The following is a 43331-nucleotide window of genomic DNA, read 5'->3' on the forward strand; positions in this document are numbered from 1 at the left end:
CGGGCTCATAACCCGAAGGTCGCAGGTTCAAATCCTGTCCCCGCAATTTGGTCCGGTAGTTCAGTTGGTTAGAATGCCTGCCTGTCACGCAGGAGGTCGCGGGTTCGAGTCCCGTCCGGACCGCCATTTATATTGTAAAATGAGTACGAAACAAGGTTTCGTCTTTTTTTATGCAGTTTAATCAACAGCAGCTTTTTGCTCATTTATAAAAAATCAGGTAAACTACATATGGAATAGGCATCCTTAGGAGAGATCCTAAGGTTTTTTTGCACATAAATAAGGTAAAATGAAGATATGTACTATGATGTTAAAATAAAAAGGTGATTGAATGAATCAATTCGAACGAAAGACAACCGATTCTGAGGAGACTTTTCAGTTTGCTAAAAAGTTGGCGGGGTTCTTACAACCTCGGGATGTCATCGCACTGGAAGGGGACCTAGGTGCCGGAAAGACAACCTTCACAAAGGGGTTGGCTAAAGGATTAGAGGTCAAGAAAACGGTGAACAGCCCGACATTTACCATTATTAAAGAATATAAGGGGAGGTTGCCCTTATTTCACATGGATGTCTACCGGGTGGCAGATGCCTTTGAAGACCTGGGTTTTGATGAGTACTTTGAAGGGGATGGCGTGACGGTAGTAGAATGGGCACATTTAATTGAGGAGCAGCTCCCGCAGGAAAGACTGACCATCTACTTGTATCGTGAAGAAGGGGACCAAAGAAGAATGGTTTTCGTCCCGCAAGGAAAAAGATATGAGCAATTATGTAAGGAGATTTTTTCATGACAATATTAGCGATTGATACTTCTAACTATGCCTTAGGAGTAGCGCTTATTGAAGAGAATCAAGTACTTGGAGAATATATAACCAATTTAAAAAAGAACCATTCTGTTCGGATTATGCCTGCTATTCAAACCCTTATGAAAGATTGTGAGCGGGTGCCTGCGGATTTAACGAAGATTGTCGTAGCCAAAGGACCGGGCTCCTATACAGGGGTTAGAATTGGAGTAACCATTGCGAAGACGTTAGCATGGACTTTAAACATTCCACTTGTAGGTATTTCAAGCCTTGAAATACTAGCAGCGGGTGTCAGCCGTTATTTAGATGGCTATGTGTCGCCTATATTTGATGCTAGAAGGGGACAAGTATATACTGGCTTGTACCAAAATCAAGGCAGTGAACTACTAGCGGTTAAAGAGGATCGCTTAGTCATGTTATCAGATTGGGCTGAATCCCTAAAAGAGGCCGGAAAATCGATCTTATTTATCGGAAACGATTTACCACTCCATCAATCAGCTATCGAAGCCCAATTGGGATCTCAGGCGGTTTTTGCGGCTATTACGGAACATAATCCGCGTCCATCCGAACTTGCCCTTCTGGGTAAAGATAAACCTGGAGAGGACATTCATTCTTTTGTTCCAAATTATATCCGTCTGGCTGAAGCAGAAGCGAAATGGTTAGAAGCGAAAGGAAAAATATTAAATGGATAGGAATAGAGAGTTATGGTAGATTCATTTGTTTTTCGTAACATGAGGGAAGAGGACATTGACCAGATCTTAGAAGTAGAGCATGCATCCTTTACTACACCATGGAGTCGTGAAGCTTTTTATAATGAATTACACAATAATCGATTTGCGGTTTATATTGTTCTAGAGGAAAATAATAAAATCCTCGGATACTGCGGGGCATGGATTGTCATAGACGAGGCCCATGTGACGAATGTTGCGATCTTGCCTGAATATAGGGGCAGGAGACTTGGGGAAGCCATATTGACAAAAATGATGTCAACAGCCCGAGAGATGGGAGCAAAAACCATGACTCTTGAAGTGCGTGTGTCCAATCATGTGGCACAATCTCTTTATCGAAAGCTAGGCTTTCAAAATGGCGGAATCCGTAAAAATTATTATTCTGATAATCAGGAAGATGGTTTAGTGATGTGGGTAAAATTATGAAAAAAGATCAATGGATAATGGGAATTGAAACGAGTTGTGATGAGACTGCTGTTGCCATTATAAAAAATGGCCGTGAAATTGCAGCGAATGTAGTGGCATCGCAAATTGAAAGTCATAAACGTTTTGGCGGGGTTGTTCCGGAAATTGCTTCCCGCCACCATGTAGAGCAAATTACCATCGTAACGGAGGAAGCATTGAAACAGGCAAATGTTACATTTGCTGAGATTGATGCCATTGCTGTTACGGAGGGGCCCGGACTAGTCGGTGCCTTGTTAATCGGTGTAAATGCTGCAAAAGCTCTGGCTTTTGCGCAAAACAAGCCACTTGTGCCCGTTCACCATATTGCAGGACATATTTATGCTAATAGGCTTGTAACGGAAATGAAATTTCCGCTCCTCGCCCTCGTCGTTTCAGGCGGGCATACTGAGCTGGTATATATGAAGGAACATGGTCATTTTGAAGTGATCGGTGAAACGAGGGATGACGCAGCAGGCGAAGCCTACGACAAGGTTGCACGAACACTGAACATGCCGTACCCGGGCGGACCTCATATTGACCGCTTGGCGCAGGAGGGAAATCCAACAATTAATTTACCACGGGCTTGGTTGGAGGAAGGATCGTATGATTTTAGCTTTAGCGGCTTAAAATCAGCCGTTATTAATACAGTGCATAATGCCGAGCAGCGCGGAGAAGTGATTGCCCCTGAAGACCTGGCTGCCAGCTTTCAAGACAGCGTCATTGAAGTGTTAGTCACAAAAACGGAAAAGGCTGTTACGGAATACGGTGTGGAACAAGTATTAGTAGCGGGCGGGGTTGCCGCCAATAAAGGGCTGCGACATGCGTTAGAAAAGTCCTTTTCAGCAAAGCCAGGGATTGAATTAGTGATTCCGCCATTATCTTTGTGTACGGATAATGCGGCCATGATTGCTGCCGCTGGTAGTGTGATGTTTGAAAAAGGAATTCGAGCAAATTTGACGTTAAACGCCAATCCTGGACTCGATATTGAACTATATAACTAAAAACTCTTCTGGATAAGAAGAGTTTTTTTGTTGATAAGATTTTCAAAATATCCATAGAAAAAGGTTTGGATGTGGATAAGTGACTTGTTTCCTGTGTATAATGTGGATAAGTAAGGTGATTAATGTGGATATTGTGGAAAAGTAAAAAAAACATTGAAACGACTCTGTTTACAATGTGAATAAGATTGTGGAAAAGTGTATAATTTTTCTCCAAACCCCTTTTATCGAATGTTGTCGATATATGTCTTTTCGAATAGAAAAAAACCGAGCATTGCTCGGTTTTTACTCTGCCAACTCCGCCCATGCTTCCATTAATTGCTCGAGCTCCGCTTTCGCTTTTTCATTTTTAATGTTGATTTCTAATACTTTTTCATGATTTTGAAAAATGTCAGGATCGCATAATTGCTGCTCGAATTCCTGAATTTGTTCTTCTAACTCTTCAATTCTTTGTTCCACTTCTTCTAACTTTCGTTTTCGCTGACGTTCTTGTTTCTTGCTTTCCTTATCCTGTTGATAAGTATTTTTATCAAAAGCCTCTGTTTGTGCTGACATTTTTGGAGAATCAGCCAAGGCAAGTGCGGCAAGTTCTTCCTGCTCAAGTTTCTTCTCGAGATAATAATCATAATCCCCTAAATACTCCGTACTTCCATGACGGCTTAGTTCCAAGACCTTTGTAGCAATCCGGTTAATAAAATACCTGTCATGGGAGACAAAAAGAATCGTCCCAGGATAATCGATTAATGCATTCTCAAGAACTTCCTTACTATCTAAATCCAAATGGTTCGTAGGCTCATCCAAAATTAAAACATTCGCTTTTTCCAACATAAGCTTAGCCAATGCTAGCCTGGCCTTCTCCCCGCCGCTTAAGGTTGAAACAATTTTTAAAACATCATCACCGGAAAATAAGAAATTACCTAGTACCGTTCGAATCTCTTTTTCACTTTTTAACGGATAATCATCCCAGAGCTCATTCAAAACACGCTTATTAGAAGTTAGTTCCGCCTGTTCCTGATCATAATAGCCGATGGACAGGTTTGTCCCATAAAGGATTGTTCCTTCAAGGGCAGGCAGTTTTTTAATAATGGTTTTTAATAGAGTAGATTTACCGATTCCATTCGGCCCTACCAAGGCAATGCTTTCTCCTTTAAAGGCTCGAAAAGAAATGGACTCTGAAACCCTTTCGCCCTGGTAACCTACAGCCAGGGAATCGACTGTTAGAACATCATTGCCGCTTTGTTTTTCGATTTCAAACGAAAAAGTAGCTGATTTTTCATCCCCTAAAGGGCGGTCCATCAGTTCCATCTTCTCTAGTTTTTTGCGACGGCTTTGAGCACGTTTTGTCGTCGATGCACGTGCTAAATTCCGGTTGATAAAGTCCTGCAAGTCAGCAACCTCTTGCTGTTGTTTTTCAAAAAGCTTTAAATCACGCTCATAATTTGCAGCCTTTTGATCAAGGTATGAACTATAGTTGCCTGTATATCGTTGGATTTGCTTCCGGGATACTTCATAAACCTGGGTAACCACTTTATCTAAAAAATACCGGTCATGAGAAACAATTAAAATGGCCCCGTGGTAACTTTGCAAGTATTGTTCCAGCCAGGAAAGTGTATCGATATCGAGGTGATTAGTCGGCTCGTCCAATATTAAGATATCGGGTTTGGTTAAAAGCAGCTTACCAAGGGCAAGACGAGTTTTTTGCCCGCCGCTTAAACTGGATATCATCAAGGATTTATCAGGGAAATTGAGTCCATGAAGGACGGATCGCAGCTCGGCCTCGTACTGGTATCCACCCTGCTCTTTAAATTTCACTTGCAGATGATCATACTCTTTTAGGATTCTTTCGTATTTCACATTGTCTTCAAAAATATGTGGATCGGCCATTTGTTCTTCAAGGGTCCGGAGTGATTTTTCCATTAAACGCAGCGGTTCAAAAACAGTCAGCATTTCTTCCCATATCGACAAAGAAGACTCAAGACCCGTATTTTGGGCTAAATAGCCTATTGTTACTTCTTTCGGCTTAATGATTTCTCCGCCATCATGCGACAGGTGACCAGCAATAATCTTCAATAAAGTCGATTTTCCTGCCCCGTTGCGTCCAACCAGAGCCACACGGTCTCTAGATTGTAATTCTAGTTTAATATTCGATAAAATAAGGTCAGCACCATAATATTTTTGTAGTTGATTAACTTGTAACAAAATCATTCTCATTCACCTCTATTACATAGATTTAGTGTACCTTATTCCCGTTATGTCGGCAATAAACTGCTGAGCAGATTAGAAGGATGAGTGTCTTTTCTCGACAAAAAACCAAATATTTAGTTCAAAGTTTCACACACATATAGGGGAAAATAGTGTATGATTTGATAGGAGGATTCTTTTATGGCAGAGTTTACGCATTTTAATGAAGAAGGCCGAGCAAAAATGGTCGATGTCAGTGATAAGCCTGAAACGGCACGGACGGCACTTGCTCATTCCAGCATTACCGTTAGTAAAGAAATTTATGATAAAATTACTAATAATGAGATGAAAAAGGGCGATGTCTTAGCAGTTGCCCAGGTAGCTGCAGTCATGGCCGCAAAGAAAACTTGGGATTTGATTCCGATGTGTCATCCGATTCCATTAACAGGGGTTAATATTTCTTTTTCATGGGAACAAGAGCTGGATGAGAACTATCGTTTAATGATTGCTGCAGCCGTTAAAACTAAGGGGAATACAGGTGTAGAAATGGAAGCGTTAACAGCCGCTTCAGCGTGTGCTTTAACGGTTTACGATATGTGTAAAGCCCTTGATAAAGGTATGGTAATCGGACCAACGTATCTTGTCGAAAAAACGGGCGGCAAAAATGGCGATTTTAAGAGAAACGAGAGAGTTAAATTATAGTAACTAAATTATCCATGGGGTGTGGGAGATTATGAGTAATGAAACAATGAAAATACCACAGGCGACAGCAAAACGGCTGCCCCTCTATTACCGATTTTTAAAAAACCTGCATAGTTCCGGTAAGCAAAGGGTCTCTTCAGCCGAACTTAGTGAAGCAGTAAAGGTAGACTCAGCCACCATTCGACGCGATTTTTCTTATTTCGGGGCGTTGGGGAAAAAGGGCTATGGGTATAATGTTAATTATTTGATATCCTTCTTCCGTAAAACCTTGGACCAGGATGAATTAACAAAGGTTGCCTTAATAGGGGTAGGGAATCTCGGTACAGCATTTTTAAATTATAATTTTTTAAAAAATAATAACACGAAAATAGAATGTGCTTTTGATGTGGATCCAGATAAGATGGGAACTAAGATTCGCGAGGTTCCGGTTTATCATATGGATGAATTGGAGAAGGTTTTATCTGAGGGAGATATTTCAGTAGCCATTTTAACGGTTCCGGCTCCAGTGGCGCAGATGATTACGGACCGACTTGTGAAAGCCAATATTAAGGGGATATTAAACTTTACTCCAGCACGATTGAACGTCCCTCCACTCATTAGGGTCCATCATATTGACTTAGCAGTAGAGCTGCAATCGCTTGTCTATTTTTTAAAGCATTATCCGACAGTGGAAGCTGAGGATGAAGTATAAGATATAAAAGGGTTTTTCGCGTTTAATCAACGTGAAGGCCCTTTTTTTGTTCATAATAACTAGGACGGTCTAAAATTTACAATTGCACTTTACAAGCGTAACAGTGTTATGTTACATTTTATGCGGAAAGGGGTTTTTAATATGAGCGAGGAGTTAATCTCAAAGAAAGACCTATTAGAGTTAGCAGGAATATCCTATGGCCAGCTTTATCGGTGGAAACGGAAGGATCTAATTCCAGAAGAATGGTTTGTGCGCAAGTCAACGTTTACAGGACAGGAAACATTTTTTCCAAAGGAGAGAATCCTAGAAAGAATCGAGAAAATCCAAACGATGAAAGAAAATTTATCCTTGGATGAACTAGCAGACATGTTTTCACCCAATGTGGCGAATTTAAATTATAGCAAAGACGAACTAATAGAACGTAACATTGTTTCGACTGCGGTTGTCGATTTTTACCTAGAGCAGGAAAAGGGCAGTCTGCAATTTAATTTTACAAGATTGCTGGAAGTGTTCGTTTTAGAAAAATTACTTCAATCGGGTGAAATTAACTTGGAGGAAGGAAAAATGGTCTTGCAGGTGTTAAAGGACCATGCGGCGTTAATTAAGCAAAAAAGCTGTGAGTTGGTCATTACTCGAAAACTGGGGATGTCCTCCTGCCTTCTATTAATGAATGTAGAAGAATATCATTTTGAACGGGGAACGAAAGTAGTCGCAACGTTATCGTTGATGACCTGCATGGAAGAAATTAAAGCAAAATTATTATAAAGGAGAATGACAATGGATACGAAAAGCAGGGGAGACTTGGTCATTAATGGTTTCGGTGCATCCAACGGGGGCCAGTTCCGCGTGGTCACGATAAATGGCAGAGGGACGATTAACAGCGATTTAGAATGCATGGATCTTGATTGTAATGGTTCCGGTATTATCAATGGAAAGGTCGTTTCTGAAAAAACAAAAGTAAATGGGCACGGGAGATTCAGAGGGAATATCGACAGTCAGTTCATTACAGTTGACGGGTCAGCAAGAATTGATAAAAACCTGTCAGCAGAAAAGGTAAAGGTTAACGGTAAAGCAACTGTTGGTGGCAGGGTCAAATGCGAGGAAATCAAAATCCATGGGACCCTTACGGTGGGGGAGGATTGTGAAGCGGAAATCTTTAAAGCGGAATCGCAGTTTTCCATTGGCGGGCTTCTAAATGCAGACCAAATTAACATAAAGATGTTTGGAGAGTGTAAAGCGAAAGAAATTGGCGGACAAACGATTATGGTAAAGGCGAAGGGATCACTAATCGGGAATTTGCTTAAATCATTTTTTAAACCGCAGCTGGAAACAGAATTAATTGAAGGGGACAAAATTGAACTTGAAAATACAATCGCTAAAATTGTCCGCGGGAACCAAGTAGCAATTGGTCCTAATTGTCAAATTGGTTTAGTTGAATACACAGAGGAATGTTCGATTGATAAAAAGGCCGTTGTTGCTGAAAACAGAAAGGTTTAAAGGGGGTTAAGAAATGAAGAAGAGTGAAAATCTGATCATCAATGGCACGGGAAGTTACCCTGGCGGCCGTTACGATAAAATTAGTATCCGCGGGGAAGGAACCATTGTGAATGATGTCGAATGCGATGCTTTTCACGTTTATGGAACAAGTGAAGCCGAAGAGAATGTAAAGACGGGTTTCGTTAAAGTATTTGGCGAAGCCGAGGTCAAAAGGGATTTGGAAGCTGACGATACCTTAGTCATGGGAACCATGATGATTGGCGGAAATGCTTCCTTAAAGAAAATAAAGATTTTTGGATTGCTGGAAGTCGGAGAAAGATTATCGGGTGATGAAGCGAGTATTAAGGGAAGTATCTCCGTGAATGGCGATGTGGAGTATGAGACATTTGACTCTAGTGGCGGATTTGAAATCAAAGGATTACTAACGGCGGATACGATTAAGGTTGGTCTGCGTTTTGGAGAGAGCCATGCTGAGGAAATTGGCGGCGGGAGAATAACGGTGAAAAAAAGGAGTAACACATTTTTGCCCTTCGGAAAAGAGGCAGGCTCCCTTAGTGCAAAAGTCATTGAAGGGGATGACATCTATCTTGAAAATACAAAGGCCGATATTGTCAGAGGCAACAAGGTTAAAATCGGCCCGGGCTGCCAAATTGGAGTAGTGGAATACAGGGAAGATTTCACATATGATCCAAAGGCAACGATAAAAACGAAGACAAAGATATAAAGGAGAAATGGGATGGTAACGAAAGAAAGTAAATTAGGATTGGTTGTTGCGGGATTATTGCTGGGGATTTTGATGGCCTCGATGGATAATACGATTGTCGTTACGGCGATGGGTACGATTGTCGGTGATCTTGGCGGTTTGGAGAGTTTTGTCTGGGTCGTATCGGCTTACATGGTCGCTGAGATGGCCGGGATGCCGATTTTCGGTAAGTTATCCGATATGTATGGTCGAAAAAGGTTCTTTATTTTTGGATTAATCTTGTTTATGGCGGGTTCCGCTTTGTGTGGAACAGCTGAAACAATCACCCAATTAAGTATTTACCGTGCGATTCAGGGGGTTGGCGGTGGGGCACTTGTCCCGATTGCCTTTACGATTATGTTTGACCTGTTTCCGCCTGAAAAGCGTGGGAAAATGGGCGGCTTGTTCGGAGCTGTTTTTGGATTGTCGAGTATTTTTGGGCCATTGCTTGGCGCGTATATCACAGACTATATCAGCTGGCATTGGATTTTCTATATTAACATGCCTTTGGGTATTCTCTCACTGATTTTTATTACTATCGCTTATAAGGAATCACCGATTCACAAAAAGCAAATCATTGACTGGTCAGGGGCGGTGACCTTGGTCGGCGCCGTCGTATGTTTAATGTTTGCTCTCGAACTGGGCGGACAAAAATATGACTGGAATTCAAGCGTGATCCTCAGCTTGTTTGCAGGCTTCACGATTCTGTTTTTGATCTTTTTATTTGTGGAGACAAAAGCGAAGGATCCAATTATTTCGTTTTCAATGTTTAGGAACCGCTTGTTTGCAGGGAGTACGATTGTGGGCTTATTTTACGGGGCAGCATTTATGGCCGCGACCGTTTATATCCCGATCTTTGTGCAGGGGGTTTATGGCGGTACGGCCACCAATTCAGGATTAATCTTATTGCCAATGATGCTTGGTTCAGTTGTTACCGCACAAGCAGGCGGTTTTTTGACGACGAAGATGAGTTACCGGAACATAATGTTTATATCCGGCGTTATTTTGATTGGCGGCTTATTGTTATTGAGCACGATTACACCTGATACCAAGAGAGCGGTGTTGACGCTTTACATGATTATCATTGGTCTAGGGGTGGGCTTCTCTTTCTCCGTGTTAAGCATGGCAGCAATTCATCCGTTTGGAATCGAGCAAAGAGGCTCAGCTACATCGACAAGTAACTTTATTCGTTCCTTAGGAATGACAATCGGGATCACGATTTTTGGAACGATCCAACGAAGTGATCTCAAAGTAGGGTTGGAAAATGCTTTTGCTGGGATGGGGCCAATTCCAAAGGGGCAGACCTTCGGGGATTCTCGCGCAATCTTATCGGAAGAAGCAAGAAAACTAATCCCGCCGCAGATTCTCGATAAGATAACAGAAGCACTCTCAAGTTCCATCGTCCACACCTTTACATGGGCACTCGTCCCCGCAGGCCTAGCCTTCCTCTTTATCTTCATCCTAGGAAAAGAGCGGATGGTCCTAAACCGAAGCGAGGGGACATCAAAATAAATTTAAAAGTAAAAGAATAAGAAAAGGTGTCAGGCACCATGTGGAAATTTCACATGGTGCCTGACACCTAATTTTTTTTCTGCTTCTTAAACTTATCTTTGTATTTGATGTGAAAGATGATCATTTTTAGGCCTGAGCCGAAGTCGAAAGTGGCTAACAGGATAAGCAGGTAGCTGAAGAATCCCCAGCCGTTACTTTGGACATTATCGATGGCAAAGTAAGTAAATAGGGCGCCGAGGAGAAAGTAAATCAAGCCGGAAAACAAGGGTGAACGTCTCATAGAAAGCCTCCGATAAAATTTTGAACTGCCTCAGCTTGTCTTTGCAGTCGTTCAATATCGTCTTTGTAAACAGATTGAACCAAGACAACCAAGGTATTCATAGCCACATGGGCAAAGATTGGAACAAAAATGGATTTTGTTATCACATAAAGAAAGGCGAAGGTAAAGCCCATCGCTGAATAAAGCAAAATGTGCTGGAACTCCATATGTGCTGCAGCAAAAATGACCGAACTGATAAGTGCCGAAATAAAGAAGTTATATCGATTATGAAGCGATCCGAAAATGATTTTTCGAAAAACGATTTCTTCTAGAATCGGTCCAATGATGCTCGTTACAATGATTGCCAATGGGAAGGTCTCGATAATGGTCAGAATGTCTTTTGTGTTTTCAGACCCCATTTCCACCCCTAATAAGTTCTCGATAATTGCGGCAACGTATTGGGCAAAGAGCGCAAGGAAGATGCCGGCAATAGCCCATATCACCGAATTACCAATGGAACCGCCTTTCTTTCTAAAGTCGCGATTGTTCATTTCCTTTCGCAACATAAAAATAATGATGAATAAAGCAATCGTAAAACTAGCGAGGAGCCATGAAGGAACAGCAAGTCTTTGATTGATCCCAAAATAGTTAAAGCCATACAAAAAGAGTGGTACTCCGATTAGACTGGAAAACTGCATAACGATGTAAACAACCATAATCATCCAATAATTTCGTTTCAACTATCTAGTCCCCTTTAGATTTCATTTTATATTTTTGGTCGAATAGGTCATTTATAATCATCCATTTTACAAGGATGCAAAAACGCTCAAACCTTTTATATATACTATTCTTCATTCTACTCTTAAAACCGGTATTGTTTCAATTTAGAAATACTTTTAAAAAAAAGGTATAGATTACCATGTTTTTCACATACTTTATAAGGTTGTCAAAACGGATAATTGTCTTGCTCCAGCGACTAACCAAGACGCTTCTGCTTTTCGATTTTTTTTTGTAAATTTTATACTTCACACTTGCAAAAGATTTTGAGATTCATTATTATAATAATTGTGTTAGCACTCATTAATAGAGAGTGCTAATAAGTCAGAATTACATATATCTTTGAGGAGGTTGTTTGATTTGTTAAGACCATTAGGTGATCGTATTATCATTGAGCTTGTTGAATCAGAAGAAAAAACTGCAAGCGGGATCGTTTTACCGGATTCAGCGAAAGAAAAGCCTCAAGAAGGAAAAGTTGTTGCCGTTGGTACTGGCCGCGTACTTGAAAGCGGAGAGCGTGTAGCACTTGAAGTTTCTGTAGGCGATCGTATTATCTTCTCAAAATACGGTGGTACAGAAGTAAAATATCAAGGTACTGAATACTTAATCTTACGCGAATCAGATATTCTAGCAGTCGTAGGCGCTTAATTAAAAAAGTGGCAGCGCCCGTTTTAGCGGCTCACACGCTGGGCGCCAGAGCCAGACAAATAGATAAGTTTTAAATAATAGATTTAAACAATATGAGGAGGTTTTTAAATAATGGCTAAAGAGATTATGTTTAGTGAAGATGCACGCCGCGCAATGCTTCGTGGTGTTGATGCTCTAGCAAATGCAGTAAAAGTTACTCTTGGACCTAAAGGACGCAACGTGGTTCTTGAGAAAAAATTCGGTTCACCACTGATCACAAATGACGGTGTAACGATTGCAAAAGAAATCGAATTAGAAGATGCATTCGAAAACATGGGTGCAAAACTAGTTGCTGAAGTAGCAAGCAAAACAAACGATGTTGCCGGTGACGGTACAACAACTGCAACTGTTCTTGCTCAAGCGATGATTCGTGAAGGCTTAAAGAACGTAACTGCTGGTGCGAACCCAATGGGTATCCGTAAAGGGATCGAAAAAGCAGTAGCAGCTGCTGTTCAAGAATTAAAAGCTATTTCTAAACCAATCGAAAACAAAGAATCAATCGCACAAGTTGCTTCCATCTCTGCTGCTGATGAAGAAGTAGGCCAATTAATTGCTGAAGCAATGGAGCGCGTTGGCAACGACGGCGTTATCACTATTGAGGAATCTAAAGGTTTCACAACTGAATTAGACGTAGTAGAAGGTATGCAATTTGACCGTGGTTACACTTCTGCCTACATGGTAACTAACACTGATAAAATGGAAGCTGTTTTAGAAAATCCATATATCTTAATCACTGATAAGAAGATTTCTAGCATTCAAGAAATCCTTCCAGTTCTTGAGCAAGTAGTTCAACAAGGCAAGCCGCTATTATTAGTTGCTGAAGATGTTGAAGGTGAAGCACTTTCTACTTTAGTAGTTAACAAGCTTCGCGGAACATTCAATGCTGTTGCTGTTAAAGCTCCAGGCTTTGGTGATCGTCGTAAAGCAATGCTTGAAGATATCGCTGCTCTAACTGGCGGGGAAGTAATTACTGAAGAATTAGGCCGTGAGCTTAAAACTACACAAATCGGCTCTTTAGGTCGTGCTGCTAAAGTTGTTGTAACAAAAGAAAATACAACAATCGTTGAGGGTGCAGGAGATACTGCTGAAATCGCAGCTCGTGTGAACCAAATCCGTGTTCAATTAGAAGAAACTACTTCTGAATTTGACCGTGAAAAATTACAAGAGCGTTTAGCTAAATTAGCTGGCGGTGTGGCAGTAATCAAAGTTGGTGCTGCAACTGAAACGGAATTAAAAGAGCGCAAACTTCGTATCGAAGACGCATTAAACTCTACTCGTGCTGCAGTTGAAGAAGGTATCGTATCCGGTGGTGGTGTAGCCCTTCTTAACGTATACAGCAAAGTAGCTGAAATCCAAGCTGAAGGCGACGTAGCAACTGGTATCAACATCGTATTACGTGCGATGGAAGAGCCTGTACGCACAATCGCTCACAACGCTGGTCTTGAAGGATCTGTTATCGTTGACCGCTTAAAGCGCGAAGAAATCGGTACTGGTTTCAACGCTGCAAACGGCGAATGGGTAAACATGATTCAAGCTGGTATCGTTGACCCAACTAAAGTAACTCGTTCAGCACTTCAAAACGCTGCATCCGTAGCTGCTATGTTCTTAACAACTGAGGCAGTTGTTGCTGACAAACCAGAGCCAGCTGGCTCAGGCATGCCTGACATGTCCGGAATGGGCGGCATGGGTGGAATGGGCGGCATGATGTAATCTGCTCAACCCTTTGATGTGAGTGGGTTTGTGTATAAGATGAGAATAAAATAGAGGATTTAAGCGGAGGCTTCTCATAAGTTGAGTAAACTTATGGGGAGCTTCTTTTTTTTGATTATTTTGAGATGTGCAGTTTTTGTAAATCATCCCAAAATCCAAGCCTATCCATTATTTTGTAAATTTATTAACATTATAAAGAAAATTGAACTTTTAGAATGGTAGATATAACATTAATTTTAAGAGATAAACTGTTATTATTATTTAATTAGTGTGTTATACCTTGGAAGATGATATTGATTTATGGAATAGAAATAATGATGGTAGACAAATATGCTCCCAAAGCAAGGCGAGAAATGGAAGTAAAGATTATTGGACCATCGGTGATCTGGGTGCAAAAGGTGTTTTTGAGAACGTAAAACAGCAATTAGGCTCAAGTAAAGAAATCGCTTATCAATTTGTTACAGCAGTTAATTGTATGATGATCAACTCATTAAGAAAGGTGAGTAGATAAATGGTGTCGAAACGACAAAAGGACATCGTGTTGTCTTTAATGAAGGAGAAAGAACCTGTTACAGCCGAATGGATGGCCAAAGAACTTGGTGTGAGTGATAGAACCATTCGTACTGAGATCAAAGAACTTCAATCACAATCCACTTCGCTAGGAATCATTATTGAATCCGTTCGAGGAAAAGGGTATCTATTAGATATAAAGGATTATGAAGTGTTTGAGCAGGAGTTTATTTCTAATGCGAATGATGCAATAAATGAAAACCAATCTGATTTTTCCGAAAAGGAAAATCGGGTTTTGTATATGTTAAAACGATTTTTATTAGAAAAGGAACCAATAAAATTAGAAAGTCTTGAAGAAGAGCTATTTGTTACCAAGCCTAAGCTTCAAAATGACTTAAAAATCGTCCGTGAATTATTGGAAAGTTATCATTTAAAGTTAGTTTCTAGACCGCATCATGGTACGCAGGCAGAAGGCGATGAATATATGAAGCGGCTATGTTTTTCAAATTATATTTTACGGCGAAATAGCAACTTAAACATTGACAGTAATTCTTTTCACCTTTTGGATCAAAATCTGTTTGAAAAGATAAAGGAAACGATCATAAAAAAAGTGAATGAATACAAAATTGAGGTATCTGACATTGCACTCGAAAATTTGGCAACCCATATCACAATTGGATGCAAGAGAATTGAAGAAGGATTTGTCATTGAAAACCTTGAACAAGATTTAATAGGAAAATATCCATTTGAAAAAATAGTGGCCAATGAAATTGTAAAAGAGGTAGAGGATTTTACGGGTTTGAAATTTCCAAAATCCGAGATTGATTATATTATTGTCCATTTGTTGGGGACAAAATTAATTCATAAGAATACATTGAATGAATTTAGTAAATTTGATGAACTAGGCACCATCATTCATTGCATGCTGGAAAGATTGAAAACCGAATTAAATTGGGATTTTCAAGACGATTCCGAATTCATTCAAGCGTTGACTTTGCACATTCGGCCTGCAATGAACAGGTTGCGCTATAACATGAACATTCGGAATCCATTATTAGACGAAATTAAACGAAAATATCCTAGTGCTTTTGAGGGGGCTGCCATTGCGAGCAGATGTATCGACGAATATTTGGAGATAGAGGTAGGAGAGCACGAAATTGCTTATATTGCCTTACATATCGGTGTGGCATTAGAAAGAATGAAGACAAGGAAGAAAAAGGCAAAACGGGTACTTGTGGTATGTGCATCTGGTGTGGGGAGTGCAAGGCTTTTGTTTTATCGCTTACGAAATGAATTTAATGATGAAATCGATATTGTGGCTACAACCAATTATTATCAATTAAAAGAATACGATCTATCGTCTATTGATTTTATTATTAGTACCATCCCAATAAAAGAGGAAATAGGCATCCCAGTACTAGTCGTTAATACCTTTTTAGGGGAAGGAGATATTGCCAATATTCGGAAGGGAGTATCGTCTGTTAAAGAGTGTGAGGGTCAGAGCTATTTAGATAAATCCAAAGTTTTTATTCATAAAGACTTTGAGGATAAAGAAAGCGTTATTCGTTTTATGTGTGATGAATTATACAAACAAAAACTCGTCTCCAAAGATTATGTGAATTTGGTGTTGGAAAGGGAGGCGGTCGCTCCAACCAGCTTTGGGAATCTTGTGGCCATCCCTCATCCACTTACGCCGGAAACAGAAGAAACATTTTGGACCGTGTGCACATTAAAGAGACCGATCGAATGGACAGACAAACATAGGGTTCAATTTATTTGCTTGTTGAACATAAGAAAAGTACCTGAGGATGATCTGGAAAGGATGTATAAAAGGCTTATTGCTCTAGTTGAAAACAGTACAACGGTCCAAAAAGTTATAAAGAGTGAATCAGCTGAAGAAATTATTAAGATATTAAATGAATCTTAACTTATGCCATAGGAAAAGAGCGAGGGTATTCCAAAAGGAATTCCCTTTTTTAGTTTGGGGCTATTACCGAAGGATAATTAATTTACATGACAAAAACTTCATTTTAATTTTTCATTATATTTCCGTTACGTAACGGAAAAATCCTTTCTGTAAAATTAAACGCTTTCAACGTAAACTTTAAACATAAAGAGATTAAAGCACTCTTAAAACAATGGCAAATTAGCTGTTTAGATTAATTAAGGTTTTGTTTTTTAACTTTTATGGATAATAGGAGGAATAAATCGATGAATATTTTATTATGTTGTGCAGCCGGAATGAGTACAAGTTTGCTGGTAACCAAGATGGAAAAAGCAGCCCAAGAACAAGGTTTGGAAGGGAAAATCTGGGCAGTTGCAGCTAATTCAGTCAATCATCATATTGACAATGCGGATGTCCTTCTTTTAGGACCTCAAGTTAGATACCTTCTTTCAAATATGAAAAAGTTAGGTGAAGAAAAGGGCATTCCAGTGGATGCCATCAATCCAATCCACTATGGTACGTGTAATGGAGCAGAAGTTTTAAAAACAGCTATAAATCTAGCTAATAATAAATAATAAAAGGAGAAAAGAAAATGAGTAAATTCAACAGCTTTCTAGAAGAGAAAGTCATGCCCGTTGCAGGGAAAATTGGTGCGCAAAGACACTTATTGGCTCTTCGTGATGGTCTTATTGCGACCATGCCATTCATTGTCATTGGTTCATTTTTCTTGATCGTGGCTAATTTGCCGATTCCAGGTTATGCTGATTGGATGACTTCTATTTTTGGCCCAACATGGGCTGCTAAATTAAGTTATCCAGTAGATGCAACTTTCAATATCATGTCACTTATTGCAGCGTTCGCTGTGGCTTACCGACTAGCAGAAAGCTATAAGCTTGACGCGATGAGTGCGGGTGCAATTTCAGTTGCTGCTTTCATGTTGACAACACCATTTAGTTTCTTATTTACTCCAGTTGGAGCTGAAGAAGGAGTTTTGGTAACTGGTGCAATTTCAAAAGCTTTCTTGAGCAGTAAAGGTTTGTTTGTTGCGTTACTTTTTGCAATTATATCAACAGAAATTTATCGTTGGGTCGTCAAAAAAGATATTGTTATTAAAATGCCAGAGGGTGTACCGCCTAGTGTTGGTAAATCATTTGCAGCATTAATTCCAGGATTTTTTGTTCTTCTTGTGGTTTGGGTAATCCGTTTACTTGTTGAAATGACTCCTTATCAGAGTATCAACGGATTAGTTACGACCCTTTTAGGTGATCCGCTAAAATTGGTAGGGCTTACTCTAGGTGGAACCATTGTTGCTGAATTATTCGTAACTTTATTATGGGCTACTGGATTACACGGTACAAACATTGTTAAAAGTGTAATGGAACCAATTTGGTTTGGTGCGATGGGTGACAATATGACGGCCTATCAAGCTGGCCAACCTCTACCGCATATTGTTACACAACAATTCTGGGATAACTTCGTCCACATAGGTGGAACAGGTGTAACATTTGGTTTGGTTCTATCAATGGTTATGTTTGCTAAATCCCAACAAATGAAAAGTCTTGGTCGTTTGGCGCTTGCTCCAAGCATCTTTAACATTAACGAGCCATTAATCTTTGGTATGCCAATCGTGTTAAACCCAATCATGATCATTCCATTCGTTCTTACTTCAATCGTTACCGTTATTGTAACATTCCTAGGAATGGATATGGGATTGGTCGCAAAGCCATCCGGTATTGCAGTGCCTTGGACCATGCCGCCAATTATCTCAGGATATCTTGCTTCTGGCGGACATATTTCAGGTGCCATCATGAATGTAGTTAACATTGTTATTTCATTTATAATTTATCTTCCTTTCTTCAGAATATATGATAAAGCGAAGAAGAGAGAAGAAGATGCAATGAACATAGGTGAAAAAAAGGAAATTATCGCCTAAGAAAAAAGACTGGGTATTTGTTTGGGGACCCAAAATTGACAGGAGAGGATATTGTTCCTCTCCTAGTAAATCATATGAAAGGCTGTTAATCATGAATAAAGAGGAACTTTACAATCATGCATTTCAATTAATCCTTCATTCAGGAAATGCAAAAAGCTTAGCAATGGAAGCGATGTATGCAGCTAAAGAAGGCAATTTCGATGAAGCGGAAGCAAAACTAACCGAAGCAGATTCTGCATTCAATGAAGCACATCATGTTCAAACTGATTTAATCCAAAAGGAAGCAGGCGGAGATGAATTCAATCTTCCTCTTATTATGATTCATGCACAAGATCATTTGATGAACTCATTGACCCTAAAAGATTTAGCGAGAGAAATCATTGAATTGCATAAACTTATCAAAAAGGCTTAAACCAAGATCATCTTTCAGCAAGACATACAAAAGTTAAACAGTGTTGGCAACTTTGCAAAATGCATGGTTGAAAGAGTAAATTCAATCGGTTTGTCAGAAAGTCATTACAAACTGAAAAAATGTCTGTCATTTTTTAATTGCCCAATACTGGGCTTTTTTTATTCAAGATTATTTCGCATACTCATTCTTAGAAAGGAAATGAAATTAAATGAAAAAAACATTCCCAGAAAATTTTTTATGGGGTGGAGCTACGGCTGCAAACCAATATGAAGGTGGGTACAATGAAGGCGGAAGAGGGCTTGCAACAAGTGACTTCATAACAAATGGTTCTGCAGACCGTCCAAGAAAAATTACAATTAAGTTAAAAGATGGCACAAAAACAATGGTAAACCGACGACCAACTGGGGACCCAAAAATTGATACCATACCAGAAGGTGCATCAGGCTATATTGATGAAAATGTTTATTATCCCAGCCATAAAGCGGTTGATCTTTACCACCATTACAAAGAAGATATTGCCCTTTTTGGAGAGATGGGTTTTAAGTGTTTCAGGTTATCTCTTAGTTGGTCCCGTATTTTCCCAAATGGTGGAATTGAAGGGGAACAACCAAATGAGGAGGGATTAAAATTTTACGAAGATGTTTTTAAAGAGTGCAAAAAATATAATATCGAACCCTTAGTCACTCTTTATCATTTTGAAACTCCTGCTTATTTAGCTGATCATTTTAATGGTTGGGGCGGCCGAGAGACGATTGATTGTTTTTTAAGAATGTGCAAAGAGGTCTTTACAAGATATAAAGATTTAGTTAAGTATTGGATCACCATTAACGAAATTAATGTATTAAATGGTTACGCCTTTATGGGAACCAGGGAGGCTGCTGCACAGGTACGATATCAAGCAAAGCATCATATGTTTGTTGCGAGTGCCCTTGCCAATAAGCTTTGTCACGAGATTATTCCGGATGCAAAGATTGGCTGTATGGTTGCATTAAGCTGTATTTACCCGAAAGATTGTAAGCCGGAAAATGTCTTTGGGGCTTTGGATTATCGAAGAGGAGCTTTGATCTATTCTGATATCATGATGAGAGGGTATTATCCATCTTACGCCGACCGCTTTTTTGAAGAGATGGGGGTATCCATAAAAAAGGAACCAGGGGATGACGAAATAATCAAGGCGAACCCTTCGGATTTTTTATCATTTAGTTATTACCGCAGTAGTGTGTACCACACTGAAATCGTTCAGAATACCGATACCGGCGGACAAATGGGGGATGTAAATCCTTTCGTAGAAAAAACGGAGTGGGGTTGGGCTATTGACCCAATTGGGCTAAGATACACTTTATCTGAACTTTATGACCGATATCAAAAACCTCTCTTTATTGTTGAAAACGGAATGGGAACCATTGATAAAGCGGATGAGAATGGGTATGTGGAGGATGATTATCGTATCCAATACTTCCGGGATCATATTGCAGAAATGAAAAAGGCAGTTACTCTAGACGGTGTTGACTTAATGGGCTATACACCATGGGGCTGCATTGATTTAGTTTCAGCAGGAACTGGAGAGATGAAAAAACGATATGGTTTTATTTATGTAGATATGGATGACGAAGGAAAAGGAACATTAAAAAGAACAAAGAAAAAATCATTTGATTGGTACCAGAAAGTGATTGCAACTAACGGAGAAGACCTTAGCTTTTAGATTAAATAAATATTAAGATTAACAAAACATGAAACAGGTGCTTAGCACCTGTTTCATGTTTTGTTTGCGAGATAAAATTAAATCTGGTTATTTCAACGATCATCAATAAAATATACTACTGTCCTCTTTATCCAAAACGATGACAAAAGAAAAATAACAATTGGAGAAGGTCTTCCAACAGTTTGTATAACTGTTGGGAGGCCTTTTTTTTTGCACATTTTTATTTTTGAATGTTTAAGAGGTTTCCGCCTTCACAATATTGAAACACTTTTACTCCTTTAACAACATTACAATAAAGGAAAGTCATTCAAGTTAAAGGGAGCCATTTCTAATGAAGTTAAAATTAAATCTCCCCCTGCGTTATAAAATCACCTTCCTAGTATGTGGGGTAAGTATTCTATGTTTATTAGTAACTAATTATTTTATACAGAGAAATTTTGAGCAAACCATCATCGCGAATATAGAAGGGAAAGCAAAGGAAGTATCTAAAACAGCCGCAATTTCTCCGGTTTTTGTCGATGGACTAAGCGGGAAAGTAAGTGACCCAACCATCCAGCAATATGCGGAGAAAATGCGGAAGACAGCAAATGTTCCCTTCCTTGTTGTCCTAGATATGAATGGAATCAGAAAGTCCCATCCCCTGCCAAGTAAAATCGGCAAGAAATATGCAGGCGGTGATGCAGGGGAAGTCTTTAAAGGTCATGAACATATGTCAATTGCCAAGGGGACATTAGGAAAATCGTTACGATATTTTACTCCAGTCTACAACCAAGATGGCAAACAAATAGGAGCCATTTTGGTAGGTATTTTAGTAGACGATGTGGAGCGGCAAGTCTCGAAAAGTACAAGAGTGATCCTTTTCAGTATGCTATTAGGAATTATCGTTGGTTTAATTAGTGCGATCGTTTTAGCAAATAAAGTGAAGAAAATATTATTTGGAATGGAGCCAGTAGAAATAGCCCATCAACTAGAGCAAAGGAGTGCAATCTTGGAGTATGCCCGTGAAGGGATTATCGCAGTTGATCAATCCTTAAGAATCACGATCCTCAACAAGGAGGCTTCCAGATTAATAAAGTTAATGGGAATTTATAACGATCCAATTGGAATGGAAATAGGACAAGTGATGCCTCAGTTCCAGTTGTCCTCATTGATAAGCGGCGGAGAAAAATTACTTGATAAAGAATACTCGTTTCGGGGTCTTGTCATTGTTGCCAACATTGTGCCCATATACGTAAATCAGCAAATCACTGGAGCTGTAGCCACTTTTCGTGACAAAACAGAAATTAAACAATTGGCTGAACAGCTTACAGGAGCAAGAGAATATGCGGAGGCACTAAGGGCACAAACGCATGAATTCATGAATAAGCTCCATGTCATCCAAGGATTGGTCACAATGAAAATTTATGATAAGTTGACTGATTACGTAAAACAAATCTCGCACTCTTTTCAAACCGAGGTTGGCTATTTATCGAAACGGATCAAAGACCCTGTTATTGCAGGATTTATCATTGGTAAAGCCAGTTATGCCAGGGAAAACGGAGCACAGCTTAAGGTCACAGAAAATAGCTATATTCCAAAACCAAATAATAATGATGTTATACAAGATTTAGTCACCATCCTAGGAAACCTAATTGATAATGCAATCGATTCCTTACAGGGCTGCAAAGAGAAAAAGGTGGAGGTAGAGGTGTGTCCGGTTGAAAACAATCAACTATCCATCATAGTTTCTGACACAGGAATGGGAATGAATAGGAAAATTCAAGAGCATGTACTTGAAAAAGGTTTTTCCACAAAGGGAGATAACCGAGGAATAGGACTTTATTTGGTCTTTGAAACAATTAAGAAGTTAAATGGAAAAATGACGATTTCATCCGAACACCAACTGGGAACGACAATTCATATAACGATTTCATTGGAGGGGAAGGAGCAGGAGTTATGATTAAAACGGTTATAGTGGAAGATGATCCGATGGTAGCCGAAATCAATCGCCGTTATTTAGAACAAATCGAGGGATTTGAGCTTGTTGGAATGGCTGGAACTATAGAAGCTGCCCTATTTATCCTGGAAAAGAAAGAAGTTGACCTGCTTCTGCTGGATATTCATATGCCTGGAGAAAATGGCTGGGATTTACTGTCGAAAATCCGCGGTTTAGGAAGCGAAATGGATGTTATCGTTATTACTGCATCTTGCGACAAGGAAAGCATCAAGAAAGGGCTTCGATATGGCGCAGTAGACTATTTAATTAAACCGTTTGAGTTTGAGAGATTCCACTCTGCGCTAATGACCTATCAAAAGGAACAAAGGGTGATGGATGACCAGGATCAGCTTAATCAAACGGATTTAGACCAATTATTACTTCATAAAGAACAATTGGTTTCGGAGGCATATGAGCTACCGAAAGGGCTGACAAAAGATACACTTTGCAAGGTGTGGAAACAGGTCATCAAAATGGGCAGGGACGCTTGCTCAACAGAGGAACTTGCCAGTAAAACTGGCATATCCAGAGTTTCAATGAGAAAATATGTCCATTTTCTAGCGGACATTCAGGTTCTTGAAACGGAAATTGAATATGGCGCGGTTGGTCGTCCAGTGTATATGCACAGGATGACAAATGATGCCGGAAAAATGATGGCAGCCCGGCCGCTTAGTGAAAAATGTTTAAAGTGCAATGAAAAGTGTGCATCATATGAATAAAAATTTCAAAGCAGTGTCTCCTTTTCGAATGGAGGTACTGCTTTTTTACTTTTATGAGATGACGGTAATAACTTTAGTTACAAAAGTTTTTAATAACTTCCATAAACTATAAACGGTCAGCCGAATCTTTTATTCTTGAATTACAGATTTAAGAAATAGATTGGCGACGGGGGGATCAATGGTTAAAAAAATTATATCCGTACAGTTCAGCCGCTTCATTAGGAAACTTCTAATCTTGGATTAGCAGTTATTTTATTAAAGAAGTTAGTGAAACACTTCACAAAATTGGACATTTTGTGAACAAAGCAATTCAAACCAAAAAGGAGTTGAAATGATGGCTATTCCTATTTCGAAATTTCAGCAGCAACAAAAAAAAATTCAAGTAAAAGAAAAGCATCCTGCAGAGGTAAAACTAGTTCCATTATTAATAACCGTCGCAATTGGGGCGATTATTTGGTTCATTCATCCGCCGCATGGCTTGTCAGCCCAAGCATGGCACTTGCTGGCGATATTCGTGGCTACGATTGTCGGCTTAATCATCAAGCCGCTTCCAATGGGAAGTGTTTCGATTTTAGCCTTAATGGCGACCGTCCTAACACAGACACTTACGATTGAGCAGTCACTTAGCGGATTTCAAAATACAACGATTTGGTTAATTGTTATTGCGTTTTTCATTTCACGAGGATTTATTAAAACAGGTTTAGGCACAAGGGTTGCCTATATGTTTGTGAAAAAGTTTGGGAAAAGAACACTTGGATTATCATATTCGCTGATTGCCAGCGACTTGATTTTATCACCGGCGATGCCATCGAACACCGCTCGCGCGGGCGGCATCCTTCTTCCAATCATCCGCTCTCTATCCGAGGCCTACGGTTCAAAGGTAGGAGACGGAACGGAAAGAAAGGTGGGAGCATTTTTAACGAAGGTTGCTTTCCAAGGTGACATGATCACTTCAGCTATGTTCCTAACCGCGATGGCGGCTAACCCTTTGGCAGCCCAAATTGCCGGAGATATTACAGGAAAGCACATCAGCTGGATGGGCTGGGCAACAGCAGCCATCGTCCCTGGTCTACTTAGCTTAATCGTAATCCCTTATGTGATTTATAAGTTATATCCGCCAGAAATTAAAGAAACACCACAAGCAACGCAAATGGCAGAAAAGAAATTAAAAGATATGGGTCCATTGAAAAAAGAAGAGTATTACATGATCGGGGTATTCCTCTTGATCTTAGCGCTTTGGATTTTTGGAACCAACTTAAACATCAGCGCAACTACAACAGCCTTTATTGGTTTAGGAGCACTGCTCGTTACACAAGTCCTTTCTTGGTCGGATATTAAAAAGGAAGAAGGAGCTTGGGATACGTTAATTTGGTTCTCTGTCCTTGTGATGATGGCAAGTTTCCTAAACGAATTAGGATTAATTCCATGGTTTAGTAAAACCATGCAAGGTGCCGTACACGGTTTGCCGTGGATGTGGACATTAATTATTCTGTCTGTTGTCTATTTTTACTCTCATTATTTCTTTGCCAGCAACACCGCCCATGTTAGTGCGATGTACTCTGCTTTCCTTGCAGTATTGGTTGCAGCTGGAGCACCGCCAGTTGTGTCGGCTTTAGTGTTAGGTGTATTTAGTAACTTATTTGGCTGTATCACTCATTATAGCTGTGGGCCGGCACCGGTATTTTTCGGAAGCGGATATGTGTCCCAGAATAAATGGTGGTCGCTTGGTTTCATCATTTCCATCATTCACATTGTCGTCTGGTTAGGCGTCGGCGGCATGTGGTGGAAAGTATTAGGTCTTTGGTAAACCAGTGTTGGAGGGTGAGAAGAACATGAAATCAACTTGCTGCTTTGAAAGCTTAGAGTCACGGCATTTGCCCGAGCTTTATCATGGGGCTGATGATGATTATGAATTACGGATTCCATACTTGGTCTGTACAAAATGCGGATCGATTAACCTTCAATATATTGATGAAAGCGAAGAAACAAAGGTTGCTATGAAAACAGGAGGAGAACGCAATGCGAGAAATTTCAGCGAAATCTATCACCAAAACAGTAAAAGAACTTTGTATGCAAGCGGCTTGTGACCTTCCAGAGGATGTAGAAGCTCTGATTGCGGCGGGTCTAGAAAAAGAAGAATCACAGTTTGGTAAATATAGCCTAGAAAAGATTTTAAAAAATGTGAAACTAGCTCGTGCCGAGCATGCCCCTATGTGCCAGGATACCGGCATGACCGTCGTATTCGTTGAGGTTGGCCAAGATGCCCGAATCGTAGAAGGTGATCTAAAGGCTGCCATCAATGAAGGAGTACGTCAGGGATATGAGGAAGGCTACCTACGTAAGTCGGTAGTAAAAGATCCAGTGTTTGACCGCAAAAACACAGGTGATAATACGCCGGCAGTTATCCATATGGAAATTGTCCCAGGGGACAAAGTAAAGCTTGAGGTGCTTCCCAAAGGTGCAGGGAGCGAGAATATGGGAGCCGTTAAAATGTGTAAGCCAGCTGAGGGAGTAGAGGGAGTGAAAGACTTTATCGTCAACTCAATCACTCAGGCTGGAGGAAACCCTTGTCCACCGGTCATTGTCGGAGTCGGCATCGGCGGTACTATGGACAAATGTACGTTACTCGCGAAAAAAGCATTGGCAAGAAAAGCAGGTGAACCGAATCCTAATCCTGCCTACGCTGAGATGGAAGCGGAACTGTTAGAGCGGATTAACAAGCTGGGTATCGGACCTCAAGGCTTTGGCGGGAAGGTAACAGCTCTTGCTGTTCATATTGAAACGTATCCAACTCATATTGCCATGATGCCTGTCTGTGTAACATTAAACTGCCATGCAGCACGTCATAAAGAAGCCATTTTATAAGGGGTACAGAACATGACTACGATAAAAAAATTGACCACACCATTAACATATGAACAAATCAATGATTTACGGGCAGGCGACCAAGTATCGATCACCGGTGTCATCTACTCAGCAAGAGATGCTGCTCATAAAAATATGGTTGATGCCTTGAAAGAAAATCAACCTCTTCCGATCGATGTCGAAGGACAAGTCATTTATTACGCAGGACCGACTCCTGCTAAACCGGGGAAGGTCATTGGCTCCTGCGGCCCGACGACAAGCGTGCGGATGGATGCTTTCTCGCCGCAAATGCTTGACTAGGGCTTAAAGGGCATGATTGGTAAAGGCCCTAGAAGCCAAGAAGTGATTGAATCGATGAAAAAAAACGGAGCCGTTTACTTTGCGGCCATCGGCGGTGCGGCAGCCCTGATTGCCGATACGATAAAAAAAGTAGATATTGTCGCCTATGAAGAACTAGGTCCTGAGGCAATCCGCCGGATGGAAGTGACCGACTATCCTTGCATTGTCGCAGTGGACAGTGAAGGAAACGATTTATACAAATTTGGAGTAGAAAAATATAGAGTAGTAGATTAAATCATGAATCGAGGAGAAACAACCATGCTAAGCTATGATGTCGTAATTGTAGGAGCGGGTGGGGCTGGTATGATGGCAGCCCTCTCTGCAAGTGAGGACAAAAGCCTCCGCGTCGCTTGCCTTTCAAAAATTTTCCCGACACGTTCCCATACTGGAGCGGCACAGGGAGGAATTAACGCGGCAATGGGCTATCGGGATGCCAATGATTCTCCTGAAAGCCATTTTCGCGATACGGTCAAAGGCAGTGACTTTTTAGCCGACCAGGATGCGGTTGAATTTTTTACCACAAATATGCCAAAGGTCATTTCTGAACTCGATTATTTCGGGGTTCCTTTTTCAAGAGATGAGAATGGACGGATTGCCCAGAGGCCATTTGGCGGTGCCTCCAGCCCAAGAACTTGCTATTCAGCTGATAAAACTGGACACGTTATCCTGCATGCCCTTTATGAACAATGTTTGAAAAATGGCGTCCAGTTCCACAACGATTGGTACCTGTTGTCCCTTTCTGTGAACAACGGCAATTTTGAAGGAATTGTCGCAATGGATATCCGCAGCGGTGAAATTCATTCGATTCAAGCAAAATCTGTGGTGATTGCCACTGGAGGTTTTGGCCGTGTGTATTGGAGTCGAACCACAAATGCTATTAATATGACAGGTGACGGAACCGCCGCCTGCTTTAATGCAGGGATTCCATTAAAGGACCCGGAATTTGTGCAATTCCACCCAACTGGTCTAGCTTCCACCGGTGTTCTTTTATCAGAGGCTTGCCGAGGTGAAGGAGGCTATTTACTCAATAAAGACGGAGAGCGGTTTATGGCCCGCTATGCTCCAGAAAAAATGGAACTTGGTCCGCGTGACTTAGTGTCAAGATCGATTGAGACCGAAATTAAAGAAGGCCGCGGTTTTGGCGAAGGAATGGGTTCCTATGTCTTAATGGATCTTCGCCATTTAGGAGAAAAGAAAATTATGGAGCGCCTTCCGCAAGTAAGGGAACTGGCGTTGGATTTTGAAGGTGTCGATCTGGTTAAAGAACCGGTGCCGATTCGTCCGAGTTGCCATTATACGATGGGCGGTATTCACATCAGTGACTTTAAGACTTGCGGTACACCAATCGATGGCATTCATGCCGCAGGCGAATGCTGCAGCGTCTCGATTCATGGGGCCAACCGGCTTGGCGGCAATTCCGTGGCCGACGTTGTGCTTTTTGGAAAGTACGCTGGATTGGGTGCAAAGGAAAGTGCGAAGCGTCGTTCGTTTACTTCTACTGAAAAGTTGTTGCGTGATACAGACGAATGGGTGGAGAAGTTCAACAACATCCGCAAGAAAAAAACGGGTATTAATATGTTCAAGATTCGCGATGATCTTGCCGAAACAATGTGGAATAATGTAGGTATTTTTAGAACGGAAAGTGATATGGAAAAGGCCAATCGAAAGGTGTCTGAGCTTCTGGAAGAGTATAAAGATGCTATGATTGGAGATTCCTCTGAAAAGTATAATATGGCCTTTATTAATTACGTAGAAATCGGAAATATCTTGAAGCTGGCTAAAGCCATTTCCATGGGAGCGCTGAACCGTAAAGAAAGCAGGGGTTCTCATTCTCGTGCCGATTACCCGACCCGTGATGATGCTAACTTCCTTAAACATACGTTGATTTATCAGGATGGGGATCAATACCGTTTGGAATATAGCCCGGTGAAAATTACGAAATATCAGCCGGAGGAGCGAAAATACTAATGTATACAAACCTATATTTTAAAATTAAGAGATTTGATGGCGAAAGAGAATGGTATCAGGATTATAAACTGCCATATGAAAAAGGAAAAACCATTTTATGGGCTTTAACCACCATTCGGGAACAGCTTGATCCAACTCTCGTGTTTACATCCGCTTGCCGCCATGCCATTTGTGGAAGCTGCGCCATCAGAATCAATGATAATGCATTTTTAGTTTGTAAAACTTCACTGGATGAGGTGCTCGAGACGTTTCAGACGAATCGGCTAGTATTTGATCCATTAAATAACTTTGAAGTTATCAAGGACTTAGCTGTCGCTTGGGAGCCTAAAATGGAGAAAATGGAGAAAGTCAAGCCGTGGCTTATTCCTTCTGAGGAAGGCAGCAAAGAAGATGGATTTATTCAGAGTGAAGAAGACTTCCATCAGATTGCAGCCCCAACGGATTGTATCCTGTGCGGAATTTGTGCTTCTGAATGTAATCAGCTGGCAGTCAATGATGGTACGTATTTAGAGCCATTTATCCTAAACCGGGCCTTCCGCTTTGCCGTCGATTCAAGGGACGCTGCCCCTGAAGAGCATATTATGCCGGCTTTTGAAAATGAATTATGGAAATGCCTGCACTGCATGCAATGTGTGACGAAATGTCCAAAGGGAATTCCGTTAACCGAGCAGATTTCATACCTTCGCCAAGAAACGATTAAGATGGGGGAGGTACGAAACCAAGGTGCAAAGCATGCCTTTGCATTTCATGATGACGTTAAGAAGAAGGGCCGTTTAAATGAAGTCATGCTCCCAGTCAAAACAGATGGCTTAATCACAACTGCGATGACAAAGGTACCGTTTGCCCTAAGGATGATTCGGAAAGGAAAAATCAATCCATTCCATATACCAAAAGAAGTAGAAGGGATTAAGGGTGTCAGAGAACTTTATAAGTTTGCACAGGAGGTAAGTGAATCATGAGATACGCATTTTTCCCAGGATGTACGCTTGAGTCTGCAGCAGAAGAGTTGATGATTTCTACTAAAAAAGTGGCCGCGGCTCTAGGAATCGAATTAATTGAACTGAACGGCTGGACCTGTTGCGGCGCTAGCCATATTCAAGATGTCGATGACCTCTTGGCCACATCAATCAATGCCCGGAATATTGCTTTGGCAGAAGAACTAAAGGTAGATAAGCTTATCACCGTTTGTAATACGTGTACCTTAATGCTTCGTACGGCCAAGCTGAAAATGGATAAGAATGAAAAGATGCGTTCTAAGGTGAATGAAGGTCTTAACCGGGCGGGAATGGAGTATAAAGGAACCGTTGAAGTCACTCACTTACTTTGGGCATTAATCCAAGACTATGGTTTAGAAAATCTAAGGGCGAAGGTGAAACGGCCGTTGACCGGCTTAAAGGTTGCTAATTTTTATGGCTGTCATATCCTGATGCCGCCAAATATTATGGGGTTTGAGAACCATATGAACCCGCAATCAATGGAAATGGTTGCAAGTGTATTAGGTGCGGAGAGTGTTGATTTTGATCAGCGTCTTGCCTGCTGCGGCTTCCATGCTGTCTTTCCAGCAGAGCGAGAAGTAATGGATCTTACAGGGAAAAATTGCTTTTCACCGAAGGCGCAAGGTGCCGACTGTATTGTCACCCCTTGTCCTTTATGCCAAATGCAGCTCGATGCTTATCAGCCGGATGCACAGAAAGGCTTTGGTGAAGATATTACCATGCCAATCCTTCATTTACCGCAGTTAATCGGGCTGGCTCTAGGATTCTCTCCTGAAGAGCTTGCCATTCAAAGGCATGTTGTTAACGCAATTCCAATTCTACAAGAGGTATTGGTTTAGTCAAGGTTCTAGTCCGCTAGAAGGGGGGAGTTATATGCAATATGTTTTGGAAAAAAGAGCGAAATTGGTGGGGAGATTGGATAAAGGAAATCTCTGGCTTCTAAATGTCCATGATGATTGGATTCATGACCAGTACGGTGAAAGCTATATTTTTCATGGGATGATTTATTCTTCTCGCGAGCCATTTCATCCATTGTCGACATCGATTAGCGGCTATTTCCAAGATGAAGATACGAAGAAATGGATTAAGGTTCGGAATGGTGTAGCAGCCTTTAATCCAGAGAACATGGCTGACTCTTGGGCGGCTAGACTTGAGGATCTCATTAAAATTAAGTTTAAAACCGGTGTTTATAAATACTTAAAGAAATAGGTTCACACATTAGACCGCATTGATGCTTCATGCGGTTTTCTTTATTTAATTTAATGAAATGCCGGCCTTCCGTTTGTGAAAAAACCTATGGTTTTTTTAATTACAAAAAAGCTTTAATTAATTAATAATTCTATTAAAGCAGTCTGTAAATATATAAGATTGGGTTATATTAATTTGTTTTCAAGGTAAAGCGTTTTCAAAATAGTTAAGTTGTTTTCTTCTAAGGATGATTGTGAAATTGAGCACAGAAGCATGGAAGGCTTAAATAAGCTTTGGAACAATTTTTGGGTCGAAGTAATATTTCTTGAAAAGGGAGAGGTAATCATGGAAACATTGCGTGACAGTGCGTTGCAAATGCACCGAGATAAACAAGGGAAATTAGAAGTGAAAGCAAAGGTAGAGATTAATAATGCAAATGATTTGAGCCTAGCGTACTCACCTGGTGTCGCAGAGCCTTGTATGGAAATCTATGAAGATCCAAATAGAGTATATGAATACACGATGAAAGGCAACACCATTGCCGTCGTTTCAGATGGCTCAGCGGTATTAGGGCTTGGGAATATTGGGCCGGAAGCAGCGATGCCAGTCATGGAAGGCAAAGCAGCTTTATTTAAGAGTTTTGCTAACGTAGATGCATTCCCTATCTGTTTAAATACACAGGATGTTGAAGAAATAATTGAAACAGTAAAGCGTCTTGAACCAACGTTTGGTGGGGTGAATTTAGAGGATATTTCAGCACCGAGATGCTTTGAAATTGAAGAACGCCTGAAAAAGGAGACAAATATCCCTATTTTTCATGATGACCAACATGGTACAGCCATTGTAACGGTTGCCGGATTAGTAAATGCTCTTAAACTAGTCGATAAGAAAATGGACGAAATTAAAGTCGTAATAAATGGTTCAGGTGCTGCGGGTGTAGCCATTGCACAATTGCTAAATCGTTTTGGTGTGTATGATGTCATTCTATGTGATACAAAAGGTGCCATTTATGAAAATCGTGAATATGGGATGAATCCAATTAAAGAAAAGATCGCTAAACAAACGAACCGTAACAATGCAGAGGGAAGCTTAGAGGAAGTCATTGTTGGTGCAGATGTTTTTGTTGGTGTATCTGTTGCAGGTGCAGTAACAAAGGAAATGATTTTAACGATGAGAAGGGATGCAATTATTTTTGCAATGGCAAACCCTGTTCCAGAAATTATGCCAGAAGAGGCAAAAGCTGCAGGAGCAAAAGTAATAGGAACAGGACGTTCAGATTTTCCAAATCAGGTCAATAACGTGCTCGCTTTTCCAGGGATTTTTCGGGGGGCTCTAGATGTTCAAGCAACGGACATAAATGAAGAAATGAAAAAGGCTGCAGTATACGCCATTTCTTCGCTCATCACAGAAGAACAACTATCAGAAGACTATGTGATACCTAACCCTTTTGATGACCGAGTAGCATCTGCGGTAGCAAAAGCTGTTGCAACTGCGGCTGTAGAAACAGGTGTAGCGAGGAAATCCTTTGTAACCGTGTAACAAAAGTTAATGGGTGCTATTTTGCTAATTCGATGATTTATGTTAAAGGCTGCTTAAGCTCTTTTATGAGCTTTGCGGTCTTTTGTCATTTAATGAATAAGTCTTATACATACTATTAGTATGATATTACTTGGAGGAGATTATGAAGAAAGACAAACTTAGTTTACAAGTCATTATTATTATATTTGTATGCATTGTCGTCGCTTTATCACTTGGAATAACTGATTTTATCATAAGTAAAAGAATTACCTCCAGTGTGGAAGAGACACAGAAAGAAAAGGCCTTAAATGTGGCAAAAATGATTGCCATTAGCCCACAAGTGATTGGAGCTTTTGAAGGGGAAGCTAGCAAGAAAGAAGTACAAATTTTAACTAATCAAATAAGAGAAAAAACCCATGTTAACTTCGTTGTCGTGATGGACATGAAAGGAATTCGGCTTTCCCACCCAAATCCCAGTAAAGTGGGGAAGCACTTCAGGGGAGGAGATGAAGGGCCTGCTCTTAAAGGTAAGGAGTATGTTTCCATTTCAAAGGGAACTCTCGGTCGATCCATGCGGGCATTTACTCCCATAAAGAATTCACATGGAAAACAAGTCGGTGCGGTTGCTGTAGGAATTTCTTTAGAAAACGTTACAAAGGCGGTACATAAAGGACGGATGGGGATCGTTATTGGAACGTTAATCGGAATCCTAATAGGTGTAATCGGTGCAGTGGTCCTGGCAAGATACATCAAAAAAATCCTTTTAGGACTCGAGCCCTTCGCTATTGCTAAGCTGCTTGAAGAACGTAGTTCTATGCTCCAGTCTGTGCGTGAGGGAATAATAGCCATCGACCAAGAAGGAAAAATCACACTTGTAAACAGGGCAGCCAGTAAGCTTTTTAAGAGAGCTGGGCTTGAAGAGAACCCTATGGGAAAGAACATTGAAGATTATTTGCCAGAGACTCGCTTAAATCACATTATTAAATTGGGTGAAAACGAATTGGATCAAGAACAAAACCTGAATGGGGTGACCATTTTAGTAAACAGGGTTCCGGTGATTGTGGAAAATGAGCCGGTGGGAGCAATTGCTACATTCCGTGATAAAACCGAGGTCCAATTGTTGGCCGAACAGCTCACAGGTGTGCGTAATTATGCGGATGCTCTCCGTGCCCAGGCACATGAATTCATGAACAAACTTCATGTCATCCTTGGCCTGGTCCGAACTGAACAATATGATACACTTGCTACCTATGTGAGTGAAACGGTTAACCACCGGAAAACAGAAATGGGCTTTGTAACGAAGAAAATTCAAGACCCTGTTCTTGCTGGATTTTTAATTGGCAAACTAAGCTTTGCCAGAGAATCAGGTGCTTCTCTATCATTTGATTGTATAAGTAAACTTCCCAAGCCTGTAAACTCGGAAATCACACATGAGCTGATCACAATCATTGGAAATCTCTTCGATAACGCAATGGAGGCCATTGCGGACAGTCCAAACAAAAAAGTGGACCTTAAACTTGATTATGCAGAAGATATTTTAACAATCGAGGTTAAAGACACAGGGATGGGAATGACGAATTCACTCCAAAACAAAATATTGGATAAAGGTTTCTCTACGAAAGGAGAAAACCGCGGGTTCGGGTTATATCTTTTGTCACAGGCAATTGAAAGACTGGAAGGGGACCTGATTATTTCTTCCAAACCTGGAAAGGGAACAAATTTTGCCGTGTATATACCTTATAAAGCAGAGGATGAATCGAATGATTAGTGTAATGATCGTCGAAGATGACCCGATGGTAGCAGAAATCAATAAACAATATCTTGCTAAAATTGATGGGTTCCGGTTGGCCGCAACAGTCAATTCAGTATCTGAAGCCATCCGATTTTTAGGAAAGAATGATATTCAGCTCATTCTTCTGGATATTTTTATGCCGGGAAAGCAGGGACTAGAGCTATTGGCATACCTTCGGAAGAATGACCTTGAAATTGATGTCATCATCATTTCAGCGGCCTCAGATCTTGAACGAATTAAGAAGGCATTAAGGTATGGTGTTGTCGACTATTTAATTAAGCCTTTCGAGTTTGAACGCTTTAACGCTGCACTTGCTACCTACCTTGAGCAAACTCGGTTCATTGATAAACAGGATTCCGTTAGTCAGCAGGAGCTTGATCACTTACTTTTGCACAGAGAAGAAGCTGTAGTAGCAGAAGAACTGCCAAAGGGGTTAACGAAGGATACTTTAAAGCAGGTATGGGATGCGATTCATGGATTGAAGGACGGTCCTTTTTCTACTGATGAAGTAGCAAATGTTGTAGGAATATCAAGGGTTTCGGCAAGAAAATATCTTAATTTCCTAAAGGATTTAGGAATCCTTGAAGTTAAGGTGATCTACGGAACGGTCGGAAGGCCAGTATACCAGCATGAATATAACAAATTTAAAGAGCACTTAATAAAAAACTTTTTGTAAGCAGTTTTTGAAACTGCTTACTTTTTTTATTTACAAAAAGAATAATTAAACTTTCATAATCTATGAAAGCGGTTTATACGGGATTATGATAGACATGTAGTAAGACAAAGGAGGATTTAAAATGCAAATTCCAATTAAGAAAACGCTTGATAAAATTCCAGGTGGTCTGATGGTTGTTCCACTTTTTTTAGGGGTATTAACGAATACATTTTTTCCGCAGGTATTACAAATTGGTAGTTTTACAACAGCATTATTCAGTAAAGAAGCATCATCAACCATTTTGGCATGTTTTATGTTTTTAATTGGTTCCCAAATTAATTTCAAATTAGCACCAAAGGCATTAAAAAAAGGTGCAATTTTATTAACAGGAAAATTTATCGTAGGTGCTGGTATTGGTTTAGCTGTAGCAGCGATTTTTGGGCCTGCCGGAATACTAGGATTAACACCATTAGCCATCCTTGCAGCGTTGTTAAATGCTAATGGCGGATTATATGCATCTCTTGCTTCATCGTATGGTGACGAAACAGATGTAGGTGCATATGCGTTATTTTCTTTAAAAGATGGTCCATTTTTCACATTAGTGGCATTAGGTGCATCCGGCCTGGCCACCATTCCTTTTCAAACACTTTTAGGAGTATTAATTCCAATCGTAATTGGAATGATTTTAGGGAATATTGATCCTGATATGAGAAAGTTCCTTGGAAGCAGTAAATTATTATTAATCCCATTCTTCTCATTCCCATTAGGTGCCGGAATGAATCTTTCAACTATTGTAAAAGCTGGGGGGCCTGGGATATTACTAGGATTAATTGCTGCCTTCACTGGAATCGGAGCTTACTTCCTATTGAAGTTATTTAAAGAAAACCCTATCGTTGGTTTAGCAACAGGGTCAACTGCAGGTAATGCGGTAGCTACACCAGCTGTTGTGGCCGCAGCAGATCCAACCTTAGCTGCAGTAGCATCTTCAGCTACTGCACAAGTTGCAGCTGCATGTGTCATTTCTGCCATCGTCTGTCCGATTATTGTGAGCTATGTATTTAAACGGTCTCAAAAGAAAAAATCGAAACCATCGATTGCAAGGGCAGCTTGATAAAAAGTAACGTAAAATTTTATAAACATGAATAAAAGTGGAAGAGAGAACAAAGCAGTCATTCGGTTTTTACTGTCTGCTTTGTTTAATTACAAAAAAGGATCATTAAATTAAAAAACCTAGTGTGATAGGGAAAATGTTATTAACATAGATGGGTAAGAAATCTATGTTCCGGTATTGTCCGAATAGCTATTTTAAGATAGAAAGAAGGAAACACCACACCATGAATGTACCTGAGAATGTTATTATTACAACTTTAAAAGGAAAAGAAGTTCTCACTAATCCTTTTTTGAATAAAGGAACGGCTTTTACGAAAGAGGAAAGGGAAGACCTGGGACTTGACGGTCTGTTACCTTCCCAAGTGCTCACCCTTGATGAACAAGTAAATAGGGTTTATGAACAATATTCGATGCGAACTACGAATCTATTTAAACACGGTCTGCTTTATGATTTATATAACCGCAATGTTGTTCTGTTTTACCGATTATTGAAAGAACACCTAGCAGAAATGCTTCCAATTATCTACACTCCTACTGTTGGTGAAGCGATCCAGTCATACTCTCACAGCTACCGCCGCCCGGGTGGCTTATACCTTTCAATTGATGATCCTGAGGGCATTGAAAAGGCATTTTATAATCTTGGACAGCCCAAAAATGGCATTGATTTAATCGTCGTTACCGACTCTGAAAGCATTTTGGGTATTGGGGACCAAGGGGTAGGCGGTATTAATATTGCGATTGGTAAACTTGCCGTATACACAGCGGCAGCTGGTATTGATCCAAGCCGAGTTCTACCAGTCGTGCTAGATGTTGGTACGAACAATCAGGCTTTGGTTGCCGATCCTATCTATATTGGCAACAAATTCGCCCGTGTCCGCGGTGAGCGTTATGATCAATTCATTGATTTATTCGTTCAGACTGCAAGAAAGTTCTTACCAGAGGTTCTTATTCACTGGGAGGACCTTGGCAACGTGAATGCGCGTAAAATCTTGGACAAATATGGTGACAAAATCCTTACCTTCAACGATGACATCCAGGGAACAGGGGCAGTTACCCTTGCTGCTGTTATGTCTGGATTGAAAGTAACAGGAGATACTCTGAAGGACCAGCGTATTGTTGTCTTCGGACCAGGGGCTGCCGGCATCGGAATAGCTGACCAAATCTCAGATGCTATGGTTCTTGAAGGGCTGACCAGAGAAGAAGCCTATGACCGTTTCTGGTCTATTGACTATCGGGGGTTATTAACGGATGAAACACCTGACGTCCTGAACTTCCAGAAGCCTTACGCAAGGAAAACGGATGAAGTCAGAGACTGGGATAAGAATGAGGACGGGATCATTTCATTATTGGAAGTAGTTCAGAGGGTGAAGCCAACCATCCTGATTGGTACTTCCGGACAAGCCGGCGCCTTCACTGAGGAAATTGTGAAAGAAATGGCCAAGCACGTTGAGCGTCCCATTATCTTGCCTATGTCCAACCCGACTGCATTGACTGAAGCAGTGCCGGAAAACCTGATTAAATGGACAGATGGCAAGGCTCTAATTGCAACCGGCAGCCCGTTTACCAATGTAGAATACAACGGCGTTTCCTATGAAGTTGGCCAGTCCAATAACGCATTTGTCTTCCCAGGCCTAGGTCTAGGAGCAATTGTGGCAAAAGCTGAAGTGATCTCAAAAGGAATGTTCGCAGCTGCTGCTTATGCGGTTGCAAGAATGTCTGACATCAGCACACCTGGAGCATCCCTGCTGCCATCCATTGAAAAACTTCATGAGGTCTCAAAATACGTAGCCATTGAAGTAGTCAATGCGGCGATATACGAAGGAATTGCAAGAGCTGATATCCAAGATGTTGAGACTGCTATTGAAGATGCTATGTGGAAGCCTGAGTATAAAGAAATAAAGAGTGTAGGTATTTGGACAAACATTCATTCCTATGCATGATTAAATAGTTAAATAAAATGCCTGTCCTCCTGGTAATTGATCGGAATTTCCGATATTCCAGGCAGTGACAGGCATTTTGTATTTAGCTAAATTAGAGGTTTTCCATGGGATCTTTGAACTTTTGGGAAGCCTCTTTTTCATCTTTTTGTTACGGAAAATTAAATTATGTAAGGAACGAAAGAAGGCAATACTAAGTGGATGACTTTTCATGATACTATAATGGTATATGAATTTGAAATGTAATGAGGTTGAGGATAATGAGTACAATTTTAGATATTGCCAAGCTTGCGGGTGTGGCGAAGAGTACGGTTTCTCGGTTTTTAAATGGCGGCTCTGTTGGGGAAGCGACAAAGAAGAAAATCGAACAAGCCATCAAGGAAACCGGGTATACTCCGAATCCATTTGCGCAGAGCTTGAAAGCGAAGAAAACGAATATTATTGGCACGATTGTCCCGCGGCTTGATTCCTACGCTTCTTCGCAAACGTTAATTGGTATTGATGAACAATTAAAGCAGATGAATTATCAGATGCTGATTTCCAATACAAGTCAAAATCTGGAGCGAGAGATTGAAAGTATTTATAGCTTTGCTAATCAAAAGATGGCGGGGATTATTTTGCTTGCTACCGAAATCACGGATCAGCATATCGAGGCATTTGAAGCCGTTAAAGTTCCTGTTCTGCTAATAGGACAAGAGCATGAGGATTTTTATAGTCTGATTCATGATGATTTTTGCGCTGGTTATGAAATGGGTCGGTATGTCCTTGAAAAAGGATATCGGAAAATAGCTTATCTAGGCGTAACGGAACGCGATATTTCAGTTGGGGTGAAGCGAAAGCAGGGCTTTAAAAAGGCGATTCAAGAAGTAGAGGATTGTGAGGTTCGCTTCTATGAGACATTGTTCAAGATTCCAGCTGCGCAAGCTAGTGCCATGGAAATCATCCATGAATTTCAGCCTTCTATCATTGTTTGTGCGACCGATAATATTGCCCTTGGGGTGATGAAGGCAGCGTATTCAGAGGGGCTAACGATTCCAAAAGATATAGCGTTAACGGGTTTTGGTGGATATGATGTGACAGAAATCATGCATCCGGGCTTGACGACGGCGAAGTTTTTTTACAAAGAAGCGGGGAAAACAGCTGCAAAACATATGGTAGAGTTAGTTAATGAACGCCCTGTCGAAAAAGTAACCATTTCTAAATTTGAAATTATTGAGCGAGAAAGCGTTGACAATTTCTTTAATCGTCCACTATAATGAAAACAACGAAACCGGTTCCAATCAAGAGAACCTTTTCACTTGGTAACAATCGAATTCGGTTTCTCTTTTAATCATTTATTTTTTTAGTATATTTTGGAACCGGTTCCGCGGCAAGGGATTTTATTTTTTTGTTGAAATATGGAACCGGTTCCTAAAACAAATCAAAGGAAAAGAGAGGGAGTAAGATGGATCATAAAAAAATTGCACGGGAAGTTCTTAATGCCATTGGTGGTCAGGAAAACGTATCAGCTGCAGCGCATTGTGCCACACGCTTACGTCTAGTTTTACATGATGAATCAATCGTTAATCAAGCAGCGTTGGATAACATGGATGTCGTGAAAGGGACCTTTTCAACAGGAGGCCAGTTTCAAATTATCTTAGGATCTGGAACGGTTAACGAGGTCTATAAGCACTTGGCGGAGATGTCTGGTCAAACGGAAATGTCAACGAGTGATGTGAAAGATGTGGCAACGAAGAAACTAAATCCGATTCAGCGATTCGTCAAAATGCTGTCAGACATTTTCGTTCCGATTATCCCGGCGATTGTAGCTGGTGGTTTACTAATGGGGATCAACAATATCCTAACGGCCCCAGACTTGTTTATTGAAGGGAAATCCTTAGTGGATGCCAATCCAGAAATGGCAGATTTAGCGGCACTCATTAATACATTTGCAAATGCAGCCTTTGTCTTTTTACCGATTTTAATTGGTTTTTCAGCAACGAAACGGTTTGGAGGGAATCCTTTCCTTGGAGCCACAATTGGAATGCTAATGGTTCATCCGGACTTATTAAATGGGTACGGTTACGGTGCCGCGTTATTGAAAAACGAAGTCCCGGTTTGGAATCTTTTTGGCTTAGAAATTGAAAAGGTAGGCTATCAGGGAACGGTACTTCCTGTTCTTGCCGCGTCTTTTATTCTAGCAAAAATCGAAACATCTTTACGGAAGGTTGTTCCCTCTGCTTTAGACAATCTATTAACACCGTTATTCTCTATCTTTATTACCGGAGTTTTAACATTCACCTTGGTAGGACCGCTGACACGCTCAGCTGGTAATCTATTAACAGATGGAATTGTCTGGTTATATGACACAACAGGTGTCATTGGTGGAATTATCTTCGGTTTACTTTATGCACCAATTGTTATTACAGGTATGCACCATAGCTTTATTGCGGTAGAAACGCAATTGCTAGCCGATGTTGTGAAAACGGGTGGATCGTTTATCTTCGTCATTGCGGCGATGTCAAACATTGCGCAAGGAGCAGCGACACTTGCTGTGCTAAAGACAACGAAAAATGCCAAGATTAAAGGAACCGCTTCAGCAGCTGGGATCTCTGCCTTATTAGGGATTACGGAACCAGCGATGTTTGGGGTTAACTTGAAATTACGCTATCCATTTATCGGTGCCATTATTGGTTCTGCTGTCGGATCTGGCTTTGTTACGATGTTCAAGGTTAAAGCGACCGCGTTAGGGGCAGCTGGTATACCAGGAATCATCTCGATTCGCCCTGATACAATTATTTCTTATGTTATCGGTATGGTCATCGCGTTTGCCGTCGCATTTATCGTCACAATTGTTTTAGCGAAAAGAGACGAAAAAAAAGCAGTTAAACAATCATCTAATCAAGCAGCATAATAAAAGAATGAAAAGGAGAATCCAGTGATTCTCCTTTCTGCATTAGGAGTGAATCAGCATGGAATGGACAAAAGAGCAACGATACAGAAGCATGGACGACGTGACCGAAGAGGAAATTCAGCGGTTAGCCAAACTAGTGAATCAATGCCCATGGCGGCAGTCTTTTCATATTCAGCCGCTGACAGGATTGTTAAATGACCCGAATGGCTTTAGTTATTTTAATAGGGAATATCATTTATTCTATCAATGGTTTCCGCTTGGACCTGTTCATGGGTTGAAGCATTGGTATCATACGAAGTCTAAAGACCTTGTTCATTGGGAAAATGTTGGAATTGGCATTGAGCCGTCGAATGAATTTGATAGTCATGGGGCGTATTCCGGAAGTGGAATTGAGCATGATGGGAAATTATTTTTAATGTACACTGGCAACACGCGCGATGAATATTGGAATCGACACCCGTATCAATGTTTGGCTGTAATGAGTCCGGATGGAAGCATTGTGAAAATGGATGCACCGGTGATTGAAGATATTCCAAGTGGCTATACCGATCATTTTCGCGATCCTAAGGTTTGGCAAAAAGGGGATCACTTCTACGCGGTGATTGGCGCTCAAAGGAAAAATGAGACAGGAAGTGTCGTTTTATATCGCTCTAGCGATCTAAAAGATTGGCAGTTTGTGGGTGAAGTGAAGACCGGATTAGGTGAAGATTTCGGTTATATGTGGGAATGTCCGGATTATTTTGAGCTGGACCAGAAGGGTGTGTTCCTTTTCTCCCCACAAGGGTTAAAAGCGGAAGGTGACCACTATCAAAATATTTATCAATCAGGGTATGTAGTTGGAAGTCCAATGGATTTAGAGAATATCGAATTAAAGCATGGTGCATTTCATGAGTTAGATCGCGGGTTTGATTTTTACGCACCGCAATCGATGGTGAATCATCAGGGGAGCCGGATTTTAGTCGGCTGGATGGGATTACCGGAAATTGACTATCCTACAGATAAACAAGGGTGGGCACACTGTTTAACACTCCCTCGGGAGCTATCGGTTAAAGACGGAAAGCTGGTTCAGCAGCCAGTTCATGAGCTAATATTGCTTCGCGGGGAAAAGGTGGAAACCAGTCAAACGGTTGAGAATGAAAGTGTTAGTTTGGATAACTTCGAGGGTGACGTGTATGAGCTTCTTGCGGAATTCTCTGATAGTACGGCTGAGGAGTTTGGTTTGGAACTTCGGGTCGGAGAAATTGAGAAAACCGTGATTAAATATGATGCGGTTGCGAAAAAGGTTGTATTTGATCGGACGCAATCAGGCGAATCCTTTGCTGAGGAGTTTGGTACCGTTCGGAAATGTATGTTGGACGCTGAAAAGATTTCGTTCCGAATCTTTGTTGATGTCTCCTCTGTTGAAGTGTTTGTAAATAATGGGGAAGAAGTATTTACCGCAAGGATTTTTCCTGGTGAAAATAGTAATGGAATCCGTGTGTTTGCTCGTGGCGGCAAAACGAAGGTAAAGGCTGTTAAATGGGATATCATATAAACTTTTTAGACTTACTTGAGGTGACAGAATGGGAAAGCTTTTTTCGATTGGTGAAGTGTTAATTGATTTTATTCCACTTCAAAAAGGGGTGGCCTTAAAGGATGTTTTATCTTTTGAGAGAACACCTGGTGGGGCACCGGCAAATGTGGCTGCGGCCGTTACCAAATTTGGGCAGAAAGCAGCAATGATTTCTAAATTAGGGAACGATGCGTTTGGCGACTTTTTAGTCGAGCAGCTTGTCGAGGCTGGTGTTGAGATGGACAAAGTATACCGGACTGGGGAGGCGAATACGGCCTTGGCTTTTGTCTCGTTAAAAGAAAACGGGGAACGTGATTTTTCATTTTACCGTAATCCTTCCGCTGATTTGCTGTTAAGTGAGAAGGAAATCGAGCCAGCATGGTTTCGAGCGGGGGATATTCTCCACTTTTGCTCGGTTGATCTTGTGGAAAGCCCGATGAAACAGGCGCATAAAAAAGCGATCGCAGCTGTTTCAGATGCGGATGGCTTGGTTAGCTTTGACCCAAATGTGCGGCTGCCGCTTTGGGAAGATCCAGAGGATTGTCGTAAGGCGATTCTAGAATTTTTACCAACTGCGGATATCGTAAAGGTTTCCGATGAAGAGCTTACTTTTATTACGGGAATAAAAGATGAGTCGGTTGCGATACAATCGTTGTTCGTTGGAAACGTGAAGGCAGTTGTCTACACAAAGGGAGCTGCTGGTGCCGAATTGTTTTTAAAGGATGAAAAGATTGAATCGAGAGGATACTCTGTTAAACCTGTGGATACAACCGGAGCGGGTGACGCGTTCATGGGCGGATTTTTATATCAATTGCTAGAATTGAAGGCAAACCCGGCCAACCTCGAGGAAGTGCTACGGGGCAATCATACAGAAATATTGCGATTTGCCAATGCAAGTGGTGCTCTCACCACAACAGGAAAAGGAGCAATCTCTGCTCTTCCGACTAAGAGGGAAGTTGAGGAGCTTATAGGAAAGTGATACTTATGTAGTCTGCAAGGGACCCCTTCGAAATCAGTTTCTTACTTTAATCTAAGTTTCTTTTTCGATTGTATTCTTGTTTTTTCGGCATTCTGGTTAATATATAATATTTATAGATTATAAAACATTTGTTATGGATAAGGATGGAGTACATGGAACTGAAACAAATTCAGTATTTTACTGAGGTCGTGAAACATGGAAGCTTTTCTAAAGCGGCAGAACATCTCCATTTATCTCAACCTAATATCAGTAAAATGGTTAAAAGCTTAGAAGAAGAGTTAAATACAAAATTACTAATCCGAACCACCAGAAAGTTCGAGCTGACCGATACAGGGAAATTACTCTATCAATGCGGGCAGCAAATTGCCCAATCTGTACAGCATTTTTATCAAGGATTTGATGATATAGCAAAAACCACTTCCTATAATAATTGAACTGTGCCCAGTTCTACGGACAGTCTTAAAAAAGTGGCTATGCGGCTAGTAAGTGGCCCCGGTATTGTACGAGGGCACTGAAAAACATTCCTTTTTTTATGATTTATGTGTTATCTAAAAAAAATAGGCAACTTCTTGTATGATTTTTGCAAGAAGTTGCCTATTTCTATTTTCCCTAACTATTTT

The 43331-nt window shown here is 40.8% G+C and carries 40 protein-coding genes, 1 tRNA gene and 1 pseudogene; 39 read left to right on the forward strand and 3 right to left on the reverse strand.

Going from position 1 to position 43331, the window contains the following annotated elements:
* The first annotated feature begins 49 nt into the window (after positions 1–49).
* From KW850_RS29480 to tsaD, 5 genes are all read left to right on the forward strand, one after another.
* Positions 50–126 (forward strand) — tRNA-Asp (locus KW850_RS29480).
* Between the two features lie 202 nt (positions 127–328).
* Positions 329–784, forward strand: a complete 456-nt coding sequence (gene tsaE, locus KW850_RS29485) for a tRNA (adenosine(37)-N6)-threonylcarbamoyltransferase complex ATPase subunit type 1 TsaE (protein WP_218351249.1) — start codon at positions 329–331, stop codon at positions 782–784.
* Positions 781–1488 carry a tRNA (adenosine(37)-N6)-threonylcarbamoyltransferase complex dimerization subunit type 1 TsaB gene (gene tsaB / locus KW850_RS29490; RefSeq protein ID WP_218351250.1) on the forward strand — a complete coding sequence of 236 codons (708 nt, stop codon included), beginning with the start codon at positions 781–783 and terminating at the stop codon, positions 1486–1488. Before tsaE ends, tsaB begins: the two co-directional genes overlap by 4 nt.
* Before the next feature lie 12 nt (positions 1489–1500).
* Positions 1501–1950 (forward strand): ribosomal protein S18-alanine N-acetyltransferase, encoded by a 450-nt coding sequence (gene rimI / locus KW850_RS29495; RefSeq protein ID WP_218351251.1) that lies wholly within the window; start codon positions 1501–1503, stop codon positions 1948–1950.
* The gene (tsaD, locus tag KW850_RS29500) at positions 1947–2969 is read left to right on the forward strand and encodes a tRNA (adenosine(37)-N6)-threonylcarbamoyltransferase complex transferase subunit TsaD (RefSeq protein WP_218351252.1); all 1023 of its coding nucleotides are present in this window, start codon (positions 1947–1949) and stop codon (positions 2967–2969) included. The genes rimI and tsaD overlap by 4 nt, the downstream gene beginning before the upstream one ends.
* A 282-nt stretch (positions 2970–3251) precedes the next feature.
* Here the strand turns inward: tsaD and KW850_RS29505 are convergent, their stop codons facing one another.
* On the reverse strand, positions 3252–5171 hold the full coding sequence (locus KW850_RS29505; protein WP_218351253.1) for an ABC transporter ATP-binding protein: 1920 nt from the start codon (positions 5169–5171) through the stop codon (positions 3252–3254).
* A 177-nt stretch (positions 5172–5348) separates the two neighbouring features.
* On the opposite strand from KW850_RS29505, the gene moaC reads away from it, so the two are divergent.
* The 6 genes from moaC to KW850_RS29535 all read left to right on the forward strand — a co-directional run bounded on the left by moaC (position 5349) and on the right by KW850_RS29535 (position 10291).
* A complete protein-coding gene (gene moaC, locus KW850_RS29510; protein ID WP_218351254.1) occupies positions 5349–5849 on the forward strand; it encodes a cyclic pyranopterin monophosphate synthase MoaC in 501 nt (166 codons plus the stop codon).
* A gap of 31 nt (positions 5850–5880) precedes the next feature.
* Positions 5881–6540: a redox-sensing transcriptional repressor Rex gene (locus tag KW850_RS29515; RefSeq protein ID WP_218351255.1), complete on the forward strand. Its 660-nt coding sequence runs from the start codon at positions 5881–5883 to the stop codon at positions 6538–6540.
* Positions 6541–6681: 141 nt separating this feature from the next.
* Positions 6682–7305, forward strand: coding sequence for a YhbD family protein (locus tag KW850_RS29520; RefSeq protein ID WP_218351256.1), 624 nt, complete (start codon positions 6682–6684; stop codon positions 7303–7305).
* Positions 7306–7317: 12 nt separating this feature from the next.
* On the forward strand, positions 7318–8037 hold the full coding sequence (locus tag KW850_RS29525; RefSeq protein ID WP_218351257.1) for a polymer-forming cytoskeletal protein: 720 nt from the start codon (positions 7318–7320) through the stop codon (positions 8035–8037).
* A gap of 13 nt (positions 8038–8050) precedes the next feature.
* Positions 8051–8761: a cytoplasmic protein gene (locus KW850_RS29530; protein WP_218351258.1), complete on the forward strand. Its 711-nt coding sequence runs from the start codon at positions 8051–8053 to the stop codon at positions 8759–8761.
* Positions 8762–8773: 12 nt separating this feature from the next.
* A complete protein-coding gene (locus tag KW850_RS29535) occupies positions 8774–10291 on the forward strand; it encodes an MDR family MFS transporter (RefSeq protein ID WP_218351259.1) in 1518 nt (505 codons plus the stop codon).
* Between the two features lie 67 nt (positions 10292–10358).
* On the opposite strand, the gene KW850_RS29540 is transcribed toward KW850_RS29535, so the two are convergent.
* Both KW850_RS29540 and KW850_RS29545 read right to left on the reverse strand, forming a co-directional pair.
* Positions 10359–10571 carry a YdiK family protein gene (locus KW850_RS29540; RefSeq protein ID WP_218351260.1) on the reverse strand — a complete coding sequence of 71 codons (213 nt, stop codon included), beginning with the start codon at positions 10569–10571 and terminating at the stop codon, positions 10359–10361.
* Entirely contained in the window at positions 10568–11290 is a 723-nt protein-coding gene (locus KW850_RS29545; protein ID WP_218351261.1) for a CPBP family intramembrane glutamic endopeptidase, read from the reverse strand. The genes KW850_RS29540 and KW850_RS29545 overlap by 4 nt, the downstream gene beginning before the upstream one ends.
* 397 nt (positions 11291–11687) lie before the next feature.
* Between KW850_RS29545 and groES the strand changes: the two genes are divergently transcribed.
* The 28 genes and pseudogenes from groES (at position 11688) to KW850_RS29685 (ending at position 43145) form a co-directional block, all read left to right on the forward strand.
* Positions 11688–11975, forward strand: coding sequence for a co-chaperone GroES (gene groES / locus KW850_RS29550; protein WP_026565252.1), 288 nt, complete (start codon positions 11688–11690; stop codon positions 11973–11975).
* A gap of 111 nt (positions 11976–12086) precedes the next feature.
* Positions 12087–13724, forward strand: coding sequence for a chaperonin GroEL (groL, locus tag KW850_RS29555; RefSeq protein WP_218351262.1), 1638 nt, complete (start codon positions 12087–12089; stop codon positions 13722–13724).
* A gap of 280 nt (positions 13725–14004) precedes the next feature.
* Positions 14005–14235, forward strand: coding sequence for a hypothetical protein (locus KW850_RS29560; RefSeq protein WP_218351263.1), 231 nt, complete (start codon positions 14005–14007; stop codon positions 14233–14235).
* Complete coding sequence (locus tag KW850_RS29565) at positions 14236–16161, forward strand: BglG family transcription antiterminator (protein WP_218351264.1); 1926 nt, start codon at positions 14236–14238, stop codon at positions 16159–16161.
* 284 nt (positions 16162–16445) lie between these two features.
* A complete protein-coding gene (locus KW850_RS29570) occupies positions 16446–16754 on the forward strand; it encodes a PTS sugar transporter subunit IIB (protein WP_218351265.1) in 309 nt (102 codons plus the stop codon).
* A gap of 17 nt (positions 16755–16771) precedes the next feature.
* Complete coding sequence (celB, locus tag KW850_RS29575) at positions 16772–18112, forward strand: PTS cellobiose transporter subunit IIC (protein ID WP_026565244.1); 1341 nt, start codon at positions 16772–16774, stop codon at positions 18110–18112.
* Positions 18113–18203: 91 nt separating this feature from the next.
* The gene (locus KW850_RS29580) at positions 18204–18524 is read left to right on the forward strand and encodes a PTS sugar transporter subunit IIA (protein ID WP_026565243.1); all 321 of its coding nucleotides are present in this window, start codon (positions 18204–18206) and stop codon (positions 18522–18524) included.
* A 208-nt stretch (positions 18525–18732) separates the two neighbouring features.
* Positions 18733–20226, forward strand: a complete 1494-nt coding sequence (locus tag KW850_RS29585; RefSeq protein WP_218351266.1) for a family 1 glycosylhydrolase — start codon at positions 18733–18735, stop codon at positions 20224–20226.
* A gap of 331 nt (positions 20227–20557) precedes the next feature.
* Complete coding sequence (gene dcuS, locus KW850_RS29590; protein WP_218351267.1) at positions 20558–22165, forward strand: DcuS/MalK family sensor histidine kinase; 1608 nt, start codon at positions 20558–20560, stop codon at positions 22163–22165.
* Positions 22162–22920: a response regulator gene (locus KW850_RS29595; RefSeq protein WP_218351268.1), complete on the forward strand. Its 759-nt coding sequence runs from the start codon at positions 22162–22164 to the stop codon at positions 22918–22920. The genes dcuS (KW850_RS29590) and KW850_RS29595 overlap by 4 nt, the downstream gene beginning before the upstream one ends.
* A gap of 334 nt (positions 22921–23254) precedes the next feature.
* Positions 23255–24727 (forward strand): anion permease, encoded by a 1473-nt coding sequence (locus tag KW850_RS29600; protein ID WP_218351269.1) that lies wholly within the window; start codon positions 23255–23257, stop codon positions 24725–24727.
* A gap of 25 nt (positions 24728–24752) precedes the next feature.
* Positions 24753–25007 (forward strand): hypothetical protein, encoded by a 255-nt coding sequence (locus KW850_RS29605; RefSeq protein WP_218351270.1) that lies wholly within the window; start codon positions 24753–24755, stop codon positions 25005–25007.
* Positions 24940–25785 (forward strand): fumarate hydratase, encoded by an 846-nt coding sequence (locus tag KW850_RS29610; protein ID WP_218351271.1) that lies wholly within the window; start codon positions 24940–24942, stop codon positions 25783–25785. The genes KW850_RS29605 and KW850_RS29610 overlap by 68 nt, the downstream gene beginning before the upstream one ends.
* Positions 25786–25797: 12 nt before the next feature.
* Positions 25798–26358 (forward strand): annotated as a pseudogene (locus KW850_RS29615) (Fe-S-containing hydro-lyase).
* Between the two features lie 24 nt (positions 26359–26382).
* A complete protein-coding gene (locus KW850_RS29620) occupies positions 26383–28092 on the forward strand; it encodes an FAD-binding protein (RefSeq protein WP_218351272.1) in 1710 nt (569 codons plus the stop codon).
* Complete coding sequence (locus KW850_RS29625; protein ID WP_218351273.1) at positions 28092–29051, forward strand: succinate dehydrogenase/fumarate reductase iron-sulfur subunit; 960 nt, start codon at positions 28092–28094, stop codon at positions 29049–29051. The genes KW850_RS29620 and KW850_RS29625 overlap by 1 nt, the downstream gene beginning before the upstream one ends.
* Entirely contained in the window at positions 29048–29926 is an 879-nt protein-coding gene (locus KW850_RS29630) for a CoB--CoM heterodisulfide reductase iron-sulfur subunit B family protein (RefSeq protein ID WP_218351274.1), read from the forward strand. Before KW850_RS29625 ends, KW850_RS29630 begins: the two co-directional genes overlap by 4 nt.
* Positions 29927–29960: 34 nt before the next feature.
* Positions 29961–30296, forward strand: a complete 336-nt coding sequence (locus tag KW850_RS29635; RefSeq protein WP_218351275.1) for a molecular chaperone GrpE — start codon at positions 29961–29963, stop codon at positions 30294–30296.
* Positions 30297–30620: 324 nt separating this feature from the next.
* Entirely contained in the window at positions 30621–31814 is a 1194-nt protein-coding gene (gene ystJ / locus KW850_RS29640; RefSeq protein ID WP_218351276.1) for an NADP-dependent malic enzyme, read from the forward strand.
* 142 nt (positions 31815–31956) lie between these two features.
* On the forward strand, positions 31957–33561 hold the full coding sequence (dcuS, locus tag KW850_RS29645; RefSeq protein WP_218351277.1) for a DcuS/MalK family sensor histidine kinase: 1605 nt from the start codon (positions 31957–31959) through the stop codon (positions 33559–33561).
* On the forward strand, positions 33554–34261 hold the full coding sequence (locus KW850_RS29650) for a response regulator (protein ID WP_218351278.1): 708 nt from the start codon (positions 33554–33556) through the stop codon (positions 34259–34261). Before dcuS (KW850_RS29645) ends, KW850_RS29650 begins: the two co-directional genes overlap by 8 nt.
* Positions 34262–34382: 121 nt before the next feature.
* Complete coding sequence (locus tag KW850_RS29655) at positions 34383–35351, forward strand: 2-keto-3-deoxygluconate permease (protein WP_256358533.1); 969 nt, start codon at positions 34383–34385, stop codon at positions 35349–35351.
* A gap of 223 nt (positions 35352–35574) precedes the next feature.
* Positions 35575–37290 (forward strand): NAD-dependent malic enzyme, encoded by a 1716-nt coding sequence (locus KW850_RS29660; RefSeq protein ID WP_218351279.1) that lies wholly within the window; start codon positions 35575–35577, stop codon positions 37288–37290.
* A 257-nt stretch (positions 37291–37547) separates the two neighbouring features.
* Positions 37548–38543, forward strand: coding sequence for a LacI family DNA-binding transcriptional regulator (locus KW850_RS29665; RefSeq protein WP_218351280.1), 996 nt, complete (start codon positions 37548–37550; stop codon positions 38541–38543).
* A gap of 188 nt (positions 38544–38731) precedes the next feature.
* Complete coding sequence (locus KW850_RS29670; RefSeq protein WP_218351281.1) at positions 38732–40180, forward strand: sucrose-specific PTS transporter subunit IIBC; 1449 nt, start codon at positions 38732–38734, stop codon at positions 40178–40180.
* Positions 40181–40238: 58 nt separating this feature from the next.
* Positions 40239–41714, forward strand: coding sequence for a sucrose-6-phosphate hydrolase (locus KW850_RS29675; protein ID WP_218351282.1), 1476 nt, complete (start codon positions 40239–40241; stop codon positions 41712–41714).
* A gap of 28 nt (positions 41715–41742) precedes the next feature.
* The gene (locus tag KW850_RS29680) at positions 41743–42711 is read left to right on the forward strand and encodes a carbohydrate kinase family protein (RefSeq protein WP_218351283.1); all 969 of its coding nucleotides are present in this window, start codon (positions 41743–41745) and stop codon (positions 42709–42711) included.
* A gap of 152 nt (positions 42712–42863) precedes the next feature.
* Positions 42864–43145, forward strand: a complete 282-nt coding sequence (locus KW850_RS29685; protein ID WP_218351284.1) for a LysR family transcriptional regulator — start codon at positions 42864–42866, stop codon at positions 43143–43145.
* Positions 43146–43331 lie beyond the last annotated feature (186 nt).

It is taken from the genome of Bacillus sp. sid0103 (assembly GCF_019219025.1).

Coding starts and splice junctions, on each gene's coding strand:
- KW850_RS29540 (WP_218351260.1), bottom strand. CDS start 10,571: ATGAGACGTTCACCCTTGTTTTCCGGCTTGATTTACTTTCTCCTCGGC.
- tsaB (WP_218351250.1), top strand. CDS start 781: ATGACAATATTAGCGATTGATACTTCTAACTATGCCTTAGGAGTAGCG.
- KW850_RS29530 (WP_218351258.1), top strand. CDS start 8,051: ATGAAGAAGAGTGAAAATCTGATCATCAATGGCACGGGAAGTTACCCT.
- KW850_RS29650 (WP_218351278.1), top strand. CDS start 33,554: ATGATTAGTGTAATGATCGTCGAAGATGACCCGATGGTAGCAGAAATC.
- KW850_RS29515 (WP_218351255.1), top strand. CDS start 5,881: ATGAGTAATGAAACAATGAAAATACCACAGGCGACAGCAAAACGGCTG.
- KW850_RS29655 (WP_256358533.1), top strand. CDS start 34,383: ATGCAAATTCCAATTAAGAAAACGCTTGATAAAATTCCAGGTGGTCTG.
- KW850_RS29535 (WP_218351259.1), top strand. CDS start 8,774: ATGGTAACGAAAGAAAGTAAATTAGGATTGGTTGTTGCGGGATTATTG.
- moaC (WP_218351254.1), top strand. CDS start 5,349: ATGGCAGAGTTTACGCATTTTAATGAAGAAGGCCGAGCAAAAATGGTC.
- celB (WP_026565244.1), top strand. CDS start 16,772: ATGAGTAAATTCAACAGCTTTCTAGAAGAGAAAGTCATGCCCGTTGCA.
- KW850_RS29620 (WP_218351272.1), top strand. CDS start 26,383: ATGCTAAGCTATGATGTCGTAATTGTAGGAGCGGGTGGGGCTGGTATG.
- KW850_RS29600 (WP_218351269.1), top strand. CDS start 23,255: ATGGCTATTCCTATTTCGAAATTTCAGCAGCAACAAAAAAAAATTCAA.
- tsaD (WP_218351252.1), top strand. CDS start 1,947: ATGAAAAAAGATCAATGGATAATGGGAATTGAAACGAGTTGTGATGAG.
- KW850_RS29580 (WP_026565243.1), top strand. CDS start 18,204: ATGAATAAAGAGGAACTTTACAATCATGCATTTCAATTAATCCTTCAT.
- KW850_RS29610 (WP_218351271.1), top strand. CDS start 24,940: ATGCGAGAAATTTCAGCGAAATCTATCACCAAAACAGTAAAAGAACTT.
- tsaE (WP_218351249.1), top strand. CDS start 329: ATGAATCAATTCGAACGAAAGACAACCGATTCTGAGGAGACTTTTCAG.
- KW850_RS29565 (WP_218351264.1), top strand. CDS start 14,236: ATGGTGTCGAAACGACAAAAGGACATCGTGTTGTCTTTAATGAAGGAG.
- KW850_RS29630 (WP_218351274.1), top strand. CDS start 29,048: ATGAGATACGCATTTTTCCCAGGATGTACGCTTGAGTCTGCAGCAGAA.
- KW850_RS29660 (WP_218351279.1), top strand. CDS start 35,575: ATGAATGTACCTGAGAATGTTATTATTACAACTTTAAAAGGAAAAGAA.
- KW850_RS29625 (WP_218351273.1), top strand. CDS start 28,092: ATGTATACAAACCTATATTTTAAAATTAAGAGATTTGATGGCGAAAGA.
- KW850_RS29605 (WP_218351270.1), top strand. CDS start 24,753: ATGAAATCAACTTGCTGCTTTGAAAGCTTAGAGTCACGGCATTTGCCC.
- KW850_RS29595 (WP_218351268.1), top strand. CDS start 22,162: ATGATTAAAACGGTTATAGTGGAAGATGATCCGATGGTAGCCGAAATC.
- KW850_RS29675 (WP_218351282.1), top strand. CDS start 40,239: ATGGAATGGACAAAAGAGCAACGATACAGAAGCATGGACGACGTGACC.
- KW850_RS29680 (WP_218351283.1), top strand. CDS start 41,743: ATGGGAAAGCTTTTTTCGATTGGTGAAGTGTTAATTGATTTTATTCCA.
- dcuS (WP_218351277.1), top strand. CDS start 31,957: ATGAAGAAAGACAAACTTAGTTTACAAGTCATTATTATTATATTTGTA.
- KW850_RS29570 (WP_218351265.1), top strand. CDS start 16,446: ATGAATATTTTATTATGTTGTGCAGCCGGAATGAGTACAAGTTTGCTG.
- rimI (WP_218351251.1), top strand. CDS start 1,501: ATGGTAGATTCATTTGTTTTTCGTAACATGAGGGAAGAGGACATTGAC.
- KW850_RS29685 (WP_218351284.1), top strand. CDS start 42,864: ATGGAACTGAAACAAATTCAGTATTTTACTGAGGTCGTGAAACATGGA.
- KW850_RS29505 (WP_218351253.1), bottom strand. CDS start 5,171: ATGATTTTGTTACAAGTTAATCAACTACAAAAATATTATGGTGCTGAC.
- groL (WP_218351262.1), top strand. CDS start 12,087: ATGGCTAAAGAGATTATGTTTAGTGAAGATGCACGCCGCGCAATGCTT.
- ystJ (WP_218351276.1), top strand. CDS start 30,621: ATGGAAACATTGCGTGACAGTGCGTTGCAAATGCACCGAGATAAACAA.
- KW850_RS29520 (WP_218351256.1), top strand. CDS start 6,682: ATGAGCGAGGAGTTAATCTCAAAGAAAGACCTATTAGAGTTAGCAGGA.
- KW850_RS29665 (WP_218351280.1), top strand. CDS start 37,548: ATGAGTACAATTTTAGATATTGCCAAGCTTGCGGGTGTGGCGAAGAGT.
- KW850_RS29635 (WP_218351275.1), top strand. CDS start 29,961: ATGCAATATGTTTTGGAAAAAAGAGCGAAATTGGTGGGGAGATTGGAT.
- KW850_RS29525 (WP_218351257.1), top strand. CDS start 7,318: ATGGATACGAAAAGCAGGGGAGACTTGGTCATTAATGGTTTCGGTGCA.
- KW850_RS29585 (WP_218351266.1), top strand. CDS start 18,733: ATGAAAAAAACATTCCCAGAAAATTTTTTATGGGGTGGAGCTACGGCT.
- dcuS (WP_218351267.1), top strand. CDS start 20,558: ATGAAGTTAAAATTAAATCTCCCCCTGCGTTATAAAATCACCTTCCTA.
- KW850_RS29670 (WP_218351281.1), top strand. CDS start 38,732: ATGGATCATAAAAAAATTGCACGGGAAGTTCTTAATGCCATTGGTGGT.